The sequence below is a fragment of the Leptospira wolffii serovar Khorat str. Khorat-H2 genome, from assembly GCF_000306115.2.
Taxonomy (GTDB): Bacteria; Spirochaetota; Leptospiria; order Leptospirales; family Leptospiraceae; genus Leptospira_B; species Leptospira_B wolffii.
The window spans coordinates 460,972-518,037 of sequence record NZ_AKWX02000023.1 but is presented as its reverse complement, the minus strand read 5'-3'; the positions used below and the strand labels follow the sequence as shown (position 1 = coordinate 518,037).

The window sequence follows — 57,066 nt, the reverse complement described above, 5'->3', positions numbered from 1 at the left end:
ATACCGCTCTGAGGAGGGTTGAGAATAGGAGTGGACATCATGGAACCGTAGATCCCTCCGTTGGAGATAGTAAAGGTTCCGCCTTCCATATCGGAAAGGTCGATTTTTCCGTCCTTCACCTTATTGGCGAGTCTCACGATCTCAGATTCGATCTGCGCGAAGGAAAGAAGATCCGCATCCCTAACAATAGGAACCACGAGTCCTTTGGGTCCGCCCACCGCGACGCCTATATCGTAATAATTCTTATAAACGATATCCGTGCCTCGGATTTCGGCGTTGATCGCAGGGACATGTTTAAGAGCCCCGATCACAGCCTTGGTGAAAAAGCTCATGAAGCCTAAGCCCACATTATGAGCGTCCTTAAACTTATCCTTGTACTTATTGCGTAGATCCATGACCGCACCCATGTCCACTTCGTTGAAAGTGGTAAGGTGAGCCGCATTATGCTGTGCCGAGACCAAGCGATTGGCGATGGTCTGGCGGAGTTTGGTCATAGGGACGACGTTTTCTCTCGGAAGATCTCCACGAGAAGCGGCAGGAATCGCTTTCGGAATTTCCGGACTAGGAGCCGACTTAGCCGGAGCGGAAGAAGTCGCAGTTGCCGATTGCTTATTAGCGATCGCGCTGAGTACGTCTTCTTTCGTGATTTGTCCGTTTTTGCCGGTGCCGGAAATGGACACCGGATTTAGACCGTTATCGTCTATCAGTTTGCGAACGGCGGGAGGAAGAGTATCGTTCTGTACTCCGGCGCTTGCGGTAGTTGGTGCTGTAGTATTGGTTGGAGAAGGAGTGCTTGCGGTAGGAGTGCTTTTTGCGGAGGCGGAAGGATCGATGAGTCCGATCACTTCTTTGATCTTGACCGTCTCCCCCGGCTTCTTGTTTATTTTTTGGAGAACACCCGCCGAGGGGGCCGGTACCTCCATGGTCACCTTATCGGTTTCCAATTCCACCAGGACCTCGTCCTGTTCTACTCGTTCGCCTTCTTTTTTAACCCAGTTTGCTATTGTTGCTTCCGTAATGGATTCGCCCATTTCGGGAACCTTGATCTCTATCGACATCTTGATCCTACGGAGGTCGGTGTATACGTCCCATTCCGGGACCGCCTCCATTTCACTTTCGAAAAGCGGAAATATTCTGTAAAGCCGTTCTTGGCAAAACCGTGTTTTAGGCAATTTTTAGGAAAAATATAAGGGATGCGGAGGCCTCCAATTTGCGATAAATTCTCGCTTCCACAGGAGAATTTTTTCGAACATAATTCTCCCGTTTCGTCCACCGAATCCGGCTTTCAGCCGACCCTTTTCTGTAGAACTTTGGAACTCTTCTCAGGATATATTTTCGAAGTCTTCCGGACTAATTCTTGCCTGCCTTAAAATACTTCGTAAAGTACCGACCGGTATCTCTCCATGGTTCGGACAATGACCGTCAATAATCCATCCGGCGAAGATTTGGAGAATTTGACATGGCTTCCTCGTTGAGAAATTTGTCTAAATCCGATTTTTTCCAGCTTTCTTTTTACTTCCCGATAAGTCGCGGTACTAAGCGACACTGATATTAATCCGTTTTCGGTTTGAATTTGCGATCCGTCTTTCCGATTTCTTCGTCGCTGATCTGGTATTCTTGCTGCAAGAATTCTCGGAAATCGATGGAGCGATGGTGGTCTCGGTCTCCGTCGCATTGCCTATTGCCCGCTACCGCCTTAGTGACGCCCGCAACCGTGATCGGTTTCAAGGTCAGGTTCTGGGTCATAGGACAAACCCCCGGTTTAGGAGAGAGTCCGTTATAGGCGCAAGTGCCTCCGTTCTGCACTTCATCCGGCATCGGATCCTGGCCGTGCTCGTCTACGAATTCCGGATAATTCTCTCCGTTATAGAATCTGCGGTACATTTTTCCCCAAATAGGGACGGCGAGAATGGCTGCCGCCTGTCCTCTTCCGAGAGAAAGGGAACTCTTATCGAATCCCATCCAAATAACCGTGGTTAGCTTAGGATCGAATCCGCAATACCAAGCGTTCGTGAAGGAAGAAGTGGTTCCAGTCTTTCCCGCGGCGATTCCTTTATAATTACCGTATTCGGGACTATGCAAACCTTGGGCGGCGGTTCCTCCCATAGCAACCATGGTCAACATCTTTCGAAGAATATACGCGGTTCCTTCGCTGATGATTTGGATGGAGCCGTCCTCTCTTTCATGATCCAGCTCCTCTCTCGCCTTAGCTTCTTCGTTATAGATTACGTTTCCGGATTGATCGATTACGTAACGAACGGAGATAGGGATCACATTCCTTCCCTTATTCGCGATGATGGAATAACCTACCGCCATCTCGTAAGGAGAAAGTTCCGCGATCCCGAGCGCCAAAGCGGGGCTTGCAGGAAAACGATTCGGATTTGCTTTAGTTAAGCGGGAAGCGAAATCGATAACCGCATCCGCTCCGGTTCTTAAGAATAATTGCACAGAAACGATATTGAGGGACATGGAAAGAGCCCTAGATAAAGGAACCATCCCTTGGAATTCTCCGTCAAAATCCTGAGGCGACCAACCCTCTCCTTCTTCCGTGAGAGTGGTCAAAGGAGCGTCCATGATTCCGGTTCCGGATCCTACGATTCGTTCCGCTATCGCCGCTCCGTAAACGAAAGGCTTAAAGGCGGAACCGGTCTGTCTTCTGGCCTGGACCGCTCGGTTGTATTGGTTCTTAGGAGTGAATTCGTAACCGCCCACCATGGTTTGGATATAACCGTTGGTATGATCGATCGTAATCGCGGCTCCTTCCACGTGGAGGTTCTTTCCGAAAACGGCGGATCTTTTTTGGAATTCGGTGAATGCCGCAGATTCGTTGTCCGCAGGAGTGAGTAGACTCAACACATCCGCCGCATCTATAAGCTCTTTTTCCAAGGCTACCCGGAAGTTAGCCTTATCGTCCAATCGACTCACGAAAGGAAGAGCGACGGGGAAAAGAGATCCGATGAAATTGTACAGACCCACAAGACTCCTGTCCGCGCCGCCGGCGTAATTTACGGTGACTCCGGAAACCAGATCGTCGTGTTTTTTGAGGGCCTTGCGAAGTTCTTCCTGGGCGATTTCCTGTTTGCGGATATCCAGAGTGGTGTAGATTTTCAGACCTCCGTTATAGAGTCTGTCTTCTCCCAATTCTTTTAATAATCTCTGTCTTACGAACTCGGTGAAATGCGGGGCCCGGTTCAACTTGGTTCCCCAGGTGGACTGGGAAGGGGACTGGGTGATGACCACAGGCCAATACTTTTCCCAAAAATCGTCATGAATCACTTGGACCTTATCTTCCGGAACGAATCCCTGTCCCGCCATAAGCTTGAGCACTTCCAAATGAGCGCGCTTAGCGGCCCCCGGATTCTTATAAGGAGAATATTCCACGGGGGCCTTGGGCAATCTAGCGAGAAGAGCGGCCTCAGCCACATCCAAATCCGAGACGTCCTTATGGAAATAAACATCGGCCGCGGAAGCAAGCCCCGTGGTTCCGTGCCCTAAGTATATTAAGTTAAAATAAATCTCTAAAATTTCTTCTTTGGAATATTCCTGCTCGATCTGAAGAGTGAATAGTGCCTCTACGAATTTACGTATAAAGGATTTCTTCCTGTTGTTCAGGACCGTCTTGGCCAATTGCTGGGTCAGGGTGGAACCGCCCTGCTTGATCTTGAAAGAGATCGCATTTACGATTGCGGCCCGAGCGATGGCCGAGAAATCGATCCCGAAGTGGTTGAAAAAGTTATTGTCCTCTACCGAAAGAAAGGCTTGGACCACATGAGGAGGAATATCCTGGTATTTGAGAAGCTGTTGCTTGTGTCTGTATAATTCCGCAAACACAACTCCCTGGTTATCGTAAAGCCTGGTAGGGGTCGTGGGCTGGTAGGAAGCTAACATGGCAAGCTCTCCCCCCTCGTCCACCTCGGAAATAATATATCCGAAGAACAGTCCTCCCAAGAGTGCGAAGGCCAGAAGTGTTTTGGTGGCCCAGTGGATTCCGTCGCTATATACTTTCATATGAGTTCGAATTTCGTTCCTTCTCTCGCAAGGATAATGGATAGGTCCTTGGCTCCAAGATTTTCAGCATGGGTTTTGGCGTCATCCAAGATGATGGCTAAAATTTCGTCGGAATACGCGGGTTCGTGGTGGGTCAGGGCCAGGGTCCGGATTTCCCAGGTGGCGGCGCAGTTGACCGCCATCGTGTAGGAAGTATGTCCCCAATCGAATTTCTGGAAGGATTCGTCCAAGGTGTACTGGGCGTCCATTACCAGAAGGTCCGCTCCTTGGAAGAACGGCTTTTGCTCCGCGACCACAGGCAGATCCTCCCCCGTATACTCCGCGTCCGTGGCGAAAATAAAACTCTTACCGTTTTCGGTGAATTTGTAGGCGATCGAGCCTCCGGGATGTTTCAGCGGAAGCCATTCCACTTTCACACCTCCGATTTCCACATTCTCCCCTTTTTGCAAGCGGTGGAAATTTCTCTGGGATCCGAATTTGTCGAAATGAATGGGGAAGAAGCGAGGGTCTTGTTGGTAGGATAATCTTTCCTGCAAATCGTCCAAAGGAGAATGGAATATGAACTTATTTCCCGGAATATAGAGAGGTTTGAAAAAGGGAATCCCGTGTATATGATCCCAATGCGTATGGGTGAAAAAAATGGAAAGCTCTCCCTTTCCCTTTCCGAACACATCGTTAATGTATTCCTCTCCTAAGACTCGGGCCCCGGTCCCCAGATCCACTACGATTTCCGCTCCGGACTTGGCCCGGATCCTCACGCAGGTGGTATTTCCACCCACCACATAATTCAAGGGTTCCGGTAAGGTTTCGATCCATTCTTCCGGAGAAGAGAAAGCCCTTCCCTCCGATTTAGCCGCCAGGCGTAAGACGGAAATTAGTTTTTCCCTATATTCCTGGGTGGAAAGGGGGGATGGGATGGAACCTCTGACACCGTATAAATGGATTTCCATTCTATAGGAACATGTACTATAATCCTCCGTTACTGTCAAAGGAAACAAAATTCGGGATTTGGGTTGTCGTTCGAAAGGAAGGAATAAAACTAGGGGGCATATGGCTTCTTTCTCCGGCGGATTCGGAATCCAGACTACCGAAGTGGTTCGCAAACTCCTCTTTTTGTATATAGGCGTTTTTATCCTCGAATTTATCCTAAAATTCGCCTACCCCCCGCTTTTAATCAATATTCTAACGTTCGTAGGACTCTCTCCCGGTCTTGTCCTGGATCATTTCTTCGTTTGGCAGATACTAACGTATAATATTCTCCACGATCCGAATTCCATTCTTCATATTCTTTTTCAGATGCTCGCTCTTTGGATGTTCGGATCCTCCCTGGAAGCGCATTGGGGAACCAGAAATTTCGTAAAGTATTACCTTTTCTGCGTATTCGGAGGCGGGATCCTCCCTATTCTCACTCATGTAGCCGGATTCCATTCCGCAGGAGTGATCGGAACTTCCGCAGCCGTAGGAGGAATGATCATCGCCTACGGACTCATATGGCCCAATCGAGAATTGCTCATTTTCGGGCTGTTCCCCATGAAAGCTAAATATTACTCCATCCTATTTCTTGTGATCTTAGGATTCGTATCCCTGTCCAGCGGGGTTCCGGTTTCCTCCGAAATCGGAGGAGCTCTGTTCGGAATTCTATATTTTATATATTACACCAAGATAAAATATCGTTTCGGGATCAGTTTACCTTCCTTCTCCTTTTCCCGCTGGAGACAGAAAAGAAAAATGAACCGCTGGCAGGACGAGATGAAAAATCGTGAAAAAGCCAAGGAGGAAGTGGATCGGCTATTGGAGAAGATCTCGAAAGAAGGAATCAATTCCCTCAATCGAAAGGAAAAGAAATTCTTAAAGGAAGCCTCCGCAAAATATTACGACGCGCAACAGCATTAAGGAAAGAAATGCTGATAGCCTATCTTAAACCCTTGGTCATAAGTATTCTTTTCTCTCATTCCGATCAGCCCTCCTAATACGAAACGACCGTTCTCACCGAGAGGGATCTGGACTCCCGGATGCAAATTGAAAGAGTCCGATCTCGCCGAAACCGTGTCCTCCACCGCCATTCTATAAGTGGTCTCCATGAGTAGAATTAGACCGATCTCCGTTTCATACGATAAGGTTCCTCCCGCCTCCATATAACGATAATGTTTTTCCTGGATAGGCTCTTTCCATTGGGAATCCCTTTCCCTTTCATAAAGGGCGTAGGCCTGGAATTTCCATCTTCCAAAATCCAAGCCGAATCCCAATAGGGGACGAGCGAGAAGAAAGTCCGGATTTCTTTCCCCCATCCCGGGCTCGGAAACGGACGGACCGAAAACGCTCACACCCGCACCTAAGGAGAATATACCGAATTTATAATACGTTTTCATACCGGCCTTCCACCGATCCCAACCGCTCCAAGAGGTGGACTGGGTGAAATATTGATCGACATAGCCGTATCCTGCGGTAACGGAGAAATAATTCCCCAATTTCATCTCCGCATCCAGGGAAATCTTTCGATTCCTACCGTAGTCCGAAGAATCCCTGTAATCCTTCGCTTCTCCGGAGATATAAACTGCGTTATAAACTCCCAGCGATTGCCCCCAGATCGGATACGGCAAGGTCTTACTCTGAGCCCCCAAAGAGGAGAAGAAGGTCAGGATTCCCAGAATAAAAAGAATTCGAATCTTTCTATATAAGGATTTCATACTATAATAGCTCCAACCAGAATTCGGGAAGAGTCGCTTTCAAGTATTTGGAAACCCTATCCGAAAGGACCCTATAGCCCTCGGGAGTCAAATGACCGCCGTCCAAAAGCATTTCCGGATGAATCAGATCCTCCGGATCTATTCTGGGCAAAAAATTCGCCTTCCTCTTCATCTCGATATTGATCATGGAAGCGGCTTGAACCGGCCAGGGAGGTTCCACTCTCCATACATTCAGAAGAATGAGATAATCACATTTGGATCCCAGGATCTGAATCGTGCGGAGCTGCCTCTCCACGGTTTCATCCACTTCTTCTTGCGTGGGTTCAAAATTATTCAGGAAATCGTTGATACCGCCGTTCAACATACAGGCTCGGTAATGATTGTCCTCGTTCTTTGCCGCCTCCTGAATGGCAACGGTGGAACGGACCGGAAAAGCGATCTTTACCGCTTCGAAATCCGAAAACTGTTCCTCCACGGGCCAGAACGCCGAAATGCTATCTCCGAATAACGCAAAGGTAGGGCGAACAGGAAGCTTCTTCTTCCCCTCTCCGTCTTGGGTGCAGGAAATCAAAAAGACCAAAAACCATCCGATTAAGACCGCTCGAATTAATGCATAGGCCCGACCTCTTTCCAAAAAAGGCGACCTCGGTATATTCCCTTTTTGTAAATAAATTATATTCATTTTCTCTAATGCTCTACAAATTAGGACACAAAATATACGGAAAATGTTTCCGTTTTTTCTAAAGCGAGAAATAGGCAAGCCTTCGATCTAAAAAATGAAATACGGTCTACGTGAAACGGAGTCCCTTAAGATATAATATTATATTTACGTAATATAATAGCCGAAAAGGCGACCGCGTGCCACTTGACGGAAAGTCATAAAACTCGCTGCAACGAGGTCTAAAACCCATGGACGTATCGGAGGGTCTCGTCCAGATTGGTACCGAAAGATGCGAACCTTCCTTCTAGACCAAAAGGCAATCCGAACTCCTTATTATAATCTGGCCTTGGAAGAAGCCTTAGCCACTCAGTTGGTAAAGTTCGGCTTAAGAGGCGGCCTTAGATTTTGGGAGGGACCTAGATCCATTATCCTGGGTCTTTCCGAAAAACCGGAAAGAACGGCCGGGCCAAGTAACATGGAATCTTTTCTAAAAAGATTTTCCGGATCCTCTCTGCCGCTCAAACCTTCCTCGGAAGATCCACCTTATATAGCTCGGAGAGCCAGCGGAGGAGGAACCGTCGTCCACGAACCCGGATGGAATCTGAACTTCAGTTTATTCGTTTCCTTAAAGGAGAAACCGGAACTTTATCCCGTAGGAACTTCTTATAAGATATTCTTGGATCTGGTTTCCAAGGCCTTGGGTAGGCAAGGCTTGCCGGCAAGATGCAAGGGTAAATCGGATCTAGCCTTGGATACCGGAGATACGGATTGGAAAAAGATCTCCGGAAACGCTCAATTCAGAAAGAAGGACTGCATCGTGCAGCATGGAACCTTGATCCTGGATCCGAGACTGATCCCTTTGGTCTCCGATCTACTCCCCCATCCGCCGGAAGAACCGGAATACAGACAAGGAAGATCCCATTCCAGTTTCGTAACCTCCCTTCCTTCCGGCTTTTCCGTCCCAAAATTCAAGGAAGACCTTTCCCTTTTATTTGCGGATTATCTGGGGGTCGGAAACATGGACACGAGGGCTGATCGATCCTATTCGAGAGCGGTTTTCCAGGAAGCCGAACGACTCAGAAAGGAAAAATACTCCAGTCTGACTTATATACTGGGAGGGTAAAAACTCCCGGAACCAGAGCCGAGGAAATCATGAAATACCTTCCCCAACAAGATCCGGAAATTTGGAAAGCGCTGAAAGCCGAGGACGAACGCCAGGAAAACAATCTGGAGATGATCGCGTCCGAAAATTTCGTGTCCAGAGCGGTATTGGAAGCCTACACTTCCACCCTAACCAATAAGTATGCGGAAGGATATCCCGGTAAAAGATATTATAACGGATGCGTGAACGCGGACGCGGTCGAGTCCCTCGCGATCGAGAGAGCCAAAAAATTATTCGGAGCAGAATACGCTAACGTGCAGCCCCACTCGGGAGCTCAGGCAAATATGGCCGTGTTTTTGGCGACCATGGAACCGGGAGATTCCTTCTTGGGAATGAATCTGGCCCACGGAGGACACCTGACTCACGGATCTCCTGTAAATATCAGCGGGCGTTATTATAAGCCGGTTCCCTACGGAGTGGATCCGGAGACGGAAACGATAGATTACGACGCTCTGGCTTCTCTGGCAAAAGAACATAAACCGAAGCTGATCGTAGCCGGAGCTTCCGCTTACGCAAGAATCATAGATTTCGATAAATTCGCCCAGATCGCTCGGGATGTGGGTGCCAAACTCATGGCGGATATCGCTCATATCTCCGGACTCGTATCCACCGGATACCATCCTTCTCCGATCGGCAGCTTCGACTTCGTAACGACTACGACTCATAAAACGCTACGAGGACCTAGAGGAGGGTTAATCCTTTCTACATTAGAAAATGAGAAAGTGCTAAACTCCAGAGTGTTTCCGGGAATCCAAGGCGGTCCGCTTATGCATGTAATCGCGGCAAAAGCGGTGGCTTTCGGAGAAGCCTTAAATCCCGATTATAAGAAATATATAGAGACGGTACTTGCAAACGCAAAGACTCTTGCGGAAGTCCTAGTAAAAAGAGGATTCCGAGTCGTGAGCGGAGGAACCGATAATCACTTAGTACTCTTGGATGTATCCGTAAAAGGACTTACCGGAGCCAAGGCCGCTGACGGACTCGACGAAGTGGGAGTGACCGTGAACAAGAACGCGATTCCCTTCGATAAGAATCCCCCTGCGGTCGCTTCCGGAATCAGATTGGGAACTCCCGCCTTGACCACCAGAGGACTTAAACCTTCCGATATCGAAAAAGTGGGAAATCTCATCGCGGATTTCTTGGACAATCCCGACGACGAAAAGACCAAGGAAAAAGTCCGAGGCGGAGTCAAAGAAATCACGCAACAATTCCCGATGGATCGTTTCCGTCTGGATTGATCCGTATTCTTCCCGGAGGAGCTCTTTCCTCCGGGCCCATTCATTCATTATAAATTTTTTATAAATATTGCCGACTCCCGCTTTCGCGGGACCGGGCTGCTACGGGTTCGCTATCGCTCATCCCCTCGCAAGAACTAAAAGAGAAAAATCGGGAATACCAAAACGCTCGGGGACTAAAGCCCTACGCATCCCTGTCGGGGTTTTGGATCCGAAAGAATTTTAGGAAATCCTAATTTTTCGAACGAATCGAAATCAAAGAATACCTCGGATCTCCAGAACGATCAGAATCACGGATGAGGCGAATCCTAACAGGAAACAACGGTAACTCCAGCGCAAATATCTGTATTTCGTCAGATATAATGATTTTCCCATTTGGTATAAATCTCTGCTCAATGCCTCGTATACGGAAGCGTCCTCCTCGGCTATACTTGCGAGTTTCCCTAAGAACTCCGCCTCGGATTGAGTGGCGAAATTTCCGAAGAAAAGAGGATTCGCTTTCCCGTTCTTTTTCTGTTTGAATGTGGGCATAACCGCGAAGATCGCAAGAGTCGCTGCGATGACTATAAACACCATCAGCGTCAGGAGTCCCATACGATATATGGGTTTTTGCACATAGCCTAAGGAAAGAGAAAGCATAACGAAAGAGGCTGCAATCAGGATATTCGCTTTCTGGTCCGCCATCTGGCTTAGCTGCGAATGGTGCTGGTGAACGGTTCTAAAAAGATAATCTACCGAACCACGGGCACGAACATTTTTGAATAACTCGGATTCCATTTCCACCAAGGACCGTCGAGCGATGGGTTTCTACAAGACATAATTTCAAAATAAATCGAGGAACTCCTACAACCAATTCACTTTACAAAATTTAACCCATCATATATACAGTATATATGTATTTACGTCCCCCGCACGGTCTCCAAGAAGCTCTCTATAGACCGGTTCTGGCCTGGGATCGGCAGGGCTTAGGGCTTCTTACCGGAAAGGAAGGAATCTATAGACTGGCGTTGAGGTGGGAATATGCATTTGCCGTTTCCGGATTCCAGGTCTTCAACTTGGATTGCGCTATCCGTTTTAATCCTTTTATCATTACGGAAGAAACAAGAAGGAGGCGAGTCTCTCCCGAAGCCTTATTGGAAAAGATACTGATCCAAAGGGCCTTTACTCCTTACCAGATCCTGGATTCCCTAAAGGAGATCTCCCGATCCATACGGGCCAATACCGTATATTTTCTACTGGCTCCTTGCAAACAATTCTTCGATGGAGACGTGCAGGAGGAAGAAGGCAGATATCTTCTGGAAAAATTGATCTTAATTCTGGGACTCATGCAATCCCAAAGAATCCCTTTGATCGTGGTGGAATCCACAAAATATTCTCATCCAAGCTTCCAAGCGATCTTCCCGAAACTCTTGGGTCTTGCGGAGGATTTATGGGAACTAAAAAACGTAGAGGGACATTCCTATTTGAAAATTAGAAAAACGAAAAGTATGCCATCCATTTCCGACGGGAGTTGAAACCATGGGCAGAACAGTTATACCTTACTCCAGGCAAATGCAATACGTGGAATCCAGCCTGGGGCAATTCAGAAGAGGGTTGCGTAAACCGGATCAGGAAGTCTTCGACGAATTGATGCGCACGGCTAGGCTACAAGTACAGGCGGGAGTCATGGCTTCATCTCCCTATCCGATCGATACGATGTTAGTCACGATGATGATTGATTTAAAAAAGGAAATCTCTCGGTTACAAAAGGAGTTGGAAAACCTGAGAGACTCCCGGTGAATCTCAAAACGATCTCCGGCCATCTATTCGACGTGTATCACGCCGAAGACTTGGTGTACGTATGGATTAAGGACGAGGAAGGAAAGCCTTCCCTCTTTTTCGATCGTTTCCAACCGGTCATCTACGCAAGAGGAGAAGAATCCATCCTCAAAAAAATGATTCTAAGGTTATTGGAATTGGACGCTATCGAAGGAGTCCCCGTATACGAATATAGAAAATTATTCTACGAAAACATAGATGTGCCGGTAATGAAATTCATAATCAGTCGACCGTCCATTCTTCCCAAAATCAGTAAAAAACTCTACGCATTGTACGGAAAATTCGACATTTATCATTCCGATCTGGATCTTCCCACAAGCTATATGTTCCAAAAACGAGTCTTTCCTTTATGCAAACTGGAACTGGAGTATATCGAGGATCCAGGAGGAAAGAGAATCCAAAATATACGAGCCATCGATTCTCCCTCCGACATGGATTACGAAGTCCCGAGTTTCGAAATCATGCGATTGGACCTAAAAAAAAGCCACAGAATCCCCATGGAGTCGAATCATCTGGTCGTGAGAACCAAATCGGACTATTTCGAGATTTCCGGAAAGGAACCGAGAAAACTATTAGAAAAACTAGATATGCTTCTGAAAGCGGAGGATCCGGACATTCTATTGACCATGCACGGAGATCAGGTCATCCTCCCATATATACTCTCCCAGGCGCAAAAAACAGGCATCCTTCCCGCTTTAGATAGGGACAGATTCGCTCCGGTTCGTAGGAATATCACAAGCAAAGGAACTAGTTACTTCACCTACGGCAATATCGTATTCCGGGCTCCGTCTTATCCTCTATTCGGAAGATGGCATATCGATTCCAAAAATAGTTTCGTATATAAAGAGGCCGATCTCGTGGGAGTGATAGAGCTCGCGAGACTCTCCCGGTTACCCATGCAAAAAATGGCAAGAGCTTCCACGGGCAAGGCGCTCACCTATATAGAAACAGATGTGGCGCTTAGAAACGGTTATCTAGTTCCCTGGCAAAAAAGCGCAGTGGAGGCTCCGAAGACCGCCCTCCAACTTTTAGAAGCCGATAAAGGAGGATTGGTTTTCCAACCGGATATCAGCGACGGCAAGACCGCCGAAAATGTGGCCCAATTGGATTTTGCTCAAATGTATCCGAGCATCATGGCTCAGCATAATATTTCTCCCGAATGCGTTAACTGTCTTTGTTGCGAATCCGATCCGAACACCCCCAAGGCCCCGGATATAGGATATCGCATATGCAATAAACGCAAAGGTGTAGTTTCGGAAGCCTTGGAGCACGTATTAGAAAGAAGAGCCTATTATAAAAAACAGACAAAGACAGCAACGGGGCAAAAGCTCGAGGACTACAAGGCCAAACAAGCCAGTTTAAAATGGATGCTCGTGACCTCTTTCGGATATCTAGGCTATCGAAACGCCAAATTCGGAAGATTGGAAAGCCATGAAAGCGTAAACGCCTTCGGCAGGGAAAAACTCCTAATCGCAAAGGAGACCGCCGAGGAGTTCGGATACGATTTCGTTCATGCCATCACGGATAGCATCTTCATTAAAAAACCGGATTCTTCTCCCTTACTGGAGACCGAATTAGAACCGCTTTGTACGGAGATATTCAACAGAACCAAGATCGTCATGGAGGTGGACGGAATTTATACCTGGCTGCTCTTTCCTCCTTCTAGCCAGGACAAAGAGATGCCCGTAGCGAATCGTTATATGGGGCGTTTCCAAAACGGAAAATTGAAATGTAGAGGGATCAACGCAAGAAGAAAGGACCTCCCCCGTTTTATCAGAGAGGCTCAGGACGAGATGTTGGAATGGATGAGAGGAAAAGTCACCATAAAAGACCTGAAAGAGGGAGAAGCAGAGATCTTAAACATATACGGAAAATACGATTCCTTAGTATCTCAAAAAAAGATCCCTTGGGAAGACTTATTATTGCTCAAATCCAGTTCCAAGGAATTGGAAGAATACGAAGTGATGGGGGCCACCGCCCTATCCATGTTGAAACTGCAGGATATGGGTATGGAAGTACAGGCGGGAGAAAAGTTACGGTATATAGTAGTCAATCGTAAGGCAAAAACCAAAGACAGAAGGTATATGCCGGAAGAGGAATTACAACTCCATCCGGATCGAGAGCAAATAGATATAGAATATTATAGAAAACTACTACTTTCCGCTTTTCGGGAAGTCTGGGCCGAATTTGCCTCCTTCCGGGATTTCGACGCATTGATAGATCCCCAAGGCAGATTCGATTTTTGATTCCGATTCGTCGGTTAGAGTGCTCCCTTACTCAACAGATCCAAATTCTTAATGTATCTCTCCCTTTCTCCCGGTTGATCGGATTTACTCTTAAATTCCAGACCTATCATTAAGTGTTCATTCTCGTCCTTACTCCACCATTTGATCGTACCGGAAACGGTAAGGGGTGCCTGCATCCGAAAGAGCACGTCAAAAACGAAATCGTTATGCTTAGGAAGAGTCTCGATCAGATTCGGATCATGAATCTTAATCCTAATTCCCTTTTGGGAAGCGTCCAAAACCCTGAATCTTTCGGCGGTCTTCATAGTATTGGATTCCTTGATCCTATCCACTACTTCCTTGGAGAGTCTCCCTAATTCGGCGAGATATTCTCCCGTAAGATTCTTATCCCGACTTTGGATCCAAATATACCCGATCGGTATAGGCTCGTTATCGTGATTCGTATAAATGATCGGACGTATCAGTTCGGATAGGATCTTTTGGTCCTTAAATTTGCGGATCATTCCGGGAATGTCGTCGTCGATGTCCTTGGAATAATCCAACCGGTCCGGTTGAGAAGAGGCACCGTAAGATTCCGGAACCTGAGCATTCTCTAATAGCAAAGATTTCCTCGTTCTCTTGACGATCTCGAATTTTCTCTCCATACCGGGTTTGAAAGCGTCGATCACTATATTATCCTGACTGCTTTTTTTTAACCGGTTTTTATAATCCTCGAAGTTTACCTTCACCAGAGTAGGAATATTGAACATATTCGCCTCGATGATCGTCTTGGAGGAAACGATATTGGTTACGAAAACTTTTCCGTTCGGGACGTTGACTCTGGAAAACTCTCGGTTCGATCTCGCAATTGCGACCTTATCCAATTTACAGAGATAAAGATCGTTCTCCAGCTTCTGCGACACTTGGCAATCGAGTTCAATGTATTTGGCAAGAAGTTTAAAAAAGGAAAGGCTCTTTATATCCGCCTCGGGAAACCCGCTCAAAGCTTGGACGACTATTTTTTCCCCGTCCTCTATATACTTCCTAACTTTGAATTTCTTATCGAACGGATCTTCCCTTAGAACCAATTCCTGGTCCAAAAGATACTTAGTTATAACATGCTGTTTTTGCTCTTTTGAGGCGATATAATCCAAACTGCGAGGGTTCTTTTCAAAATATCTCATCAGGACCGATCTTAATAAGCGAAGTGCTCGATATGGACTGCTTCCCAGTCCAGAAATTCGACGTCTTTTCGTTTTTCAATCCCTCAGGCAAAAAACGGGGAATACGGGATTTAAAAAGAAGTTTTTTCCTGAAAACCAGGCAAAAATTTATCCCCCAAGGAGGGGATAAGAAGAATTTTCCGCCGAACAAGAAAGGAAAGATAACGCTATTTATTCTTGACGAATTCCAACATTGGAAATAAATTATTTTCAATGTTTCGAAACTCCTTCCGCATACCGGAGTTTCGAATGCTCGGATTTAGCATCCGAACTTACATCCCTTCTCGCCAATAGCTTCACCCCCGGGGATCTCCGATCCCCGGGTTTTCTTTCTTATTATTTCAAATTTGAAACGAATTTGCTTAGATCGGATCCTATCTTTCTGGAATTCCCTTCGAATACGAACGCGGGGGTGGTTTTTACGGTGGGGCTGAACATTCCCAAGCAGCTTAAGCTGCCGATACGGCATTCCGGCGGATTCGGGAATACCCAAAGGGAGCGGAGAATGGAATAATCGTTATTATATTCGAATTCTTTAATTAAATTCAGATTCTTATCGAATACCAAAACCTTGGTTGTCGCGGAATACGCCTCGTAAGAAGGCAATATCCCGATCGAAGCGACACTGAACAAACTGGAGAATATGGTTACGAAATTTAAAAATATGTTTCTAGGCTTCTCGAATACGGGATCGTGGAGTCCCATTATATAATAATCGTACGGGAGAATCCGGAAAGAATAGGTATACTGATCTCCGCTCCTGCCTATTTCCAGGAATTTTTCCAGTTCTTTGACACCCGTCGGACCGGTTACTCCTAGAAAGGATTTTGCGAAATACAAAACCTTTTCCTGCGGGACATCTTTTCTAAATCCGGCAGGCTTATTCTCGTTAGGGATCGGAAACCCTCCGGAAACCGGCTCCTTCAAGGTTCTGGAATCCGGATCGGATAGAGCTTCAAAATCGACGGTCCCGTCGGGATTTTTCAATTTCGTGGATTTGAAAGAATTGAAACCTAAATAGGCGATCTTGACCTTTTTGTTGAATTTATCGTTTTCCAGCGATTCGGATGGTGGATCTACCAAATACCTGGACGCACAGGAAAGAAAGGCGATATAAAAAACGAGTAACCAAGAAATCCGAAAAAGCATCGGAAGAACTTTCGCGATTTTCGGAAATTTGGCTACTCTTATTTGATAGGAAATTCGGTAGTCTCGGATTTTAAGAAAGCATCATGAGGAAAGGCCTCACGATGCCAAGGATATCATTTGCTTTGAATAAATCCCGTTAAGTCCGATTCTACTTGCGGAAGCAAATCCTTATATACGAATCCCGGGACGGCTCCTTGCTGATTTATCCCGCAACTTCCCCGTTCTTGACATTCCTGAGGATAGGCGGGAACCCATACAGAGCGCAAAGTCGTATACGAAGCGTCATATTCCCGTTCCCAGACTTTATTCAGATTTTTATCATATACTTTCACGTTAATTTTAGCGTCTCCCCATTGGAAAGAAGGAAAAATCCCGAGAGTCACCATGGAAAAAAGCGTGCTAAACAGATGAGGAAACACTGTTATAAAGCCGGCACCTTCGAAGGGAGGAGTAAGGGCTCCAACCACGTAATAATCGACTCCTAGATCCTTTAAGTAAGGAGTATAAGAATCCTTGCCGTCCGCGGTCTTTCCTCCGTCTTTTACGGGCTCGATCACGTGAATCAATTCCTCCGTTCCTGATTTTTTCACGATTCCAATGTATTCTCCGATGAATCGCGAAACATTCTCCTTGGAAACGTCCTTACGAAGTCCGTTGGATTTAAGTTTATAGGCCGGCATTGCGAAAGATTCGGAAAAAGCCAGACGCTTACTGCTATCCAACACCGCTGTATAGGTTCTGCTTCTGCCGGAAGAAGCGGAGAGATAAGACCTAAACGGAACGAATCCCACATAGGCGACCTTGGCTTTCTTTTCCTTAACTATAGGAGCAACAGTTAATTCGGAATCGGCCGACTTTAAAAAATAATGGGCGTTGCAATCCCAAAGCGACACTCCTATCAGTATAATTCCGATCCTCTTAGCGAATTTATATTTGTTTAATTGAAGCATTCTTCCTCCGGTTATTTACGTAATATATCTCGGTCGGCCTCGGAGAAGACAAAAAAAATCCCCCAACGAACGGATCCGGAGGGGGTTTTCGAATTCATTTGAAACGGATAAAAGAACGAGTATTCTTACTTCTTTAATTCCGGAGCAAGTTCTTCCAAAGAGATTCTATCTTTGGACAAATTCTTATACATATCGAATTCATAACCGTCAGCAGAAGCGGAAGGCGGAGTTTTCTCATTATAATGATCCCTATCTTCTGGATCATAGAAATGTTTATAATCCTTACGGTATCCCCATTTGAAAACGGAGTTTGCGGGATCCTGATTAACAACCAAGCAAACCGGATTTACCCACCCCTCGTTCTTATCGGTTTTGATACGAACAAGATTCTTAGCGATGTAATAATGGTTTCTGTAATCGTATACTTTCACCACCGTTCCCACCGGAAGATATTCACGTACGACGGAATTCGGTTGTTCGTCGGCCAAAATCGCGACTTTGGGATCCACTTTATCCTTCTCTAACGTAGGGCAATTGATATTGCCTACGATCTGAGCGGTATTGGAGCAGGCGCCCGCGAAGAGCGCCATGATTCCGAGGATCGTTATGTTCAGTATTACTTTTTTCATGATCCTATTCCTTATTGGTGGTGGTGGAGACAATCTTCCAATCTTGGATCGCCTACCGGAATTAACGGAGCTTTCTCCAATCGTTTGAAAACGACCAGAGCGAAAAGTCCGATCACGCCTACGGTGCTTCCGAGAGATACCAGGTATCCGCCCAGAGAGAAATCCACGAAGTTCGAAGGATATACCAGCCAGAAGATTTCGGTCACTTGAGTAAAGATCACCCAGATCGCTACTTTCATCAGGAAGTCGATGTCTCTTTTGTTGGGACGATTCAGAAGCAAAAGGAAAGGAACCGCAAATTTAATAGCCGGAAGGGCAAGAGTAAGGTATTCCCAGCCTCCGGTCAATCTTTGCTCATAGAAGAAAGTTTCTTCCGGGATGTTCGCATACCAAATCAACATGAACTGAGAGAATCCTACGTAAGCCCAGAATACGGTGAATCCGAGTAGGAACTTTCCTAAGTCGTGGATATGGTTTTCGTTCACCAAGTTACCGAGGAATCCCCTCTTCTTCAGGTAATATGCCACCAGAATAAAGGAAGAAAGACCGGCTTGGTATGCTCCCGCAAAGCAGTAGACTCCGAACATAGTGGAGAACCAGTGAGGTGTGAGAGACATCACGAGCTCGATGGAAGCCAAGGAAAAGGAAAGTGCGAAGAAGATGATATATCCACCCGCAAGTTTCGCGTTAAACTGGGTATGCTTCACATCCTTATCGGAGTCTTGAGCGACGGATCTCTTATAGAATAGATATCCGAAAGCGGACCATACGACGGAAAGAACCACGATTATTACCGAGAAAAAACCGATATTCAAAAGCGGCTTCTTGTGCTGCAGCAGATGATCCTCAGCTACGACGTCCTCGTGAGTCCATTCGTAAAGATCGTGAGCTCCTACGATAAGCAACAACAACAGTCCCCCGATCACCGGAATGAATGTGCCGTAAGCTTCGCTGATTCTTCTGAGAGTTACGGGCCAATGAGCTCCCGTAATATGAGCGAGAGAGGTAAAGAAGACTCCCGCCAAGGTAATTCCCAAGATGAAGAATGTACCTACCAGATATGCGGACCATGCCGGATTGGAATGACCGCCTTCGTGACGGAGATTCTCATGTCCCAGGCCGAAAGCCGCAATTCCCAAGCTTGCAAGACCGACAAGGATCATGCCGACCAGAGCGTTTCTGGTTTTGGAATCCAACTTAAAGTTGATGAGGTTTTGTTCTACCGTCCCTTCCATTATTTCGTTCCCTTGTTGTCGTATTCTTGTAATTTACGAACATATAATATGATTTTCCAACGATCGTCAGGAAGAATCTGGGAAGCATAACTGTTCATTCTTCCTTTTCCGTCCGTGATGATGTGGTAGATCTGACCGTCCGAGTAAGCGTTCGCAGTTGCGGAAGTTAGAGCCGCCATTGGGCTTTGGTCCGCCTGAACCGCGTTGAAGCGCGGATAAGGTCCTACTACGGTTCCGTTTCCGGCCCCTCTAACTCCGTGGCAAGGACTGCAATACGTTTGGTATTTATCCTCTCCCCGTTTCAAGTTAGCTAGATCACCTTTAATCGGATTCGCAAGTCCCTTATTCGGAAGTTGATCCACTCCCAAGCCTCTGTATTCGTAAGGATAATATCCTACAGGAACCGCTCCCGCAGGCGGCAAACGAAGCGCCGTGTTATTCGGGAAATTCGGATCCGCTTCCTGAGCCTCTCTTGCTGGAGAATCCGCCATGTCAGGCATATACTCCATAGGAGGAGTCTTGGACTCGCAGTTCCAAAGAATCAGACCGGCGAGAGAAAGAGCAAAAATTCTTTTCATCAAGTTTCTCCTATTTCACCGTCTCGACGTGTTTAGAGCCGAGGCCTTTGATAAATTCAGTCACACCGTTTTCGGAATAGTTCGCGGAATTGGAAGGAATCCAAAGAGCGAATTTATCCGTGGTGATATCCGGGTGCAGGACTTTACGTCCGGTTTTCGGAAGTTTCGCCAGAATGAAGAGAGCTACCGCAGTGGAAATCCCCGCCATAAAGACCGTGAACTCGAAAGTGATCGGAATATATGCAAACCAAGCGTTGAAGCTCTTTCCGGATATATTCAAAGGCCAATCGTATTTATGAGTCAGATACTGCATACCGAACCCGGTGATGCATCCGAAAAGTCCCATGAAGAATGTCACCCAAGGAAGACCGGAACGTGGAAGTCCCATCGCGTCATCCAAGCCGTGGACCGGATAAGGAGTTAAACAATCGAAATTGGTGTACCCCTTGTCCTTGGTTTTTTGAGCGGCTTCGATGATCTGAGCGGGAGTATCGAATAATCCGAATACTCCGTGCTCGGTCTCCTCGAAAGTATGAAATTGTTCTTTCTTAGGAGTATACATTAGTGATGACCTCCATCCTTATGAGGCATTACCGTTTTCACTTCGGCGATCGCGATCACAGGAAGCAATCTACAGAAGAGAAGGAACATGGTGAAGAAGATACCGAAGGTTCCGAGCAACATCATGAAGTCGTAAATCGTCGGAATGTATTTGTCCCAGCTGGAAGGCAGGAAGTCCGCGTGAAGAGTCATCACGATCACGAAACGCTCGAACCACATCCCGATATTAACGATGATCGAAACGATGAACATCACCGGGATATTGTTTCTAAGTTTCTTGGACCAGAAAACCTGAGGCGCGAACACGTTACAGCTGAACATGATGAAGTAAGCCCAACCGTAAGGACCGAAGGCACGGTTTACGAAGGTAAATCCTTCGTATTCGTTACCGGAATACCAAGCCATGAAGAACTCAGTGGAGTAAGCAAGACCCACGATCAAACCGGTGACCATGATCACTTTGTTCATGTTCTCCAAGTGTTTCATGGTGATATAGTCTTTCAGATTGAAGACTTCTCTTGCGATTACCATGAGGGTAACCACCATTGCGAATCCGGAGAAGATCGCCCCTGCCACGAAGTAAGGAGGGAAGATCGTCGTGTGCCAACCGGGCACGATGGAAACCGCGAAGTCGAAGGATACGATCGTATGCACGGAAAGAACCAGAGGAGTGGAAAGAGCGGCGAGAATCATCGCTACGGTTTCCAAGTGAGACCAAGCCTTGTTGGAGCCGACCCATCCGAAAGAAAGAATATCATATACCTTTCTGCGAAGAGGGCTGGTAGCTCTATCTCTCACCGCTGCGATATCCGGAATCAAACCGATATACCAGAATACGAGAGAGATACTCAAGTAGGTGGATACCGCGAAAGTGTCCCAGATCAAAGGAGAGCGGAAGTTCACCCAAAGAGGTCCTCTTTCATTCGGATACGGGAACAACCAGTATCCCATCCAAGGACGTCCGATGTGGATGATCAAAGTGGAAGCCGCCGTCAATACCGCGAAAATCGTCATAGCTTCCGCGGCACGGTTGATCCCTGTTCTCCATTCTTGTCTGAAGAGATACAAGACCGCGGAAATCAGCGTTCCCGCGTGACCGATACCGATCCAGAACACGAAGTTAACGATGAAAAATCCCCAACCTACCGGATTATTGATCCCGAGGATGTAAAGACCTTCATATACCAGGTATCCGATGATACCCAAATCGATAACGGTGATAGTTAAGGCCAGAAGAAAGGCTTTCCACCAAAGGGAAGTGGGGAAAGCCTCTACCGGCTTGAGGATATCCTCGGTTACGTCACGGACGGACTTACCGCCGGTGACTAAGGGTTGGATATCCAGGGCTTCTTTGATTGCGTTAGGTATAGACATAGCGCTTTAATTACTCCGGATTAAGCTCTTACCCTGGTCAGATAAGCGACCGCGGGACCGACGTTTAAATACTCTAGAACTCGGAAAGATCTCGGATCCGCACTGAGTTTGGATACCTTAGATTCCTTATCGTTGGTGTTTCCGAAACTGATCGCATCAGCAGCACAGCTTTGCTGACAAGCGGTCTTCAACTCGCCGTCTTTCAAAGCGCGACCCTCGTTCTTAGCTTGGATCTTTTTCTCCGCGATACGAGAAGCACAGAAGTTACATTTCTCCATAACCCCTCTTCCACGAACGGTAACGTCCGGGTTGAGTCCGAGATATCTCGGAGTTCTGGATCCTTTTTCGGCTCCGGTTTCGTTATACCAGTGTTGTGCCCAGTTGTAACGACGGACTTTGTAAGGACAGTTGTTGGAGCAGTAACGGGTTCCCACGCAACGGTTGTAAACCATGTCGTTGATCCCTTCCGAACTGTGGGTCGTAGCTGCAACCGGACACACGGTTTCGCAAGGAGCGTTATCGCATTGCTGGCAAAGCATAGGCTGGTGTGCAATCTGCAGATCTTCCGGCTTGTCCGGATCGCCGATATAATAGCGGTCGATACGAAGCCAATGCATTTCGCGACCTACGCGAACCTCGTCTCTTCCTACGACAGGAATATTGTTTTCTACCTGACAGGAAATTACGCAGGAACCGCAACCGGTACACGCAGTAAGGTCGATGGCCATTCCCCATTTGTATCCGGGGTATTCGTGAACCGGGTTTGCTCCGGTAGCGAAAACCATCTGACCGTTTTTCTTGATTTTAGGAATTTCGGACTCTTCAACTCCGGAAGCAGGATTCTTTTTCCATTCTTCCAAAGAGGTGGACTGAACCAGAGGACGATCTTTGTATCCGAATCCGGGAGAAAGAACGTGGTGGTGCTGAGTACAGGCCAGTTTATAAGTCTTACCGGTCTTTTCGAAAGAAGTCACGGAGATACCGGAGTAAATTCCGTCTTCGGCCAGAGCGTAAGCGTTCTTACCTACTTCGTTACCGATTTTACCGGCTGCAGTTCTACCGTAACCTACCGCGATTCCGATCGTATCTTTGTGCATTCCGGGCTGAACTTGAGCCGGAAGCTCGATAGAGCCTTTTGCGGTTTTGACGGAAACTACGTCGTTGGATTGGATTCCTTTCTCTTTAGCAAGTGCGGGAGAAAGAAGAACATAATTGTCCCAAGTGACCTTAGTAACGGGATCCGGAAGTTCTTGCAGAAGGGAGTTATTCGCCCCTTTTCCGTCTCCGATGCTACTGGTTTCGTAAAGAGCTAAGCGAAGTCCAGCCGCATAAGAGGCCGGCTTTTTAAGAGAAGCCTTATTGAATCCTCTTCCTGCGCTCGCGACTTTCTTACGATCCTTGGCTCTAACGGTGGTTCCCACTCTGAGAAGTTCTTCCCATTTTTGAACGGAACCCAGTTTTTTAACCCAGGAATTCTTTACGTATTCATAATACGATTTTTCTCCGCCCAAAGAACCGCCCGCAAAAGCGATCAAGCTGTCTTCGAGAGAACGCGCCTGATACAAAGGACGGATCGCAGGTTGTTGGATGGAGAAGATACCTTTGCTTACTTCCGAATCTCCCCAGGACTCCAGGAAGTGGGTGGTTGCCGCCAAGTAATTGGATGCAAGAGCGGTCTCATCCGCTCTATCGGAAAGACTAACGGTAAGAGCCGCTCTGTGGAGCAGATCTTTCCAAGCATCTCCCGCTTGATAAACCAAATTGGTATCGTAGAGGAAAAGAACTCCGACTTTGGTTTGCTTCAGAGCTTCCGTCAACTTGTTCAGGTTTCCGGAATAATCCGCCAGGCCTTCTTTCTTAGGAGAAGCATGGTCTACCGTCTTTCCGTCGTTTTCCAGAGTGGAGTTCAGGAAGTTGACAAGAACTTGGAGATCCACTGCTTCTTTGGTGTTTGCGGAAACACCGCCCGCAACCACAAGAGATTTGCCTCTATTGCTCCAAAGAGCCTTGGAAGCCTTGCGGATACTTTCGGCGCTCACACCGAGTTCGGTGGCGAGACTTTCCACTGTGGAAGCCCCGGTCGCATCCTTGGTGTTCGCTCCTAATTCTCCCAGCCCCGCAGCGATTGCGAGAGCCAGTTTGGTCTGGTCTCCCGGACGAATCGGGAATCTAAGATCTGCATTGGAACCGGACATAGTCGGAACGGATTCCGCAGCGATATAATAGTTAACGTCTTTCGCACCGTCTCTCAGGTTTCTACGTTTCGCAAAATCCTTTTGGTGCTCTTCCGGAGAAAGCCATCCGCCCATGAAATCGCAATCGATGGATAGAATGACGTTCGCCAATTCGAAATTATAATTCGGAACTAAGGCTTTTCCGTAAGAAGCCGCCTGTCCTTTGGAAATCGCTTCTTCCGGAGAAGTGAGGGAAATCTCGAGGTGTTGACCGCCGCCTACAGCTTTCAAGAAGTCCGCTATAATCGCCTTGGTGGAAGGGGAATCCAAAGGCCGAGTCACGATTACCGTGTTACCTTTGTTTTTAGCGAGAGCTTCTTTTACTTTGGAATCCAGAACGGACCATTCGATCCCGTCCGCTTTTCCTCCGGAGATGGAAGCAGCGCCTTGAGCGCGATCCGGATCGTAAAGATCGAAGATAGCGGCCTGGCCGGAAGCTCCTAAGGCTCCTTGGGAAACAGGATGTTCGTCGTTTCCTTCTAATTTTAGAGGACGTCCGTCTTTACATCTAACAAGTATACCGGTTCCGTTAAATACGGTCGCGTAATAGTATGCGTGTCCGTGTTTAACGAAATCGAAGGTTCCTTCTTCGGTTTTAAGATCTACGTAAGGAACGATCTTTTCAACGGGCTTACGAACGCAATTTAAGGAAGTCATCGCGACTCCCGCACCCATCAATTTTAAGAATGTCTTACGATCGAATTCGCCGGACTTGATTCTTGCGATAACCGGATCCGGAGAAGTGAAGAATTCGGAACGAGCCAGATCCTTCGTTTCTTTTTCGTTATCTTTGAGTTCGAGGGAGAGCCAGTGAGCTTTCTTTTCTTTCTGGAAGTTCTTATTATCCATTCTGTTATGCTAACTCCTGATTATCTGTGGCAGGTAGAACAGTCGGTCGGAGCGTTGTTCTCCCGATGGCAGTTCACGCAATATCCCATATTCAGGGAAGCGACCTGCTTGACCTTGACCATCTCCGCTACGTTGCCGTGGCATTGGGAACAATCCACACCCCTGGAAATATGCCGAGAGTGATTGAACTGAACGTGGTCGGGAAGATCGTGGACCTTCACCCACTCCAATGGCTTCTTCTTATCGTAGCTCTCTTTCAAGAGTTTGATATCGGGAGTCTTGGTTGCGACCGTACCGTGACAGTTCATACAAGTGGACGTATTCGGAACCGTTGCATGAGCGCTAGTTTCTACGCCGGTATGACAATAACGACAGTCTATCTTATTGTCGCCGGCATGGATCTTGTGGTTAAAAGGAATTGGCTGATCCGGAGAGTAGCCAACGTATTTGGAGGGAGAAAAAATCAGGTAGGCCACTGCCGCGATGGCAATGAGCGGAACCGAAAGTTTCAAAGCTTTCTTATTCATTCGTGAGAAGTCCCGTGGGTTCCAAAATAAGGTTTGGGAACAAGGATTTTGTCTTAGGTTAAAATTGCAAGTAAACGCCTAAAAACGCGATTGCTTTGGCCATTTCTTGCAATTTCCATTGAGACTAAGTATCAATTAAATGGAATTTAGTTTGTGTGGCAGACCTCAATTTCTCAAATGGATGAAGGCTTATCAAGAAACTCGAATTAAGCCGACGAATCATAGAACGATCGTTCTCAATTCATTCCAAAATTCCGATTTTGCATCCTTCTTTCTTGCGGAACCGGGAACTTAAAACCGAAAATCGGATCCGATACGCATATGAAAACCAAGCCCACTCTTCTAATAATCTCCGTTTTCCTATTATCCATCTCCACTATTGCGAAGAATCAACTCTCCGGAATTCGAATCGCGAGCTTCAACTCCCTTTTTCTTTATGATGAAGAAGGCGATACAGGTAAACTTCCTAGAGATAGAAAAGCCAGAAGCGAGTCTGACTTTTCAAGACTGAGACGAACTCTTCTCTCTACACACCCGGATATCGTAGGGCTTCAGGAAATCGAAAATGCGAAGGCAGCCAGAAGAATCGTCTCCTCAGAATACGAATGCGAATCCACCAGGACTCCCGGTTATTCCCAGGAATTGGGTCTTTGCTGGAAGAAGAGCTTGGAACGCCCTAAGATTCGGGAAATCGAAGGCCTTTCTCTTCGTCCGGGATTGAGAAGAGGATTAGTCGGAGAATTCAAATTCCCTCAAGGAAAGGTATCCGTCCTAGTAGTTCATCTGAAAGCGGGACGCTCCAAAAAAGATAAGGCCGAAAGAAAAAAGCAGATCGAAGTCTTAGGAGGAGTTTTACCCGGATTGGAGAATTTTGTTCTATTAGGAGATTTTAATGAAAATCTGGAATTGCATAAGGAGCTCTGGGAGATCCTAAAAGGTAGATCCAGCCTGAAATCGGCAAACCATTTGGAAAGGTCCGATTGCTGGCAACATAAAGAAGGCTTCATAGACTATTTGATTACAAATCTAGAATGGAAGAAAGGAAGTTTTCTTCAGAAAAAATTCGAAGAGGATGACGGGAATTTTGACGGAAGTTCTGAGATCGAAAAGGGACTCTCCGATCATTGTCCGATTAGTGCCGAATTGCTGCTTTAAAATTCCATTTTACCAGAGCGTTCTCAGACCAAAAGGATCGTATTCTTCCAAATAACGATCCTTGGTAATGAAAACGAAATCGCAAACGACCGCCTGCCATATCAAAAATCGATCGAAGGGATCGGCATGATTCCGCAACGGAAGCTTATAGTAATTCGAAAAAATCTCAGGAGAATCGTTTACGAATTCGAAACCCGCCTCCCGCAACGCGTTTGGAAGGCGGTCCGGAGTGATTCCTTTTAGTTCGAGTTTTCTAAGCGAAAATTTCAAAGAGATCTCCCACAAAGAAATATTGCTTATGAAAATTTGATTTTGGTCATTTAGAATTTCCCTCGTGACTAGAAAGGATAAATTTTTAGGCTCGAATAGAACCCATAAGATCGCGTGAGTATCTAAAAGATAATTCACGAATTCAAAAACTCCTCTTCCGTTAATTGAAAATCTCCGGGAATTCGATAGGAAGCCTTTCCTTCCAAGATGCCCAATTTTCTTTTTTTCGGTTTTTCCGGCTTATCTTTCCGAATCGATTTAGAAGGAGTACGATTAGGTGAATTTGGATTCGGTTTTTGTATTCTGGACTTTAAGTTTTTCATGTCCAGAATATCTTCTCAAAATGATCTCCCGTCAATTCTTTTGGATGAATCAACCACCCGATGCACCGGAATATTGATTCCAATTACGTATTACGTTCTTTTTCTTAGACAAGATGAAATTGGATTCTTACTCGAATAGAAAGTTCATCGGAATAGTTTCAAATTTTATAATTCTTCCGGAACAAAGAATCTAAATTAAAAATCGAGAAGTAGACACAAAAGTCATTCTCTAACGAATCTGTGAATCCATTTTGAATGGATCTTCCCGTTTCAAGGTTTCAATATCTGCAGAAAGCTCATCCATCGAGGATCTCATCTTCCCATTATAGATTCCTCTCAATCTGAGTTCTCCGTCCAGGAGATACACATGATCGGAATGTAGGAAGTCCCTCTCCGTAAGTTTCTTCATAGCGTTTTCGCGAAAACTAGGAGTATCGGCGTTGAAGGATTCTCTGGCCAATCGATATATCTTCTCCGATTCTCCGGTAAGAAGCCGCCATTTCTCGTATCGAATTTTCCGTTTCGCAGCGTATTCTCTTAAAACCTCGGGAGTATCTAAGTCGGGAGTCGCGGAAAAGGAAAGGATGTTTACTTCCGGATTCTTCTCGAATCTCTTTTGTATTACGGATAAATGATTCGTGATCGTGGGACAGATACCGGAACAACGGGTAAAGAAAAAGGAAACGATCGTAATCTTATCTTTGCAGAACGATTCGGAAACCTCCGTTTTACCCTGGTCTTTCATTCTAAACGCTTGGATCCCTCTGGGAGAGAAATCTTTTCTGATCTCCCAGACTGGTAGTAGATCCCTGCCGTAAAATAAGGGAAGAGTTCCTTTCTTAGGAGAAGCGAACTCGGTGATCTCCGATGGATAATCTTCTTTAGGATCCGGCTCGCATCCTATACAGAAAACCGCGAGAATGAGTAAGAGTCCGGCGATTCGATTCCCTTGGAAAAAGGGATTCTTAGAATTGCTGCGTGTTTCCATTCTCATCTCCTCGTATTTGGTTGCAGAGTTTTCCTCCCGTCATTCCGAAAGGTCGGTTTCCGTTCAAAACGAAGTTCATATAGATCTGTCCGTTCTCTCTCCACATCTTCTTTCCGACGACCTCTCCTCTATCGAATCTAGCATAAGAATATAAGGCACCGGAAGGCCTCCATTCCCATTGGTCTCCGTGAAATTTACCTTCCAAGAATCTGTTTTGGAATCTCTTGCTTCCGTCCGGAAACCAACCTCTATGGATTCCGGATTTCTTGCCTTCTTTGAATTCCCTTTCGGCCAATATCTGCCCGTTATCGTGCCTGTCTGTCTCCGTTCCATGCGGAAGGCCGTTCTTGTAGGAGGTCCTACGTACCGTGGCAAGTTCCTCGATACGAAACTCCAGTATCCCGTCGAATTTTTGTCCCTGGTAGAATACGAACTCCCCTTGTCTCGATAAGCCCGGATCATCCAGACGTACCAACGTAGGATCGCAATGGAGAAGGAAGGCGACTCCCCCTCCCAAAAGAAAGGTGCAGATCAACCGCTTCAGTTTGTGGATCCTCTTTTTCCTTTAAAATAACTTCCGATTATGAAAGCGTTATAAGAAGTATCATTCTCCACATGATAGCAATACGTTCCGTCAGGGAAGTGCGTGGTCGTGCAGGAACGAGTATGAGTGGTCGAGTCCAAAGTGGGATAACTGGAGCTTCCTTGGATTTTCTTTCCGTAAATGGGAAATCCGTCCAACATCAAGCCGATCAATTCGTCGCTATCGTTGGTAATCTTAAAGGGCTCGGTATGATAATGATACTTACCCGTATTTTGAGGATGTCCCTGCGCCCGGTCCATCGTAAAGTATTCCGTCGAAAAGCTGTCTCCAGGAGCCGCTTGGTTATTGAAAATCACGGCGCCTAAGGTGGAAATTCCTACTGAATCGATACCCGCAGTGGAATCGTTGCAGCCGGTGTACAACTGAGGAGTAACGGGAATGGTTAAAACAATATTCTGAGCGATGATCTTATTCGGATTATCATGGAAAGTCGGCGTATCCATCGTATCTTGGTAAGAGGCATTATCCTTATAATAATAACTTTTATAAGGCGGCATATCCGTCGTAGTAATCACATAGTTGGAGCCGGAGACTACCACCTTCACGCAATGAAAGTTTTGCTTCATCCAACAAGGAGCCTCGGCCGCTATATCCGTAACGCAGGTAGGAGCTCCGGATTCCGCTCCCGTTTTCAGGGAAGGAACATCCGAGAGATTGTATATCGCAGAGGAACAAGTAGCGGTGGAAGTCAAAGTGGTGGGGGTATCGGTGGTGGAGGCTCCGGAACAACTGCTGCCCGAGGGAGAACCGTTCAGCAGCAACGCCGCAGAAGAAAGATCCGATCCACCGGAACTATCGCAAGCCCAAAGACTCAGAGTGAAAATAACAATCGCTATAAAATGAATTTGCCTCATAACTACTCCCGAACGGTTAGTTGGAATAGATTACGAAGTATTTGCGTGGAATTCGACCGTCCCAATCGGCTCGCACTTAAATTTATTTCTAAATCAGGCGATTTTGGATTTTTTTTCCAAATATTCCGAAGGAGTCTTACCGGTGAATTTTTTGAAGGCGCTATTGAAAGTGGACTTGGAATTGAATCCGTACTCAAGGGATAAGCTCAAAATATTCGGTTTCTCCGGAGGTTTAGCGTCGAACTCCTTCAGGATCTCCCGTATCCGGTATTCGTTGGTGAAATTATAGAAATTCGTCCCCAAATGTTCGTTTAGAATCTGAGTGATATAGAACCTGGGAACATCGGTTCCTTGAGAAAGAGCGTCTATGGAAAACTCTGAGTCCTTATAAGGCATTTTGGAATTCATATAATCCCGGATCCTATCCAGATATTCCGGAATCTTTTCCTCTCTCAGACCGGACTTCTCATATTTCTTTCTCTCTTCTTCGGGAAAAACTTCGGCAGGAGTGAAGGTCCTTCCCTTCCAATGCTCCAATTCTCTGGATGTGAACACTACCGTCTGCCTGACTCCGAACCAACAGAAGAATGCGGTAAAGACGAGGATAGCGGAACCTCTCACGATCCTAGGATCCCAATCTCCCGGCCCCATCTCCCCGAATCGGATCGCATCCAAAAATAAATGCACGCCCGTGGAGATCCCGAAAAGTACAAGCACCCAGTACATCCAACTCAGGTCTTTAAGATTATCTATATTCGAAAAATGATCTTCTATGCTCCGTCTATGTTTACGTAATAATAAGAATATCCAAATCAAATAGAATAACATGGAAACCGAGAGTAAAAATCCGAATCGATGGAATCCCATCTCGGGTCTTCTCCATTCCGGATCGCCGTTCCATTCCTCTTCTCTACCGAAAAAGCCGATTAGAAAGAAAAGCATAAGCGTCAAAAAAGGAAGAAAATGCAAAAGATCGACGAGCCTAATCTTATCCGAATTTCCGGTAAGATTTCGAATATATAGATATAATAATGGACCGAAGGTATACGGAAACAAAATGGAAAATTCGAGAAAATCGTGCCCCCATTCCACTCGGCGGGCCAAGATGTGACCCAAGTGGGGAAGAGCCAGGCAGATCGTAAAAATGGCGTAGATGGAATCGAAAGCGTATCTGGGCCTCTTGGTTAGAATCAAGAAACTGGAAAAAACGCAGATCGTAAGCGAAACGATCGGAATCGTAGGCACCATTCTCAGATCCATTTTAGATCAAACCTTCTTAAAAACGTAGCCGATCCTAGGAAAATGGATATGGACCTTCCCCACCTTATCGTTTTCGGAAGATAGGATGATGCGAGATTCGTCGGAATGCAGCAAGGTTCCCGAAATGATTTCCTGATCGTAAGAATCCGGAGATAGGTGGACCCGGTCTCCCGGCCCGAATCCTAAATCCTCGATTTTCGGATCCGCAATCCGCAAAGGTTCGCTTTCTTTCGCGATTCGTATCGCTTCCGCCGGCGCAAGCGGTTCGGAATTTCCGGAGCCGAAGTCCTTCATTCTGGAAAACCAATCGGGAAGATACTCGGCCTCGGCGATAAACGGTTTTAGTTTTCGAATCGTATGCAAGAACCAGAATATAATATAAACTGAAAAATCCGCGAATGAAGGCAAATCGCCTCCGAAGAATTTACGATTCAGCAATGCGGAATCGAATTTGGGAAGGTATTTGGAAAGGACTATGCTTAGATAATGCAGATCCATTTCCAAATTTTCCCGATGAAAAGGATGATGAGGGTGCATATCCGCCCGGTCTTTTACCAAATCCTCCGGTAACCTTTTCGCATTGGATCCCAAGACGTATCTCGCTACTTTCACGAAAAGTTCGGATCCGACCAGATATTCCAAAAGATCGGCGGTATCGGAATCCCGCCCCGACGCGATCGGAGGGTTTGGAAAAATAGAATGCAATTTCTCTAATACAAGAGACGTATCACAATAGATATCCGCTCCTATCTGCAAAACGGGAGCTCTTCTATAACCTCCCGTCAGAGGCACGAGATCCGGTTTAGGTAAAATAGGAGGAGTGATAACGGAAAGCCAAGAAGCGCCTTTATAACCCAGAAAAAGCCTCGCCTTTTCGGAATACGGAGAAGCCGTATAATGGTGCAGAATAATTTTTTCGGATGAACCCATAAGACCCGCCTTTTAAAAAAGAACGAACGGAAATCAAACCTGTCCCGGAAAATCCCCCGGCTTCGTTCTCCATCTACGATGCACCCAGAAGTATTGTTCCGGGCAGAGTCGGACTTCCTCTTCCAAGGCCTTGGTCCAAACTTCCGTGTAATGTCGTATCGCAGTTTCCCGATCCGGAAAAGCTTTTTTATCCACAAATCCCAAGTCTCTTATCTTGACCCGGATAGTTCCCTTCTCTCCGCATAGAACAGAATACAATAACATCTTGGCTCCGGTCAAATAGGCCATGAGCGCCGGTCCTTGATACGTCGACGCCTTACGATGGAAGAAGTCCACGAAGATTCCCACCTTACCGGCGTTTTGGTCCGAACCGAAACCCACCCAATATCCTTGCTTGAGCATCTTGGTCACCTGGCTGGATTCCTCGGTGGAAACCAATTTGATTCCGTTTCTGGTTCGAAGTTTGTAAATCAATTTGTCTACGAAAGGATTACGGACCTTCTTATAGATCCCTCCTCCTTTCATCCGGACTCCCATGAATTGGACAAGAATTTCCCAACTTCCGAAATGCCCGGAAATCAGAACCACTCCTACTCCTTCTTTAATGGTTTCCTGTTCTATCCTAAGGGATTCCTCGTCGTAAACGAGTCGCTCTTCCATCCATTTTTTGTTTAAACGGGGAGCATACATCGTACCGGCCAGAAGATCCCCTATATGTAGGAAGCTTTTCCAAACTAGATCCTTCTTTTGTGCTTCGTCGTATTCCGGAAAGGCATGGGAGATATTCTCATAGGCGATTCTTCTATGCTTTCTTGCGAGAGGATAAAGAAGGCAGACCAAAAACCTACCGTACAAGAGACAAACTCTATAAGGAAGGATTCGAAACGGAAGATAGAATAAATAGAGAAGAATATAAGAGATAAGATGACGAACCAATGCTAGCCTGTATTTTGTTTTTCTAACAAGAGGATGCGACCCCGGTCGAATGACAAGCAAAAGAAAGGCTTAAAACGGAGGCGGCACCGACTCCCCAAAGTAACGAATGCCGTTTATTGCCCGAAACGAAAGACTAAAAAAGTCAATTCATCTGATGCAATATTTCGAATACGATGCGGGTACCTAATTTCAGATTTTCCAAGCTCACGCTCTCGTCCTTTCCGTGAAGCATGGTCAGTTCCTTTTCGTTAAGAATAACCGGAACAAGTCCGTAGCATTCCAAACCGATCTCTCTAAAATACGCATTGTCCGTCTTTCCGGGAGAAAGAAACGGAGCGGGAACGCTTCCGGGAACTAGCTTAGAGGTAACCGCGGCGACGGTTTGAAAAAGAACCGAATCCAGGCCGGATTTATCGGGTTTCACCGTTCCCGCGGATTCGACTTCCACGTCGTATTTCTTCGCGATCTCTCGGATCTCCTCTATATAATCCTTAGGATCGAATCCAGGCAAAATCCGAATGTCCAATTTTGCTTCCGCCTCGGAAGCCAAAACATTATGCCCTTTTCCTTCCATCGTTTTTAAACCGGAGATAGCCTTAGTATTGCGAGTAATCGCGCTTAGCTGACGATTCGATTTTATGGGTCCGTACAAGAGTCTTTGCAGAATAGGAAATCCGGCATTCTTAAGAAAGAAGGAATTTGGAAAAGAACTCGCGGTACCCAGCTGATAAAAGAACGCTTCGGTCTCCGGAGAAATTCTTACGCTGACATCATAATCCAAAACCTCGCTCAGAAATTTATGCAAACGTAAACTTGGATAATTACCCGACGGAGTGCTTCCGTGTCCCTGGTCACCTTTCGCCCGAATCGTAAGCCAAAGATTTCCCTTCTCCGCGTATTGGATATTGAAGATGGTGCTGTTAGGAACTCCTACGTCTTTGGTTCCGAAACCTCCTTCGTTCAACATATAACCGTATCCTTGGAATAATTCCTTATGCTTGCGGATCAGAAATTTGGCTCCTTTCTCGCTTCCGGATTCTTCGTCGGCGAGCCCCAAGAACATGATCTTTCTTTTCAAAGGAAGCTTCGAGCGTTTCCATTCCAAAAACGCGGTAAGTTGCATTGCTATTAGGCTCTTACAATCCAGGGCTCCTCTACCGTATATCCGACCATCCTTAACGACTCCGGAGAAAGGCTCTTCTTTCCAGTCCTTAGTCTCCGCTTCCACTACGTCCAAATGGTTGGCGAGAATCAGTCCCTTTTCAGAGCTAGGGGAAGAAGGTTCCAATTCGGCGAGAATATTCACTCGATCCGGAAAACCTTCTTCATGGAAGAATTTGACGGGAATCCCTTCCTTCTCTAATAAATTCTTAATATACTCCGCGACCTTCTTCTCGTTACCCCGAACGGACTGGATTCGTATAAGGTCTCCTAGGATCCGATTCGTTTCCGCGGATTTTCGATCCCAGTCCAAACTAAGCACGTCTCTGAGAGGCGTATCCCTAATCGGAGAACCGGCGCAAGCGGATAGAAAAAACGAAAATGGAATACAAAGAAAAACTAAATATGCAAAGCGAGAAGGGAGCATTCGACTCTTCTACCCGGAAAGCGATCCTGCGTCCAGAACATACCGGTGAGTCGGTAAATATCCTAACGCATATCTGTAGAATCCGTTATGTTCGGGAATAAAATAGGGAAACGGGGGAGAGGATCCGGAAAAGTAGTCCCAGGAGAATCCTGGGACCAAAACCAAACCAGGCTCACAAAATAGCCTAATTTCAAATTCGGTGGGTTTCCGAAATTTCCCCTAGATTTTTTCGGCGATTCTATGAAAAAAGCCGGCTACTTCTCGGCGCGTCCATCTTTAAAGCGAATATGCCCCAGATAGACTTTTGTGGTAAGAGAATCCCGTTTAGATTTCAGAAAGAAGCCGAACTCCGGAGTCGCCACTTTATAGCTGGGATACTCCGCGAAAATATCCAGATCCACCCTACCCGCGGTAAATTCGTCGAAATGAGGAAGAAATTTCTCCGAAATTAGAATCATCCGATCGCCGTCCTTTTTCAGGGCCTCGAACAAAACCTCCGGATCGAATAATGTCCGAGTCAGACGCTTGGAATAGAACGCGTAGGATCTCTTGGATGCGGGAACTCCGAACATCAAAAACTTTTCCTTACCCGGCTCCGACTCTTGGATCAAGGCCCCTATTTCCTTGGAAGGTTGATAGGAGATGAGAATCGGATATGCGTAAAGACTGACCAGAGTAAAGAAAAAGGAAACGGAAACAGTTAGAGTTCCCACAAGCCTGTCCGAAGGCAAGAGAATCCAGATCAATACACCGAGAGCCAGATAAGCGAATGTCCAGAGATAAAAGGCAAGATCCGCATCCAATACCAAAATCGGAAAGACGAGTCCGGCGAGTAGGAAACCTAAAGCGGTTAGAATCACCAATCCTTTTCCGATTCTTGCAGTAAGATCGGAGACTTCCTCCGTAAGTCGGAGCAGGAACCCGGAACCGACCACCGCCCCCGCGGGCAAACACCAATAGATATACTGAGGCAATTGGTATTTGGAAAAGCTAATGAGAAAGAGGAAGAGAAAAAGCCAAAAGAATGGAACGAAATCCTTTTCCTTCCATTCATTTTTCCGAATGGACCCGAAAAGTCCCTTCCAACCTTCTTTTCCGAAACTCCGAAGGGAGACTACGACATACAAAATGAAGGGAAGAATAAACACTCCGAAAGCCCAGGAGAAATTTGAATAAAAGAAGAATGGATCGAATTTCTGATCGTACATTTTAATATAGAAACGACCGAACGATTGCACCCACAGGAAAAAATACGGACCGTAAGTATTGAATTCCAAATAGAGAGGAATCGACCATAACAAAGGAGGTAAAAGCGCAAGCAACCCTCCGGGCACCAGCTTCATCTCCAAAAGTCTTTTCCAATCCCTACGGAAAAGAATATCTCCTCCGATTCCAATCCCCGGAATCACGACCGCAATCGGTCCCTTGGTCACGAAACCGAGACCCATCGCAAGATACATGGCATAGAAATAAACGGGTTTCTTCTTTATTCCCAGATAGTAAAACGCGAAAACAAGAATGATATAAGGAGTCACATAAACGTCTATTTTCGGATCCACTACCATGGCGTACAATCCCGGCGACATCGCGTATAGAAGAGTCGCAAGCCAAGATTGCTTTACGTTTCCGGAATGTAATTTAGTGATCGTAAAGATTCCCCAGAGGGAAACCAAAGTCATCAGTATCGCAGGCAAACGGAAGGCGAAATTATTCTGACCGAAAAGCAGGAAGGAAGAGCTGATCTTCCAGAAAGTAAGAATGGGTTTGTCCAGATACCTCCTACCGTTGTCTCGGATAAAAAACCAATTTCCGCTATCGGTCATCTCCCGGGAGATCTCTGCATATTGGGAAGAATCTATGTCGATCACATCCAAAGGAAAAGTTAAGAATAAGGGCAGAACGGCGATCGCTAAAAGTATCCAAGGGGAAAATCTTGCAATTCCGGTTGATTTGGGAAAGGAAACCGTATCCATGAATTCTAATACTCCTTGTTAAAAAGCTGAAGGGTTAATCCATTAACCCGGATTCCATGAGACAACGGGTAAAGCCCACGCAGGTCTTTTCCGCTTCATAACAAGGAACCGCGAATCCTTGCTCCCTAAGACAACCCGATTCGCATTCTATTGCGATAAAGCTCTTCTGCTTTTCGTCCGTTCCTATGGTTTTAGGAAACTGTTGTTCCACGCAGGAAGTATAGAAACTACAGATCTCCTGGCATTTTTGCTGGTACGGATTCTTGCAACGCTGGGCTCCCGAAAGAACCAGAAGAAGTATCGGCAGAAAGAAAAGAGTAGAAGGCCTCATTCCGCAAGTTTATCTTTGGGAAGTCCTAGGTCAACTTTTTGCGGCAAGCATACCGCAGGCGCCGTTGATATCCTTACCGGGTGATCTACGGTTCAAAATGGGCACTCCCGCAGGCTCTATCAGTCTCAAGAACCGATCCACTTCCTCGGGACTAGGTCTTCTCCAACCGAAAAACTCGGTATTCAAGGGAATTACATTGATCTTACAATCCAGTTTTCTCGCGATCTTCACGAGTTTCTTGGCGTCTTCCGGCCCCATATTCACACCGGGGATCATCACATATTCGAAAGTGATCCTACGCTTCAGAGTCTTGGTATAATCCCGAGCGGCTTCCAATAATTCGGGAAGGGAGAATTTTTCCTCTATGTCCATGATCTCCCTTCTTCCTTCCGGATCGGGATGATTGAGCGAGATGGCTAGAGTATAAGGCTCCTTGTTCTCTATGAATCTACGGATTCCGTTCACCACTCCGGAGGTGGAGATCGTGATTTTTTTAGCGCCCAACCCCAAAGCCTCCGAGTCGTGCAACAGGCTCGCGGCCCGCATTACGTTAAAGTAATTATGCATGGGTTCTCCCATTCCCATGAAGACTATATTCGTAGCCTTATCCCCTACGATCTTCTCCACTTGGAGAACCTGGTCTATGATCTCGCTCGCCTTCAAATTACCTTGGAAAGGAAGTTTGGCCGTGGCGCAGAATTTACAGTTCAGGGTGCAACCCACTTGGGAGGAAATACAAATGGTCTTTCTTCCTCCGTCTCCTGAAGGAATCCAAACCGATTCGAATTCTTTTCCACTGCCGGAAACGGATTCGAATGTGAATTTTTGGGTTCCGTCCGTGGACTTGAGATGCTTTGCTACTCGGATCGGATCTAAGGAGAATCTTTCCTTCAACTTCTCCTTCAAGTCTTTACCTATAGTGGTAAATTCTTCCCAACTCTCGTATCGATTCGCATACAAACCGTTATAAATCTGTTTGGCTCGGAAGGCCTTCTCGCCAAGATCCAAGACGACTTGAGTGAGTTCGTCCAGAGTAAGACCTTTTATAGGAGACTTTCCGGAATAAGTCGCCTGATCCTCCATCTCCGGAATTTCCGAACTCATTTGCAGATCTCCTCGATCTTCTCTTGGGCGGAGGAATACCCCAGCTCCTCGGCCTTACGAAAATCGGAACAGGCCGGACCCTTCTTTTTCAGGACTTCATAGCCCAAGCCTCGATTATAATAGGCGACCGCCATTCCCGAATCCAACTCCAACACCTTGGTATAGGAGGAAACGCTTTCCTTATACTTTCCAATTCCGTAATATGCAAATGCCTGCTCGAAATAAGCGTTATGATTTTGTTCGTCCGCTCCTATCGCGGACTCCGCGTCGGACAGTGCGTTCTTATATTTCTGGAGAGAATTCAAAACCCTGGCCCGTCCCACATATGCGTAGGATTCGTTCAGACCGAGAGAGATCGCCCGATTGTATTTTTTCAATCCCTCTTCCGGTTCTCCCAAAGCGACTCTACAATTTCCGATGGAAAAAAGAGCGTCCAAATTCTTCGAATCCGCACTATAAGCGGATTCGAAATCGGACTCCGCCTCGGAATATCTTTCCAAAAAGTATTTCGCGAGGCCTCGATTATAAAATGCGGAAGTATCGTTCGGAACCGATGCGATATATTTGTCGAAGATTTCGATCGCCTCTTCGTAACGATTCGAATTATAGGCGTCCAATCCGGACTGAAAGATCGAATTGGAATCCCCCGCCGAGCTAACGGGATCAGGAGCAGAATAAGAAAGTTCCTTCCAAATCTCAGCTACCGTGCCACGAACCCAAAACATAAACCACGATTCGGGAGTTTTAAGATCGGAAGAAGAGGCCGTATCCTCGGACTCGGCTCCGCGGAAGATAGCCAAGGCAAGCCCGATCGCAAAAAAGAATACAAGCACCCGATTCAACATAAATATCTAATGAAAGAATCCGGGCCGAAAGCGCTTAGCTCACGACGGAATCGGAATGCTCCGAAATCACCTTACCATCCTCTAAAATCATACGAATCAGACGGGTCATCTCCACGGAATATTCCACATTCAGGTGCTTGGTCACCCCTTCGCAAAAACCGTTGATGACTAGGAGCTTCGCGTCGTCCTCGGAAAGTCCCCTGGATTGCAGATAGAAAAGTTGTTCTTCGTCGATTTTCGAAACGGTCGCCTCGTAGTTCAAGGTACCATTCTGACCGCTCACGTCGTTATACGGATATGCGTGGGATTGGGAACGATCGTCCATCATGAGACCGTCGCATTTCACATGGCTATAGGAATCCGAAGAACCGGAAGTGAATCTTACAAGACCTCTATAAGAATTGATCCCTCCGTCCAAGGAAACCCCTTTCGCGAGAATATTACTGCGGGTATTCTTGCCCACATGGATGATACGAGCTCCCGTATCCTGGATCTGTCCTGCTCCGGCGAAAGCTAGAGAGAGGATATCTCCGGTGGAATTATCCCCCTGTAAAACGATACCGGGATACTTAATCGTATTTGCGCCGATATTCACGTCGGTCCAAGTGATATGAGCCGCCTCATGGCAAAGCCCTCTCTTAACCGTCCAGTTGTACATATTCTTTTTCCAATTCTGGATGGTAGTATAGAATATCTTGGCATTCTTTTGCGCAACGAGCTCCACCACTGCGGTATGGAAATTCGTTCCCTTGTCCTGAACGGAAGAGCAACCTTCGGAGTATTCCAACTCGGCACCTTCTTCCGCTATGAGAAGCGTTCTCTCATATTGTCCGGAAGAAGCCGCAGTAACCTTGAAATAAGCCTGCAGAGGCATAGGAGTCTTGACTCCCTTAGGAACGTATGCGAAGGATCCTCCGGAGAATACGCAGGAATTCAAAGCGGAGAATTTATTGTCTCCGATGGACACGACGGTGCCGAGATACTTACGAACAATCTCCGGATACTCCTTGATCGCGGTGTCTATATCGCAGAATAGGATTCCCAGATCGGTCAGTTCCTTCTTAACGTTTGCGTAAACCGTTTCGGAATCTTCCATGGCCTCTATACCGGCCAGGTATTTTCTTTCGTGTTCGGGAATCCCCAACCTTTCGAAACTTTTCAGAACTTCCGGATCCACTTCGTCCCAGGATCTTTTTTTCTTACGATTGGCTCCGATATAATGCACATATTCGTCGATATCCACTTTGAAATTCGGAAAGAATCCCCAGGTGGGCATGGGCTTGCTTTCGAAAACTTTAAAAGCTTCTAGACGGAATTCTGTCAGCCAACCCGGCTCGTTTTTGATATGAGAAATCGACTCGACCACCTTGCGGGTGAGTCCTTTCGGAAAATTATCCGCGCGATAGTATCTGTCGTCTTCAGTTGGGATAATCTCGAGCGCTTGGGCCATTGCTGTCTGTCCTCTCGTATTTTAGACTGAATCTATATTGGAATGCAACTCTTTCCGGATTATGGGAGAGAACTACAACGAGGAGATAAGACCAGAATTTAAGAAGTGGGGTCCCGGGACCAGGACAAATTTGGGAGAATAGAACCCGGCGTAAAGCCGGGTTCTTGGAGGGATTTAGTTTACGGAGGAGAAATACTCTTTGGATTTCTCTGGGTCCGCTTTCATGGTTTTCTTTCCTTCGTCCCAGTTTGCAGGGCAAACTTCGCCGTGTTTTTCCACGTATTGGAAGGCTTTTACCAGACGGATCGCTTCGTCGATGTTTCTTCCTACCGGAAGATCGTTGATCGTAGCCTGTCTAATCGTTCCGGTAGGATCGATGATGAAGGTTCCTCTCAATGCGACTCCTCCTTCGGTCAGTACGCCGTAATCTCTTGCGATCGACTTAGTTATGTCAGCAATCAAAGGATACTTGATCTCGCCCAATCCGCCTTGTTTACGAGGAGTGTTTTTCCAAGCAAGATGCGTAAAGGCGCTATCCACGGAAACTCCCAGAACTTCCGCTCCGAGTTTCTTGAATTCGTCCAGTTTAGCATCGTATTCGATAATTTCCGTAGGACAAACGAAGGTGAAGTCGAGAGGCCAGAAAAAGAGAACAACCCACTTTCCCTTATAATCGGAAAGTTTGATTTCTTTGATTTGCTGGCCGATCACAGCTTCCGCTTTGAAGTCCGGTGCAAGTGAAGTAACTTGAGGCATGAGGCACTCTCCTAATTTAGAATCATTCTAAATTTAGACCGATAACTTGAAAAGCAGTTTTTCATTTTTCTCCTCCTCGAAAAAAAAAGAAGAGGGAATTCCAACGCTCGCCGCCCCCGTCCCCATCTCCCAAATGAGATAAAAAGACTAACAAGTACTAAGTCGATCTTTCGGAAATTCTTACGATTCGGTAGAATGATTCTCCAAAATCGGCGAACTCACTTCGGTTAACAATAAGCACAAGCGTAAACGTCCGGATGTCCATTAGGAAGCATATCGGATCGAAAAAAACGGATGGGATAAGACGCGAAATACGTATATCGCAAATGGGATACGAAATTTTCGAGAGAAGGAAGAATAACTTTCCGACGATTCGGATTTTTCCTTTCAAAAATCCATATTCTCAAATGTATAGGCGCATGGGTAAAAAAACAGTTTCAATTTTATTGATCGTTCTTCTCCCGTTACTCTTCGGATCCGCTTGCTCCTCGGGAGAAGTTCTGATCCAACCGAAGTTAACAGGAAAAGAAAAAGTAATCAGAAGAGTCAAAGGCGAAGCCTGCGGAATGATGGGTCTCCTGGCAACCGCTTACTACGTGTTCCCTTTCGGAGTTAACTCCAGAGTGGAGAGAGCGTATTTCTCCGCAATCAGCCAAGCTCCGGGTGCTATCGGCTTAACCAATATCGCAATCGAAGAAGATTGGTATTGGGTCGTAATCGGAACTATGAGATGTCTGTCTATCACAGGAGACGCAGTTCAATGAAAAGAATTTTAGTATTATTCACCCTTTGCGCGTCTATCGCTCTTAGCGTAGGCTGTAGCTCCACTCCGGTAATCATCCCGGCTCAACCAGCACCTGCAAAAGTGGAAAAAGATCAAAGATTGTCCACCTTTCCCGTATATGCCGAGGCTTGCGGTTTCCAGCTTCTTTTGTTCATTCCGATCAATGTGAACACTAGACAAGCAAGCGCCTTCCAAAAAATCCAATTCCAAGCTTATGGCGGAACCTTATCCGACATCAGAATGGAAGAATCCTGGTTCTACGGACTCGTCGGAACTGGATACTGCACCAAGTTCAGCGCCCTCGTAACAAGAGCGCAATAACAAGAGATTAAAAAAAGGGAATATCTTGATTTAGAAAATTTAGATATTCCCTTTCCGGACAATATATCAAATAACCTGAAAATATGCGGATCGCCTTATAAATTATCCGGCAACTCCGAATTCGAGCCACTTAATTTCCCAAAAAAGCGTTTTTTCTTTCCAAGAATGGCACGGTACGTTCTCGTTGGACCTATGGGAAAAACCATTTCTATCTTCTTCCTAGTATTACTACCTCTACTATTCGGAATCGGATGTTCCTCGGGAGAGGTTATGATCCAACCGCACCTAACCGGAAAAGAAAAACCGTTCATGAGAGTCAAAGGCGAGGCCTGCGGCGTTCTGGGATTATTGTTCATGGAAACGAGTTTTATCCCCATGGCCCTGAACTCCAGGGTAGAAAGAGCCTATATAAACGCTCTCACCCAGGCTCCCGGAGCCGCGGGACTCGTGAATATCGTAATCGAAGAGGATTGGTATTGGATCGTAATAGGAACAATGCGTTGCACGTCCATTTCGGGAGAGGCAGTAAGATGAAGAGACTAGGCATATTTTTCGTTTTATCTTCCTGGCTTTTAACTTACGGATGCTCTTCCACGCCTACGGTCATTCCGGTCCAACCTCCTCTCAAGACTCCGGAAAAGGACGAAAGAATCGTGAGCTTTCCCGTTTATTCGGAAAGTTGCGGATTTCAACTTTTCTTTTTTATTCCGATCAGCACAAACGGAAGACAGCAGACCGCGATGGCCAAACTGCAAGTACAGGCCTACGGAGGAACTCTTTCCGATATCAAGATGACCGAATCCTGGTTCTATGGACTCGTCGGAACCGGATACTGCACTAAGTTCAGCGCGATCGTGAGCAGGGTCCAATAGGATTTCCCCCGCCGTAATAGTTAGAGGAGGGAGCCCTCCTCTAACCTTTTGCCATCAGATATTTCTCCATGAATTCCGTAATATCCTTGATATTACGGTTTATCATTTTTCTGAGCTCGGGAGGGATATTCTGGGATTTAATGACTCGATAATAATTCAACGCGTTTTTCAGCATCTTCCTGCGGGCGAATTCCTGCGCCTTTATCAGCATCGGCTTATACTTATAGTATGAGTATTCCATAATACTATAATTCTTAGAAAGCTTAAAGGAATGGGGTATCTTTCCGAAATCGTAGGTAAGAGTAAGAAAAGGCGCGTCGTCCACTTCCGGAGGCTTAAGCTCCAGAATACCGTGGATCATCTTAGGCTCGTCGTCCTTATCGCCTCCGCCCGAGGACTCGGGTCTATCCTCGTCTAAAGGTTCGAGACCTCCTTCTAAGACCTCTATCTCGGGCGCTTCTTCCGCACCGGGAGAACTAGGGGCCTGGCCAGGGCCTATGGGTTGTATATCCGGAGCGGATTCTTCCTGCCTTCTTTCGTCCACGGGATCCGGAAGATCGATCTTAGGAAGTTCTACAGGAGCTAAACTTTGAGCGGGACCGGCCTCGGGAGCAGGCGCAGTTGCCGGAGGAGAAGGTGATTCTGGAACTTCTCCTCTTAGAACCTTATCTTCCGGTTCCGGCAATCGGATCGGAACCAGATCGATCTGCGGTAGTATAGGAGCCGCAAATTGAGGGAGCTGATCGGATAAAGGATATTCGGGTCTAGGCCAATCTTGTGGAAGCGGCTCTTCCTCTTCTTGTCGAGCTCGTTCTTCGCGCTTCTCCTCGGACTTCTTCTTTAAATAATCGTCGCGTTGTTGGAAGAGATCTTCCTTTCTTCTATCATCTTCCCCTCTTCTATCCTTCCTAGTTCCTCCGTCCCCTCTTCTCTCCCCGCCGGAACGACGATCTTCTCCAGTCCTACGATCGACTAACGGTAAATCTTTAAACTTCTCCCACTCGTCCGTGAAGAACGTGTCGGATGGAAGATCCATCTCGTTCGGATCCAAATGCTCCGGAGCGGAAGGTCTTTCCGGAGCTTGGGGCGGCTCGTAAGAAGAAGGTGCGGAAGGAACTCCTCCCCCACCGCCAGGAGGTCCTGGGGGGCCGGGAATTCCACTCGGAGAATAACTTGGAGTTCCCGGAGGAGGAGGTGGAATCGGCCCGGAAGACGGAGCATAAGATATGATTTGGTAAGATACCGGTCCCGACGGAAGTTCCGCAGGAAGCTTAGGCGCTTCCGTTCCCGGAGGAGCCTGTATCTGGATCGGAGTGGCGAATCCTTGGGACAGACTGCTTCCCATGGCTTGGCTAATATCCTTAATAGCCCGAACCAAGTCCCCCATAGGAATCGGAGGTCCCGCATAATTCGGATCGTCCGGAGAATACGTATCCTCTTCGGGAGGAGAAGTAAGATGGTCCTCTATCGCCTGGATATTTTCGCCTATCTTGCGATTGATATCCTGATCCGGAATTCTAGAATTCGTCCTCTTTAGAATTTCAAGAGCGCCTAGAAAATTCTCCTTATCCACCAAGGCTTCCGAATGAAGAAGGGGACGTCGGTGATGCGCATAACGTGAATTGTTCCGGATGATATCGTCCGTAAGGTGCGGAAGATTGAGTTTGTTACTTTTCTTTAATCCCGGTAAGGAAGGTTTCTCCGCTTCACCCGAAGGGCCTTGCCATTCCTGCTGTCCCGATGGAGGCGAAGCGGAAGGTGCGGAAGGAGAAGAGGATTGTTTTCCGGGAGAAGGGACAGGCGCAGACGGAGTAGAAGGTTCTCCTACGTTGACTAATTTTCCCCGATCGCCCGGAGCCGGGCTAGGACCCGAACCCGCCCCCGAAGACGACGCTCCGCCGCCGCCCGATCCGGAAGAAGAACCGGGCGCAGAGGAACCTTGGGAGCGGTTGGGATCCCGAAATAGTGTATATGCGCCTGCTCCCGCGGAGAGCAACCCGAGTAATAGAAGTAGGGCCGTCATCTAACTGGTTCTTCCTTACTATTTTCGACAGAATATCCCATCGTTCTTAAACAAAGACCTTTACGTTTTTAGGATTGACACCATGAATGTTAAGTAATAACTTGACATATATGAAATCTACGGTTCGGGAAAACCTGAGCTTCGGGTCTAGTCCTGATAATCCGGACGGTCTTCAGTTAAAGATCACCTTTGACGAGGACACAAAGACCGCTTACGGAGATTACACTGTCCCGGAAAAGTTTCAAGGGTCGCCGGACGTCATTCATCCCGGTATCATTGCGACTATTTTGGACGAAATCATGGCTAAGATCAACGAGGCTATGAATTTCAAAACGACAACCGGCGAGCTTACGATTCGCTTTTTACAACCTGCGCAAGTCAATCAACCCTTGCATCTTCGCGGATGGTTCGTAAAGAAAAATAAAAAAGTAATCGAAAACCGCGCGGAAATCGAAAACGAGATCGGTAAAATCGTTGCCCGAGGAAAGGGCAAATACATCGAACTCGATTCCTGAAAAGGAAAAAGGTATCATTATAACCCGCCGATGTGGTGGAATTGGTAGACGCACTGGATTCAAAATCCAGCGGGGGCAACCCCGTGTCGGTTCGACTCCGACCGTCGGCAGTGGTTTAAAAGCATACCGAGTCTCTTCCTAATAAACTTTTCCTTTTTTATTCTGAATCCCATTTTTGTAATATGCATATATTTGCGGCCGTATTTTTATTCAAAAAGTTACTAACGTAAGGGCATGTAGTCTTGCGCCTTCTATAATGTTTTTGAAAGAATTTTATAATCGCATCTCTCTTAAAATCGAATCCCTATCCCATTCCACTCTCAGAAATCTCGTTTTCTCGGTCGGCATTCTAACCTCTGTATATCAATATCTACTAAATCGTAGCTTATGGCTGGATGAAGCAATGCTCGTTCTTAGTATAATCCATCGTTCGCCTCTTGGATTATTGGAACCCTTGGAATACAACCAGATGGCACCTATCCTCTTTCTTCAGTTCGAAAAGTTATTCGCATTTCCATTCGGATATACGGAATACGGACTAAGACTATTTCCTCTGGTTTCATTTTGGATCTGTATTCCGTTGATGTATAACGTCGCAGAGCTGATTTTCAAAAACAGAAAACTTTCACTCTATGCTACGCTACTTTTTTGTCTGACTCCTTCCTTAATTTATTACGCCTCCGAAGCGAAACAATATATGTTAGATTGCCTCTCTTACTTGTTGTTGACCTTCTTGACCTTGAGAGAATACAAAAGTGAACTCAGAAGAATACTCTGGATTTCAGCTTTAGGAGTAATCCTTCTCCCTCTCTCGAATATAACTCCTATCGTTTTGTTTTGCATAGGAATCTTATTAGGATATCAAAGTTTAATCGAGAAGCGTTTCTCACCAGTATACCTTTTAATCCCCGCCATATCATGGGCTTTTTTCTTTGGGGCATATTATATATTATTTCTGCAATCTCATCCGAGCAAAAGCGTAATGCTCGATTACTGGAAAAAAACATTTCTGCCATCAAATCCGCTACAGGCTGATTTCTGGCTTTTTCTTGGGGACGCCATCGGTAAGTTCTTCGGCGGAGTTTTATATCAAGGCCCATTCGGAATCATAACTTTCGGTCTTTACGTTTTCGGAATATTGAGATTACTCAAATCGAAAAACGTGACCGTTGGGCTACTACTCCTACTTCCTATATTCGTACATTTAGCTATATCCTCTTTCCAGCTCTATCCCGTGGATTTACGTTTTTTACTGTATCTCGTACCTCCGGTTCTGATGGTTTCAAGTTTTACGTTATTAAATATCTCCGAAAAATTATCAGACAAGAGAGTTCTACGCGCTTCCATTCTCTCCTTCTTTCCAATATTATCGGCCTTGATTCTTACATTTTCTTTCCCGTTTTCTTTAGAAAACGTGCGCAAAAGTCTGGAATACGTTTCCAAACATGCACTTCCCGGCGATAAGTTATATGTATACACTCTCGCAGAGAGTGCATTCATTTATTATAATGAAACCGGAAGATCGCCGAAACTCGATTTTGAATTTATTCCCGAAGAACTGAAAGGCAATTCGATTGAACTTCAAAGTCGTAGCGGCCGCATCTGGTTACTGTATTCTCACCTTAAAGGCGCGAAAGAACTCGAGGATCTGAAGAAAGAATTGGAAACCCGCGGCAAAAGAATCGACGGATTCGCTAAAACAAATTCCGGAGTGGAACTCATCCAAATCGAACCCAAACTTTCGAAATCTAAGAAAATAGAATAATCATATCCTATTTCGGCATATATGGCTGATCATATGCTTCCATCTCGCTTCAGATTCGGGCTTAAGATCCCAACGCCTCTTCGAAAGAATCCTTTTCAATCCGATCGATCGCTCTTAAGATCAAATTCATTTCTTCGCGATTCATCCCTCGAAACAACTCCTCTCCCCGAGTCAAAATTCCGGCTCCCAAGAGAATTCCTTCCACTTCCTCCGGAGTGTAAGTCTTAGGCTTAGACTTCATGGTCCGGACCACTTCCTCCATGAGTTGTTTGATCTTGGAAAGCAATTCTTGATCGGATAAGGTTCGGAATAAGGTTACGATATCGGATCGAAATTGCTCCGCATCCTTTTTCGGAACCGAGGCGATTACTTTACGAAAGATATTCGGATCGGAAAGATCCTCTCCTTTCTGTAGGAGTTCCTTCGCCTTGGAATACATGATCTCCTCGAAACGATGAGCGGTTACATAAGAATGTAAGGCCGCGATTCCGGCCTGAAATGCGGATTTAAGATGTCTTCCCAACTTGAAAACGGCGCCGCTTAAAGAACCTAATAAACCGAAAACCTTGGAAGGAGAATGTACGAAACCGGAAAGAGAACGAAAGGCTCCATCCAACCTCCTTCGTCCCTCCCATTCCGGATAAAGTAGCTCCAGAAAATATTTCGTTAAAAGTTTCACTCTTTCTTCAGGGATGGAGGAGAACTCCGAATACCGAGATAGATTTTCCTTAGAGTATCTCCTCTGGAGGGCCTCACGGTAGGCAAGAATCAATTTGGGAAAATCCGGTTCATCCAAGAGGGAATTCATTTCTTGGATGATTCTAAAGAAGCATCCAAGATAGGGAAATTGTTTTTTGGAATTTCCGGAAGGGTAAAGTCTTTGCGCTTCCTTTCCTGGATCCGAATTTCTTCAACCAATCGAATACGTCCGATTGCCAGAGAGCGAAAGCCCGACCTATTTTCTCCATTCCAAGACCGAAAGTTCGTATTTCGAACTTTCCGCTTCTTCCAATGCCTTTTTCAAATTCGGGAGAACCCAAGGCTTGGTTGCTTCCGCAAAACTATCTTTAGCCTTCCAGTTATCCGAAAACATTCTTTTATAATATTCTTTCGGATCCACTACCACTTTAAAATAAATTCTCTTGATCCGACTCCATTCGGGTTCGGAGAGGATCGTCTCCAGTCTCGCTGATTCTCCGGGCTTCAGTCTGGTATCGAAAATTTCATTCTCTAATTCCAAATCCAACATCCAACCTATCGAATAGTCGCTCAGTTTTTTCGCTTTTCCATCCTCGGACTCCGACCAAATTTCCAGGTATACTTTCGGAACTGAATAAGCAGGAAATTCGTGGCCTATGAATTCGTTCTTCAATTCCGCAAGAATTCTAACTCCTAGGCCTTCGGGAAGAACCTTCAACTCGGTCTTCACTCCTCTTAGAACCGTCTCCTTATCCGAGATCCCCTTCCAAAGATGTTCCCTACCGGGCATATGGCAGGATTGACAGGCAGTCCCCTTCTCCCCGAAAGAAGAACGAGCCCATTGGCCGTATACGTCCATGAGAGGTTTATCTCGTATCTTTCTTCCTTTTTCCGGGGATTGATGACAAGGCTTGCAGAATTCTGACTGGTCGAATTCCTTCCTTTCCTCGAACTTTCCGTGAAACATATTCGATTTTTCGAATATGCTGGCCGAAGTTCCCGCAGACGGAGGTCCGTAGATTTTTCCCTGTCTCAAATGGCAAGCGGCGCATTGGATGCCCTGCCCTTCCGTTCCGGATTTCCACGCACCGTGTTTAGGGGCATCCCAACCCAATCGAACAAGCCATGCGGATTTCGTTTCGGGGTTCGGGCTATGACAGTTCCAACAATTCTCCGACCCGTGCTTGCCTATTCGAGGTAATTGCCAAAGAAAGCCCGGGCCTACGGCCCGGGAGTGAAGAGTCGCTTTCCAAGAACCGAATTGTTTGGGATGGCAGCTTCCACAAGTTGCCGAATCCGCTTCGAAAGAAAGCGAGCCTTGGGATTCGAGGGGGAATACCCAATGCCGTTGGTAAAATTCCTCTCCCCGGCAGACGATTAGGAAGAGGCAGGTCGCGAAAACCGCGACCGAAAGAAATAGGAGGTTTATCCTCCGCAAGGGTTGCCTCCGCCCCCACCTCCACCGCCGGAAGAGCCTCCACCGCCTCCGGAGGATGCGGATCCCGCCAAAAATTTCTTATCCGCATCGATGATCGCGTTGGCACCTTTTGCATAAATCATTGCAGGTGAAAAATAGCTACTAAGACTGGAGACGTTAGCGGAAGTAATTCCACTCCTCCCAACATTATATAGTATCGGAGATGGTGAAGTCACAGTGGAAATATCAGTTCTCCAAGGAGAATTTCCGCTCAAATTCGACCAAGCCCCGGTAGAATCATAAGCGAGAGATCCCCATTCCACCCAAGATCCGTCGTAAAATCGAGTGGGATATCCTAGTATGGCAAGAGTAGCGAATCCGGTAATGGAGGAACGCACATTAGTTCGACAATATGTTATAATGGTTTGTCCTTGCTGGTACCCGTTGGTTTGTAATAGGTTAACTAAATCAGCCTTAGATAAAAATTCCTTGTTTGCGTCGATAAAGTTCGCATAAGGAATATTTATCGCCCCGTTAATGTGTCCTTCGTAAGTCGCATAACAAGGAGAACCCGTGCAACTGAAGTTTGATGGCCCAACAGTGGCCCCTGCATTCCCATTGTATTCTGCAACCGAACGGGCATCCAAAAGAAAACTTCCTTCGCTCGGAGCGGGAGTCGAGTTTTCATATGTAGAAACAGTAATATTCTTAACGACGTTGAATACATCGGCAAGAGTCGCTTGAACGATTGTTTGATCCCGCAATAGATTCCCGATTTTTCCAGCACCGGCGCTTGCGGGTGTCGTGTATATAGAACCACCCGTGAGAATACTTGCCGAAATCTTGGATGAAATCGAACCGTTTAAAACTGCCAAATGCGACTTCTCCACTCCCCAATAATAGAGAGTATACCAGGAACGCAGAGTAGACATCAGGTTGCTATCCGAAGGGGAATCCTGAGCAAAAACGATAAGGTCGACAGCCGGATCAACTCCGAAGAATTTTAGAAAAGCATCGATATTTGCCCCCTCCGGGACTATCGTCTCTGTCTCAATTACTCCATTAAATCGCGTTTGTCCGAAGAAAGTATAATCGGACGATGAAGTAGGTAATCCGTATACCTTCACGCCTGTAGTCGGGCGTAAAAAAGCGCCGGAAAGCGCCCCGCTAGTCACCTGAAAGACCACTAAATTACCTGAGATGCCGCCGGGACGATTGGCGTACCAATTTGAGCGCCAAGCTTCTAAGGTAGAAGCAGTAATTAACCCGAACGTATTTTCATTATAATCGTTGTTCGAAACATTCGTTAATGATTCCAAACCGAATACGACGACAGGGGGACTCGGTAACGTAAGCTTCTCCGACAATGTTATGTATTCGGGAGCGTTCGCGCATTGCAGAACAAAAATCGCCGCCAAGAACCCGACTCCTATTTTAGATAATCTGAAACCTTTCATATTCCCTCCCAAACTATAAGTTAAACGGAAAATTGATCATGAACCCGAAGGTCCGCAATATCGCGGTGTTATACCCCGCATACGTATGAGAATAAAAGAAGTTATAGTAGTTTCCGTATTTGTCCGTGTAACCGAGACTTACTTCCAAATTATGATACACTTCTTTCCTTCCCCAGGCAGGTCTTTCGTGCTCCAGATAATAATTGTACCAGTCCGTTCCGAAAGGAGCTATGGAAGGAGGATTAAGTTGGATCAGGTTTAAAGGAGGAGTTCCTCTAGGATCCGCAAAAGCATAACCTCCCTGACCGATTTGCCCTCTTCCGCCTACTATAAAGATGAAATTATCCAGAAAGCGTTTGTACAAGGCTCCATAATACAGGATATCGTCGGGCACCGGCTTTTCCCTACGACGATAGCTCCATTCTCCCAAAGCTCCGAGGCCCCAGAAATTGAAGTCCTTGCCGAGATAGACATTGATCTCTCCTCCGTTCGCTCCGTCTCCGAGCGCCTGCGGATTTCGATCGTAATCGCCTTTCTTAATTCCTCCCACACGTACAGAAATCGTAGGAACCCAGATGGAATCGTAATCGTATTCGTCTAAAATCTTATAACGAATACCCGCACGGGAATCCACGAACCCGTATTTGTCCTGTTGCTCGGGAGAAGTTAAGGTGCCGAAGTATCGATCGATAAGTTGAACCCTTCCCAATTTTCCGAAACCGGTTTGGATATCGAAGGTCAGTTTATCCGTGATTCCGTATTCGAAAGCGATGGCTCCCACGTTGATCCGGACGTCGTCATCATACGTCGTATGGTATTTGCCCACATATGCGGAATCGTAGGTGGAATTCACCGCAGTCGTCCGTACCCATAATTGTCTTTGGTAAGGCGCCCAGACCGTTTGTGCGAATAACTCGCTAAAGAAGGACGGCTGAGCTAATAATAGAAGGGGAAGAAAAAATCCCTTCCTAAAGATGTATTTCATTTTATATGGATCCAGGGTTTATTCTTTCTTCTCTTCCAACTTGACGTTGAATCGAATGCTCACGAAAAATTCCAGAGCTGAGATTTGTTCTTCGGAAAGTTTGCCCGCAAGATCTTCCAGGTTGACTCGTCCTTTCTCGGAGTTGGGTAAAGAGCCTTGCAGATATTCCAAACGATTCTTTTGAGCCTTTACGAGATCTTCTTTCTTGGCATCTAAGGCGACTTCTCCGTTATAGATTGCCTTACCTAGATTGAATTTTTCCCTTTCCTTGCCGCGAAGAGTCTGGCCTGCAACCGCTCCTCCTCCGAAACCTCCGGATGCCATTGCGATATCGGAAAAAAATAGAAATGCCGTCAAAGCGACGGACAAAATTGTTAAGTATTTCATAAAATTTGTAACTCCCTCTTCTTTTTATTATACGTTACAGAATATGGAGCGGGAGGACCTCCTCCCGCTTTCGTTTTCAGGTATTACTGGTTCTTATAGTTCCAGTCGTCTATAAACGCTTGTTTGGTTGTGGTAGCTGTTGAATTGATGGAATAGGAAGCCACCGTAGTCTTTTTGACTTTAGTCGCTCCACTTCCATTATAATGAGGTCCTGAACCTGAACCTCTTGCGCCAGATTCAACTACACCCTGAAGGTCTGGGGCAAATTTAGCCGGAACGGACGGAAAGGTAGCGGCAGCGTCGCCTTCGTTATCAAAGTTCGCTCCTGGAAAATTTCCCGCCAATAGTCCAAAGATACTCCAACCATCCTCTAAGAATACGGTAGGGCGACCAAGAATCAAGTTGGTGGATATCCCACTTGTTTGGGTTCTAGTATTGGTTCGGCAATATTGTAAAATGGTTTGCCCCTCTTGATAAGCGGTAGCTCCGATATTAGGGTTATTTGTAGAGCTATACGGAGTTGTCCCGTCGGCCGGATTGATTCCAACGGAATAATCGTCCCAGAGCGCTTTAACATAGCTCTTCGGTCTGAACTTTAACGTATTGAACGGAGAAGATGTACCGGTGTAATCTTTCGAGCTATCCAAGGAAGTGCGATCTATCAAGTTCCAGTGAGGGACGAAAACGGCTCCTTTCAAATGCCCTTCGAAAGCCACCGGAGATGCCCCGCTCAAAGTAGATCCGGTAGTATTTTCACCGCCGTCATATTCTTGCCATCCAGCCGTAGCGGTATAACCGTCTGGATTTGCATCGATGGTCGCCTTGGTCCTATTGTCCGAAATGTAAACGGTAGAGGATAATCCCGCCAAACCGTGATGACCGTTATTCTTGACCACTTGGATCGTATCTTCGATGCTTAGAGTCAGAATTCGATTATCTACATTCTTGAGTTGTTTAACCGAAAAAGTTCCATTCTGAGGTGGAATACTCTCATCGGCATCCAATCCCAGTTCGTTAGTCTCGTCGAACTGACCTTTGATCGTACCGTTTAAGATGGCCAAGTGTTCGTGAGAAACCCCCCAATAGCGCAATGCATAGTGCTGGTGACCTATAGATCCGTAATTGTCTCCCGTGCCGCTTGCAAAGACGATAAGATCTTTCGTAGGATCCACGCCATACCACTGAAACCAGCTATCGATACTCGGACCGCTAATGATTCCGTAAGAGTTTGTAATGGAGATTAATCCATTGTTCCGATTCTCCCGGAAAGTTTTCCAGGAATAAGTCGGAACTGGATCGCCCGGACCTGCGTTATTAGCTACTGAAACGTAAACCCGAACTCCGGTAGTGGGTTTAATGATAGTCTTACCGCTTCCGACCTTATTCGCTTGGAAGATTACCAAGTCTCCAGTGATTCCAGCGGGTTTATTGTTAGCCCAATCATCGATCCAATTCCGAAGAGTCCCGGCGGAAATCAATCCGAACTTGTTATCATCGTAATTGTCCGCAGATTCGACGGCCAGGTCCGCAGCGGTGGCGACCTTTACACCGCCACCTCCCCCGCCGAGGCCTGCTAAAGCAAGAGCCGAGCTATCAGAACTTCCTGCACCACCGCAGTTCCCGAACAATCCCAGCGCGATTGCTAGGAGGCTCGTAATTAAGAGCTTTTGTTTCATTTTCATTCTCCTTAAAATGCTGGTCCGAATCGGGTTCCCTCTTCTCTATTCCAAGCGGACTCATTTACCAGGATCGAGAGCAGGTTCCGTTCCTACGAAGGATTTTTCATTATAATGGAGGAATTATCCACTGAATTGGATAATATATTAAAAAGAGAGAACAGTTTCTTGAACTAGAGCGAATGACGTTGGAGGGTGGGAAGAAGAGGGTTTTTGCGGCAATTTAAATCGGAGAATCTCCAAGCCGATCCTGAGGATAGGATACTATATAGAAATTTACATCAGATGTAACAGAAAATACAGTTACTCCAGATTATGTGAAAACATATCAATTTAGTGTGCTGAGCTAGTATTCACCTGACAGTCACCGAAAAACCGGTGGCCCCAGCCTCTTCTGAAAGAAAAATGATTTTAACGACAAAATTATTTACATCAGGAGAAACCGATGACCACCAACACCAATGCAACAGTTAAGGCAACTAGACGAAAGCTAAATTTATTAGAGCTTGCAAATGAATTAGAAAATGTAAGCAAAGCCTGCAAGATCATGGGATATTCCCGTCAACAGTTCTACGAAATACGAAGGAACTTCCAAACCTATGGAGCTGAAGGTCTCTTAGATAGAATCCCGGGAGCCAATGGGCCTCACCCTAACCGAGTCAGTGAAGAAATCGAAAATGAAGTCTTAGAGTATTCTTTACATCATCCGACTCATGGATGCCTAAAGGTCGCTCAACAACTTAGTCTTAAAGGAGTTAAGGTAAGTTCGGGTGGTGTAAGAGGAGTTTGGACAAGAAATAAACTCGTAACTAAACACCAACGGCTTCTAAGACTCGAAGAGCATCATAAAGATAAGATCATACCTCTAAGCGAAAACCAGATACGCCTCCTTGAAAAATTCGATCCCGAATACAGAGAAAGGCACATACAAGCAGATTCTACAGGAGAATTGGTATCTATGGATACTTTCATGGTCGGGTCATTAAAAGGTGTAGGAAGAGTCTATCTACAAACCGTAATCGATTGTCATAGCCGATTTGCTTGGGGAAGGCTCTTTAATAACAAAATACCCGTCACTGCCGTACAGACTTTGAACAACGACGTTCTTCCTTTCTTTGAAGAACATAACATTAAAGTCCAAACCGTTCTAACCGATAATGGTCGTGAGTATTGTGGAAGAGAAGACCAACATCCTTTCGAATTATTTCTTCAGTTAGAAGACATCGAACATCGGACCACTAAAGTTCGCAGGCCTCAAAGCAACGGATACGTGGAACGTCTTCACAGAACTTTACTTGATGAGCACTTCAGGATCGCCGGTAGAACTAAATTTTATGAGTCGATCGAAGAGATGCAGATCGATCTGCATCTCTTCTTTGAAGAATACAATTACAAGAGGGCGCACCAAGGTAGAAACATGAACGGAAGAACTCCTTTTCAAGTCTTCATTGAGGGCATTAAGACAGAAGAATCGGAGGTCCACCAAGCAGAAAATTAGAACAAGCGTTCAGAAGAAGTGTCAGGTGAATACTAACATTGTACAAATTTAGAATGTTATTCTCCCGAATATAACTCAGTGATAGAGCTTCTTAGTTTTCCCGAATCGAGAATAATCTTTGAAAAATTTCGTTCATTAAACTCAACAACACCATCGCTTCTGTATCCGAAGGCATAATCCTTATTTAAATCTATAGCAAAGTATCTAATTTTATTTTCTGCCTTCAAATACTGCTTTACCATAATTCTGTTCATTCGAGGCTCCCAACCCGTCCATATGATGGTTTCCCCAATAATTCCAATATAAGTGCCTTCCGGTAAACGATAACTTAAGGTCATCTGTTCCCTAGAATCTACAGCAACTAAATAAATCTCGTTAGTTATTTGCTTTTGAAACACGTAACCCTTACAACCTATTAATACTATCAAAAAAATGTAGGCAATTCTTATAATCATCGATTTCACTTAACTCTCGAATAATCTATTGATTCTTTCCAAATATAGGTCTGCTTCATATTTCCTCCGTAAGGACCGAAGACCGGGTTATCTCTTGCCCATTCTGGCCCCTTGTCATACAATAATGACTGAACACTAGTAACATTTCTCTGTCTAAAAATTAACTCTTTCCCATTTGAATATATGTCAGTCTTATAATTACCGATAAATTGTTCAACTGGATCAGCACCTGCTTGAATAAGCCCTTTTAAATCGAATGTGCCATCATAATCCGTTACCGAAGCTTCCCTAAGATCCCGTGTATTTCTATACTTATTGTAAAAGAAATCTCTAGCCTTTTTTGTATTAGGCGCGTCTCGTAATGCATCCGTTATTATTGAATCGGTAATCACCCTATCTTCCTCTCCCTTTGCCATTGCCCATTCATAAGTAGTTTTCATTACAAATGAAGTTCTTTGAAACCATCTTGTAAGTCTGTCAGAGAAACTCCGTTTGCCTATTACATTGATCGTAGGCCCGATTTTACCATCTGGAGGAGCAAATTGTTTAGGCTTAAGAGTCATCCCTACTATTGATTTGGATCCTTGTTTCCATTTTCCAGTACTCGTAAAATGGTTCCTAATACCGAGCACATTTGCTGCTTCTTTCCATGAAGAATAACCGCCAAGTTTTGCAGCTGTAGCAAGCGTATCTGAAACTTTATCCAGACGAATCATTCCGGATTTTGTCACTGCTATATGCCCCGTCGGATCCTTATACTTAATCGGATTCCCCGCTACGTAAGAAAAGCGGTTCCAACTTTGGCTGACTAATCCCGTTTCGGGAACAACCGTATCCGCACTCGTAAATCTAGCAATCTGCGGATCGTAATACCGAGCATTATAGAAATAGAAATTAGTTTCTCGATCCAACTCCTGCGAATTGTATTTGGGAGCGAAGTCTAGGTTTCCTCTCTGAACGAGCGTCTCCCCATACGGCTCGTATTGCATACGACTGAGAGTGTGACCGTTCTCGTCCAGGACATGGGCCACGGAATCCACTTGGTCCGTGAGGAAATAGGCGGTGGTTCCCTCTTCGTTCAGGGCGGCTATCCGGACACCGTTCAGATAGATATTATTAATAGAACGTAATACGTTTTCTTCTTCTAAGTATTCTAGACCGTAGAATTTGCTCGGGTAGAGGACTTCTTGGTTTCTGGAACCGGCTCAGGAAGGAACGACCGCGAGTTTGCGGACCCGGAAGCCTCCTTCGTCGTACCAATATCTTCCTACAGTCGCACCGAGTGCATCCTGAACCTGGAAGATTCTATTTTCGGAATCGATCGTGATCTGTTTTGTCAGATCCTTGGAATTGTCTCTCTGCCTGGTCATATTTCCGGAGGCGTCGTAATTCATGACGAGCCTGTCGTTCCCACTCTGGGTGGAATCGATATGGGTGACCTGGTGGTTTACATATTGGTAATTCCACTCATCCGTGACCGTGTTGTCGTTAAAGTTATGATTTCGTTTAGCAAGTAAGTTCCCATTCTTGGCATAAGAGAAACTTTGGCGGAAGGTTTTGGTAAAATTGTCCGCGGATTCCTGGTATTGTCCGTTTGCGTTTACGAGACGATCCAGTCCGTCATATTCATAAGAATACGCAGTAGCGTAATCGGAAGATGTATTTGTGATCCCGGTGATATTGTTCCTACTATTGAATGCATACACCGCATCTTGCAATGTCTTTGTGTTTCCGTCCACT

54 protein-coding genes, 1 tRNA gene and 1 pseudogene (2 of these 56 cut by a window edge) are annotated in these 57,066 nt (G+C 46.0%); 15 read left to right on the top strand and 41 right to left on the bottom strand.

Annotated elements, in window-relative coordinates:
- The 4 genes from odhB to LEP1GSC061_RS20490 all read right to left on the bottom strand — a co-directional run.
- Positions 1-1,058: the 5' portion of a 2-oxoglutarate dehydrogenase complex dihydrolipoyllysine-residue succinyltransferase gene (odhB, locus tag LEP1GSC061_RS20505; RefSeq protein ID WP_040510224.1), read on the bottom strand. 184 nt of this gene lie to the left of the window's left edge; the window shows 1,058 of its 1,242 coding nt (coding positions 1-1,058); it begins with the start codon at positions 1,056-1,058; the stop codon falls past the left edge of the window.
- Positions 1,059-1,366: 308 nt separating this feature from the next.
- A complete protein-coding gene (locus LEP1GSC061_RS21775) occupies positions 1,367-1,546 on the bottom strand; it encodes a type II toxin-antitoxin system HicA family toxin (protein ID WP_016547254.1) in 180 nt (59 codons plus the stop codon).
- A 5-nt stretch (positions 1,547-1,551) separates the two neighbouring features.
- Positions 1,552-4,008: a penicillin-binding protein 1A gene (locus LEP1GSC061_RS20495; protein ID WP_016547340.1), complete on the bottom strand. Its 2,457-nt coding sequence runs from the start codon at positions 4,006-4,008 to the stop codon at positions 1,552-1,554.
- On the bottom strand, positions 4,005-4,958 hold the full coding sequence (locus LEP1GSC061_RS20490; RefSeq protein WP_040510222.1) for an MBL fold metallo-hydrolase: 954 nt from the start codon (positions 4,956-4,958) through the stop codon (positions 4,005-4,007). The genes LEP1GSC061_RS20495 and LEP1GSC061_RS20490 overlap by 4 nt, the downstream gene beginning before the upstream one ends.
- 100 nt (positions 4,959-5,058) lie before the next feature.
- On the opposite strand from LEP1GSC061_RS20490, the gene LEP1GSC061_RS20485 reads away from it, so the two are divergent.
- Positions 5,059-5,901, top strand: coding sequence for a rhomboid family intramembrane serine protease (locus tag LEP1GSC061_RS20485; protein WP_016547476.1), 843 nt, complete (start codon positions 5,059-5,061; stop codon positions 5,899-5,901).
- Here the strand turns inward: LEP1GSC061_RS20485 and LEP1GSC061_RS20480 are convergent.
- Together LEP1GSC061_RS20480 and LEP1GSC061_RS20475 are read right to left on the bottom strand one after the other, a co-directional pair.
- On the bottom strand, positions 5,898-6,695 hold the full coding sequence (locus LEP1GSC061_RS20480; RefSeq protein WP_016547131.1) for a hypothetical protein: 798 nt from the start codon (positions 6,693-6,695) through the stop codon (positions 5,898-5,900). The genes LEP1GSC061_RS20485 and LEP1GSC061_RS20480 overlap by 4 nt on opposite strands.
- 1 nt (position 6,696) lies before the next feature.
- Positions 6,697-7,275 carry an SGNH/GDSL hydrolase family protein gene (locus LEP1GSC061_RS20475; RefSeq protein WP_135700996.1) on the bottom strand — a complete coding sequence of 193 codons (579 nt, stop codon included), beginning with the start codon at positions 7,273-7,275 and terminating at the stop codon, positions 6,697-6,699.
- 370 nt (positions 7,276-7,645) lie between these two features.
- On the opposite strand from LEP1GSC061_RS20475, the gene LEP1GSC061_RS20470 reads away from it, so the two are divergent.
- Positions 7,646-8,479: a lipoate--protein ligase family protein gene (locus LEP1GSC061_RS20470; RefSeq protein ID WP_016547328.1), complete on the top strand. Its 834-nt coding sequence runs from the start codon at positions 7,646-7,648 to the stop codon at positions 8,477-8,479.
- Between the two features lie 29 nt (positions 8,480-8,508).
- A complete protein-coding gene (gene glyA / locus LEP1GSC061_RS20465; RefSeq protein ID WP_016547225.1) occupies positions 8,509-9,756 on the top strand; it encodes a serine hydroxymethyltransferase in 1,248 nt (415 codons plus the stop codon).
- A gap of 252 nt (positions 9,757-10,008) precedes the next feature.
- On the opposite strand, the gene LEP1GSC061_RS20460 is transcribed toward glyA, so the two are convergent.
- Positions 10,009-10,530 carry a Pycsar system effector family protein gene (locus LEP1GSC061_RS20460; protein WP_016547242.1) on the bottom strand — a complete coding sequence of 174 codons (522 nt, stop codon included), beginning with the start codon at positions 10,528-10,530 and terminating at the stop codon, positions 10,009-10,011.
- Between the two features lie 116 nt (positions 10,531-10,646).
- Here LEP1GSC061_RS20460 and LEP1GSC061_RS20455 point away from each other — a divergent pair, with 116 nt between their 5' ends.
- Genes LEP1GSC061_RS20455 through LEP1GSC061_RS20445 form a run of 3 tightly spaced genes read left to right on the top strand, consistent with a single transcriptional unit; the run spans position 10,647 to position 13,817 of the window.
- Positions 10,647-11,267 carry a hypothetical protein gene (locus tag LEP1GSC061_RS20455; RefSeq protein ID WP_016547183.1) on the top strand — a complete coding sequence of 207 codons (621 nt, stop codon included), beginning with the start codon at positions 10,647-10,649 and terminating at the stop codon, positions 11,265-11,267.
- 4 nt (positions 11,268-11,271) lie between these two features.
- Complete coding sequence (locus LEP1GSC061_RS20450) at positions 11,272-11,532, top strand: hypothetical protein (RefSeq protein WP_016547113.1); 261 nt, start codon at positions 11,272-11,274, stop codon at positions 11,530-11,532.
- On the top strand, positions 11,529-13,817 hold the full coding sequence (locus LEP1GSC061_RS20445) for a DNA polymerase domain-containing protein (protein ID WP_016547136.1): 2,289 nt from the start codon (positions 11,529-11,531) through the stop codon (positions 13,815-13,817). The genes LEP1GSC061_RS20450 and LEP1GSC061_RS20445 overlap by 4 nt, the downstream gene beginning before the upstream one ends.
- Positions 13,818-13,831: 14 nt before the next feature.
- On the opposite strand, the gene LEP1GSC061_RS20440 is transcribed toward LEP1GSC061_RS20445, so the two are convergent.
- The 10 genes from LEP1GSC061_RS20440 to LEP1GSC061_RS20390 all read right to left on the bottom strand — a co-directional run bounded on the left by LEP1GSC061_RS20440 (position 13,832) and on the right by LEP1GSC061_RS20390 (position 25,105).
- Positions 13,832-14,980, bottom strand: a complete 1,149-nt coding sequence (locus LEP1GSC061_RS20440; protein WP_016547060.1) for a DUF1577 domain-containing protein — start codon at positions 14,978-14,980, stop codon at positions 13,832-13,834.
- Between the two features lie 375 nt (positions 14,981-15,355).
- On the bottom strand, positions 15,356-16,168 hold the full coding sequence (locus tag LEP1GSC061_RS20430) for an Lp29 family lipoprotein (RefSeq protein ID WP_016547202.1): 813 nt from the start codon (positions 16,166-16,168) through the stop codon (positions 15,356-15,358).
- Positions 16,169-16,281: 113 nt separating this feature from the next.
- A complete protein-coding gene (locus tag LEP1GSC061_RS20425; RefSeq protein WP_016547005.1) occupies positions 16,282-17,118 on the bottom strand; it encodes an Lp29 family lipoprotein in 837 nt (278 codons plus the stop codon).
- 125 nt (positions 17,119-17,243) lie between these two features.
- Entirely contained in the window at positions 17,244-17,747 is a 504-nt protein-coding gene (locus LEP1GSC061_RS20420; protein WP_016547293.1) for an Lsa16 family lipoprotein adhesin, read from the bottom strand.
- An 11-nt stretch (positions 17,748-17,758) separates the two neighbouring features.
- The gene (locus LEP1GSC061_RS20415) at positions 17,759-18,982 is read right to left on the bottom strand and encodes a membrane protein (RefSeq protein WP_016547216.1); all 1,224 of its coding nucleotides are present in this window, start codon (positions 18,980-18,982) and stop codon (positions 17,759-17,761) included.
- On the bottom strand, positions 18,982-19,560 hold the full coding sequence (locus tag LEP1GSC061_RS20410; protein ID WP_016546963.1) for a c-type cytochrome: 579 nt from the start codon (positions 19,558-19,560) through the stop codon (positions 18,982-18,984). The genes LEP1GSC061_RS20415 and LEP1GSC061_RS20410 overlap by 1 nt, the downstream gene beginning before the upstream one ends.
- A gap of 10 nt (positions 19,561-19,570) precedes the next feature.
- Positions 19,571-20,122 (bottom strand): DUF3341 domain-containing protein, encoded by a 552-nt coding sequence (locus tag LEP1GSC061_RS20405; RefSeq protein WP_016547020.1) that lies wholly within the window; start codon positions 20,120-20,122, stop codon positions 19,571-19,573.
- Entirely contained in the window at positions 20,122-21,489 is a 1,368-nt protein-coding gene (gene nrfD, locus LEP1GSC061_RS20400) for an NrfD/PsrC family molybdoenzyme membrane anchor subunit (RefSeq protein WP_100758371.1), read from the bottom strand. Before nrfD ends, LEP1GSC061_RS20405 begins: the two co-directional genes overlap by 1 nt.
- Positions 21,490-21,515: 26 nt before the next feature.
- Positions 21,516-24,578, bottom strand: coding sequence for a TAT-variant-translocated molybdopterin oxidoreductase (locus LEP1GSC061_RS20395; protein WP_016547138.1), 3,063 nt, complete (start codon positions 24,576-24,578; stop codon positions 21,516-21,518).
- A 20-nt stretch (positions 24,579-24,598) separates the two neighbouring features.
- Positions 24,599-25,105 carry a cytochrome c3 family protein gene (locus tag LEP1GSC061_RS20390; RefSeq protein WP_040510088.1) on the bottom strand — a complete coding sequence of 169 codons (507 nt, stop codon included), beginning with the start codon at positions 25,103-25,105 and terminating at the stop codon, positions 24,599-24,601.
- A gap of 321 nt (positions 25,106-25,426) precedes the next feature.
- Between LEP1GSC061_RS20390 and LEP1GSC061_RS20385 the strand changes: the two genes are divergently transcribed.
- Positions 25,427-26,260, top strand: coding sequence for an endonuclease/exonuclease/phosphatase family protein (locus LEP1GSC061_RS20385; protein WP_016547267.1), 834 nt, complete (start codon positions 25,427-25,429; stop codon positions 26,258-26,260).
- A gap of 9 nt (positions 26,261-26,269) precedes the next feature.
- Here LEP1GSC061_RS20385 and LEP1GSC061_RS20380 read toward each other — a convergent pair whose 3' ends face one another.
- The 14 genes from LEP1GSC061_RS20380 to LEP1GSC061_RS20310 form a co-directional block, all read right to left on the bottom strand.
- Positions 26,270-26,668 carry a type II toxin-antitoxin system VapC family toxin gene (locus tag LEP1GSC061_RS20380; RefSeq protein ID WP_016546964.1) on the bottom strand — a complete coding sequence of 133 codons (399 nt, stop codon included), beginning with the start codon at positions 26,666-26,668 and terminating at the stop codon, positions 26,270-26,272.
- Positions 26,669-27,082: 414 nt separating this feature from the next.
- On the bottom strand, positions 27,083-27,841 hold the full coding sequence (locus LEP1GSC061_RS20370) for an SCO family protein (RefSeq protein ID WP_016547051.1): 759 nt from the start codon (positions 27,839-27,841) through the stop codon (positions 27,083-27,085).
- The gene (locus LEP1GSC061_RS20365; protein ID WP_016546971.1) at positions 27,819-28,376 is read right to left on the bottom strand and encodes a toxin-antitoxin system YwqK family antitoxin; all 558 of its coding nucleotides are present in this window, start codon (positions 28,374-28,376) and stop codon (positions 27,819-27,821) included. Before LEP1GSC061_RS20365 ends, LEP1GSC061_RS20370 begins: the two co-directional genes overlap by 23 nt.
- Before the next feature lie 5 nt (positions 28,377-28,381).
- A complete protein-coding gene (locus LEP1GSC061_RS20360; RefSeq protein ID WP_040510086.1) occupies positions 28,382-29,299 on the bottom strand; it encodes a YHYH protein in 918 nt (305 codons plus the stop codon).
- 93 nt (positions 29,300-29,392) lie between these two features.
- Positions 29,393-30,559 carry a helix-turn-helix domain-containing protein gene (locus LEP1GSC061_RS20355; RefSeq protein WP_232218538.1) on the bottom strand — a complete coding sequence of 389 codons (1,167 nt, stop codon included), beginning with the start codon at positions 30,557-30,559 and terminating at the stop codon, positions 29,393-29,395.
- A gap of 6 nt (positions 30,560-30,565) precedes the next feature.
- Positions 30,566-31,489 carry a glutathione S-transferase gene (locus tag LEP1GSC061_RS20350; protein WP_016547444.1) on the bottom strand — a complete coding sequence of 308 codons (924 nt, stop codon included), beginning with the start codon at positions 31,487-31,489 and terminating at the stop codon, positions 30,566-30,568.
- A 33-nt stretch (positions 31,490-31,522) separates the two neighbouring features.
- The gene (locus tag LEP1GSC061_RS20345; protein WP_016547094.1) at positions 31,523-32,425 is read right to left on the bottom strand and encodes a lysophospholipid acyltransferase family protein; all 903 of its coding nucleotides are present in this window, start codon (positions 32,423-32,425) and stop codon (positions 31,523-31,525) included.
- A gap of 142 nt (positions 32,426-32,567) precedes the next feature.
- Complete coding sequence (locus LEP1GSC061_RS20340; protein ID WP_016547316.1) at positions 32,568-34,013, bottom strand: M20/M25/M40 family metallo-hydrolase; 1,446 nt, start codon at positions 34,011-34,013, stop codon at positions 32,568-32,570.
- A 254-nt stretch (positions 34,014-34,267) separates the two neighbouring features.
- Positions 34,268-35,986, bottom strand: coding sequence for an ArnT family glycosyltransferase (locus tag LEP1GSC061_RS20335; RefSeq protein ID WP_016547211.1), 1,719 nt, complete (start codon positions 35,984-35,986; stop codon positions 34,268-34,270).
- A 34-nt stretch (positions 35,987-36,020) separates the two neighbouring features.
- Positions 36,021-36,317, bottom strand: coding sequence for a Cys-rich protein (locus tag LEP1GSC061_RS20330; protein ID WP_016546967.1), 297 nt, complete (start codon positions 36,315-36,317; stop codon positions 36,021-36,023).
- 30 nt (positions 36,318-36,347) lie between these two features.
- Positions 36,348-37,421: a dual-specificity RNA methyltransferase RlmN gene (gene rlmN / locus LEP1GSC061_RS20325; RefSeq protein ID WP_016547035.1), complete on the bottom strand. Its 1,074-nt coding sequence runs from the start codon at positions 37,419-37,421 to the stop codon at positions 36,348-36,350.
- On the bottom strand, positions 37,418-38,146 hold the full coding sequence (locus LEP1GSC061_RS20320) for a tetratricopeptide repeat protein (protein ID WP_198014293.1): 729 nt from the start codon (positions 38,144-38,146) through the stop codon (positions 37,418-37,420). Before LEP1GSC061_RS20320 ends, rlmN begins: the two co-directional genes overlap by 4 nt.
- A 154-nt stretch (positions 38,147-38,300) precedes the next feature.
- Positions 38,301-39,716 carry a Fe-S cluster assembly protein SufB gene (gene sufB / locus LEP1GSC061_RS20315; RefSeq protein WP_016547437.1) on the bottom strand — a complete coding sequence of 472 codons (1,416 nt, stop codon included), beginning with the start codon at positions 39,714-39,716 and terminating at the stop codon, positions 38,301-38,303.
- A 174-nt stretch (positions 39,717-39,890) separates the two neighbouring features.
- Positions 39,891-40,472, bottom strand: coding sequence for a peroxiredoxin (locus LEP1GSC061_RS20310; protein WP_016547292.1), 582 nt, complete (start codon positions 40,470-40,472; stop codon positions 39,891-39,893).
- Between the two features lie 419 nt (positions 40,473-40,891).
- Here LEP1GSC061_RS20310 and LEP1GSC061_RS20305 point away from each other — a divergent pair, with 419 nt between their 5' ends.
- The 4 genes from LEP1GSC061_RS20305 (at position 40,892) to LEP1GSC061_RS20290 (ending at position 42,449) form a co-directional block, all read left to right on the top strand.
- A complete protein-coding gene (locus LEP1GSC061_RS20305) occupies positions 40,892-41,236 on the top strand; it encodes a hypothetical protein (protein WP_040510204.1) in 345 nt (114 codons plus the stop codon).
- Positions 41,233-41,577: a lipoprotein gene (locus tag LEP1GSC061_RS20300; protein ID WP_016547333.1), complete on the top strand. Its 345-nt coding sequence runs from the start codon at positions 41,233-41,235 to the stop codon at positions 41,575-41,577. Before LEP1GSC061_RS20305 ends, LEP1GSC061_RS20300 begins: the two co-directional genes overlap by 4 nt.
- A gap of 165 nt (positions 41,578-41,742) precedes the next feature.
- Positions 41,743-42,111 carry a hypothetical protein gene (locus tag LEP1GSC061_RS20295; RefSeq protein ID WP_232218536.1) on the top strand — a complete coding sequence of 123 codons (369 nt, stop codon included), beginning with the start codon at positions 41,743-41,745 and terminating at the stop codon, positions 42,109-42,111.
- A complete protein-coding gene (locus LEP1GSC061_RS20290; protein WP_016546931.1) occupies positions 42,108-42,449 on the top strand; it encodes a hypothetical protein in 342 nt (113 codons plus the stop codon). Before LEP1GSC061_RS20295 ends, LEP1GSC061_RS20290 begins: the two co-directional genes overlap by 4 nt.
- Positions 42,450-42,489: 40 nt before the next feature.
- Here LEP1GSC061_RS20290 and LEP1GSC061_RS20285 read toward each other — a convergent pair whose 3' ends face one another.
- On the bottom strand, positions 42,490-44,472 hold the full coding sequence (locus LEP1GSC061_RS20285; RefSeq protein WP_016547021.1) for a hypothetical protein: 1,983 nt from the start codon (positions 44,470-44,472) through the stop codon (positions 42,490-42,492).
- A gap of 110 nt (positions 44,473-44,582) precedes the next feature.
- Here LEP1GSC061_RS20285 and LEP1GSC061_RS20280 point away from each other — a divergent pair, with 110 nt between their 5' ends.
- The 3 genes from LEP1GSC061_RS20280 to LEP1GSC061_RS20270 all read left to right on the top strand — a co-directional run bounded on the left by LEP1GSC061_RS20280 (position 44,583) and on the right by LEP1GSC061_RS20270 (position 46,752).
- Positions 44,583-44,987 (top strand): PaaI family thioesterase, encoded by a 405-nt coding sequence (locus LEP1GSC061_RS20280; RefSeq protein WP_008595600.1) that lies wholly within the window; start codon positions 44,583-44,585, stop codon positions 44,985-44,987.
- A 26-nt stretch (positions 44,988-45,013) separates the two neighbouring features.
- A tRNA-Leu gene (locus tag LEP1GSC061_RS20275) sits at positions 45,014-45,097 on the top strand.
- 359 nt (positions 45,098-45,456) lie between these two features.
- Positions 45,457-46,752 (top strand): hypothetical protein, encoded by a 1,296-nt coding sequence (locus tag LEP1GSC061_RS20270; RefSeq protein WP_156844607.1) that lies wholly within the window; start codon positions 45,457-45,459, stop codon positions 46,750-46,752.
- 61 nt (positions 46,753-46,813) lie between these two features.
- Here LEP1GSC061_RS20270 and LEP1GSC061_RS20265 read toward each other — a convergent pair whose 3' ends face one another.
- The 6 genes from LEP1GSC061_RS20265 to LEP1GSC061_RS20240 form a co-directional block, all read right to left on the bottom strand.
- The gene (locus tag LEP1GSC061_RS20265; protein ID WP_016547167.1) at positions 46,814-47,560 is read right to left on the bottom strand and encodes a hypothetical protein; all 747 of its coding nucleotides are present in this window, start codon (positions 47,558-47,560) and stop codon (positions 46,814-46,816) included.
- Positions 47,561-47,707: 147 nt separating this feature from the next.
- The gene (locus tag LEP1GSC061_RS20260) at positions 47,708-48,889 is read right to left on the bottom strand and encodes a multiheme c-type cytochrome (protein WP_016547378.1); all 1,182 of its coding nucleotides are present in this window, start codon (positions 48,887-48,889) and stop codon (positions 47,708-47,710) included.
- Positions 48,877-50,325: a sulfurtransferase gene (locus tag LEP1GSC061_RS20255; protein WP_040510080.1), complete on the bottom strand. Its 1,449-nt coding sequence runs from the start codon at positions 50,323-50,325 to the stop codon at positions 48,877-48,879. The genes LEP1GSC061_RS20260 and LEP1GSC061_RS20255 overlap by 13 nt, the downstream gene beginning before the upstream one ends.
- Before the next feature lie 13 nt (positions 50,326-50,338).
- Positions 50,339-51,310, bottom strand: a complete 972-nt coding sequence (locus LEP1GSC061_RS20250) for a hypothetical protein (RefSeq protein ID WP_016547450.1) — start codon at positions 51,308-51,310, stop codon at positions 50,339-50,341.
- 18 nt (positions 51,311-51,328) lie between these two features.
- The gene (locus LEP1GSC061_RS20245) at positions 51,329-51,697 is read right to left on the bottom strand and encodes a hypothetical protein (RefSeq protein ID WP_016547375.1); all 369 of its coding nucleotides are present in this window, start codon (positions 51,695-51,697) and stop codon (positions 51,329-51,331) included.
- An 83-nt stretch (positions 51,698-51,780) separates the two neighbouring features.
- Positions 51,781-53,373: a hypothetical protein gene (locus tag LEP1GSC061_RS20240; RefSeq protein WP_016547299.1), complete on the bottom strand. Its 1,593-nt coding sequence runs from the start codon at positions 53,371-53,373 to the stop codon at positions 51,781-51,783.
- Positions 53,374-53,818: 445 nt separating this feature from the next.
- Here LEP1GSC061_RS20240 and LEP1GSC061_RS20235 point away from each other — a divergent pair, with 445 nt between their 5' ends.
- A complete protein-coding gene (locus tag LEP1GSC061_RS20235) occupies positions 53,819-54,871 on the top strand; it encodes an IS481 family transposase (RefSeq protein WP_016545948.1) in 1,053 nt (350 codons plus the stop codon).
- 56 nt (positions 54,872-54,927) lie between these two features.
- On the opposite strand, the gene LEP1GSC061_RS20230 is transcribed toward LEP1GSC061_RS20235, so the two are convergent.
- The 3 genes and pseudogenes from LEP1GSC061_RS20230 to LEP1GSC061_RS20225 all read right to left on the bottom strand — a co-directional run.
- On the bottom strand, positions 54,928-55,335 hold the full coding sequence (locus LEP1GSC061_RS20230; RefSeq protein WP_040510078.1) for a hypothetical protein: 408 nt from the start codon (positions 55,333-55,335) through the stop codon (positions 54,928-54,930).
- Positions 55,332-56,042, bottom strand: a complete 711-nt coding sequence (locus LEP1GSC061_RS21770; protein WP_198014299.1) for a hypothetical protein — start codon at positions 56,040-56,042, stop codon at positions 55,332-55,334. The genes LEP1GSC061_RS20230 and LEP1GSC061_RS21770 overlap by 4 nt, the downstream gene beginning before the upstream one ends.
- A gap of 18 nt (positions 56,043-56,060) precedes the next feature.
- Positions 56,061-57,066 (bottom strand): annotated as a pseudogene (locus tag LEP1GSC061_RS20225) (SpvB/TcaC N-terminal domain-containing protein); its annotated part runs 5,819 nt beyond the window's last position; the annotation flags it as partial.

Coding starts and splice junctions, on each gene's coding strand:
- sufB (WP_016547437.1), bottom strand. CDS start 39,716: ATGGCCCAAGCGCTCGAGATTATCCCAACTGAAGACGACAGATACTAT.
- LEP1GSC061_RS20455 (WP_016547183.1), top strand. CDS start 10,647: ATGTATTTACGTCCCCCGCACGGTCTCCAAGAAGCTCTCTATAGACCG.
- LEP1GSC061_RS20480 (WP_016547131.1), bottom strand. CDS start 6,695: ATGAAATCCTTATATAGAAAGATTCGAATTCTTTTTATTCTGGGAATC.
- LEP1GSC061_RS20285 (WP_016547021.1), bottom strand. CDS start 44,472: ATGACGGCCCTACTTCTATTACTCGGGTTGCTCTCCGCGGGAGCAGGC.
- LEP1GSC061_RS20280 (WP_008595600.1), top strand. CDS start 44,583: ATGAAATCTACGGTTCGGGAAAACCTGAGCTTCGGGTCTAGTCCTGAT.
- LEP1GSC061_RS20395 (WP_016547138.1), bottom strand. CDS start 24,578: ATGGATAATAAGAACTTCCAGAAAGAAAAGAAAGCTCACTGGCTCTCC.
- LEP1GSC061_RS20340 (WP_016547316.1), bottom strand. CDS start 34,013: ATGCTCCCTTCTCGCTTTGCATATTTAGTTTTTCTTTGTATTCCATTT.
- LEP1GSC061_RS20300 (WP_016547333.1), top strand. CDS start 41,233: ATGAAAAGAATTTTAGTATTATTCACCCTTTGCGCGTCTATCGCTCTT.
- LEP1GSC061_RS20440 (WP_016547060.1), bottom strand. CDS start 14,980: ATGAGATATTTTGAAAAGAACCCTCGCAGTTTGGATTATATCGCCTCA.
- LEP1GSC061_RS20330 (WP_016546967.1), bottom strand. CDS start 36,317: ATGAGGCCTTCTACTCTTTTCTTTCTGCCGATACTTCTTCTGGTTCTT.
- LEP1GSC061_RS20320 (WP_198014293.1), bottom strand. CDS start 38,146: ATGTTTTGGGTTCGTGGCACGGTAGCTGAGATTTGGAAGGAACTTTCT.
- LEP1GSC061_RS20235 (WP_016545948.1), top strand. CDS start 53,819: ATGACCACCAACACCAATGCAACAGTTAAGGCAACTAGACGAAAGCTA.
- LEP1GSC061_RS20390 (WP_040510088.1), bottom strand. CDS start 25,105: ATGAATAAGAAAGCTTTGAAACTTTCGGTTCCGCTCATTGCCATCGCG.
- LEP1GSC061_RS20290 (WP_016546931.1), top strand. CDS start 42,108: ATGAAGAGACTAGGCATATTTTTCGTTTTATCTTCCTGGCTTTTAACT.
- LEP1GSC061_RS20295 (WP_232218536.1), top strand. CDS start 41,743: ATGGCACGGTACGTTCTCGTTGGACCTATGGGAAAAACCATTTCTATC.
- LEP1GSC061_RS20240 (WP_016547299.1), bottom strand. CDS start 53,373: ATGAAACAAAAGCTCTTAATTACGAGCCTCCTAGCAATCGCGCTGGGA.
- LEP1GSC061_RS20490 (WP_040510222.1), bottom strand. CDS start 4,958: ATGGAAATCCATTTATACGGTGTCAGAGGTTCCATCCCATCCCCCCTT.
- LEP1GSC061_RS20425 (WP_016547005.1), bottom strand. CDS start 17,118: ATGCTTCAATTAAACAAATATAAATTCGCTAAGAGGATCGGAATTATA.
- rlmN (WP_016547035.1), bottom strand. CDS start 37,421: ATGAGTTCGGAAATTCCGGAGATGGAGGATCAGGCGACTTATTCCGGA.
- LEP1GSC061_RS20485 (WP_016547476.1), top strand. CDS start 5,059: ATGGCTTCTTTCTCCGGCGGATTCGGAATCCAGACTACCGAAGTGGTT.
- glyA (WP_016547225.1), top strand. CDS start 8,509: ATGAAATACCTTCCCCAACAAGATCCGGAAATTTGGAAAGCGCTGAAA.
- LEP1GSC061_RS20310 (WP_016547292.1), bottom strand. CDS start 40,472: ATGCCTCAAGTTACTTCACTTGCACCGGACTTCAAAGCGGAAGCTGTG.
- LEP1GSC061_RS20250 (WP_016547450.1), bottom strand. CDS start 51,310: ATGAAATACATCTTTAGGAAGGGATTTTTTCTTCCCCTTCTATTATTA.
- LEP1GSC061_RS20450 (WP_016547113.1), top strand. CDS start 11,272: ATGGGCAGAACAGTTATACCTTACTCCAGGCAAATGCAATACGTGGAA.
- LEP1GSC061_RS20385 (WP_016547267.1), top strand. CDS start 25,427: ATGAAAACCAAGCCCACTCTTCTAATAATCTCCGTTTTCCTATTATCC.
- LEP1GSC061_RS20460 (WP_016547242.1), bottom strand. CDS start 10,530: ATGGAATCCGAGTTATTCAAAAATGTTCGTGCCCGTGGTTCGGTAGAT.
- LEP1GSC061_RS20430 (WP_016547202.1), bottom strand. CDS start 16,168: ATGCTTTTTCGGATTTCTTGGTTACTCGTTTTTTATATCGCCTTTCTT.
- LEP1GSC061_RS20470 (WP_016547328.1), top strand. CDS start 7,646: ATGCGAACCTTCCTTCTAGACCAAAAGGCAATCCGAACTCCTTATTAT.
- LEP1GSC061_RS20405 (WP_016547020.1), bottom strand. CDS start 20,122: ATGTATACTCCTAAGAAAGAACAATTTCATACTTTCGAGGAGACCGAG.
- LEP1GSC061_RS20420 (WP_016547293.1), bottom strand. CDS start 17,747: ATGAAAAAAGTAATACTGAACATAACGATCCTCGGAATCATGGCGCTC.
- LEP1GSC061_RS20350 (WP_016547444.1), bottom strand. CDS start 31,489: ATGGGTTCATCCGAAAAAATTATTCTGCACCATTATACGGCTTCTCCG.
- LEP1GSC061_RS20305 (WP_040510204.1), top strand. CDS start 40,892: ATGGGTAAAAAAACAGTTTCAATTTTATTGATCGTTCTTCTCCCGTTA.
- LEP1GSC061_RS20370 (WP_016547051.1), bottom strand. CDS start 27,841: ATGGAAACACGCAGCAATTCTAAGAATCCCTTTTTCCAAGGGAATCGA.
- LEP1GSC061_RS20410 (WP_016546963.1), bottom strand. CDS start 19,560: ATGAAAAGAATTTTTGCTCTTTCTCTCGCCGGTCTGATTCTTTGGAAC.
- LEP1GSC061_RS21770 (WP_198014299.1), bottom strand. CDS start 56,042: ATGATTCGTCTGGATAAAGTTTCAGATACGCTTGCTACAGCTGCAAAA.
- LEP1GSC061_RS20415 (WP_016547216.1), bottom strand. CDS start 18,982: ATGGAAGGGACGGTAGAACAAAACCTCATCAACTTTAAGTTGGATTCC.
- LEP1GSC061_RS20245 (WP_016547375.1), bottom strand. CDS start 51,697: ATGAAATACTTAACAATTTTGTCCGTCGCTTTGACGGCATTTCTATTT.
- LEP1GSC061_RS20255 (WP_040510080.1), bottom strand. CDS start 50,325: ATGAAAGGTTTCAGATTATCTAAAATAGGAGTCGGGTTCTTGGCGGCG.
- LEP1GSC061_RS20495 (WP_016547340.1), bottom strand. CDS start 4,008: ATGAAAGTATATAGCGACGGAATCCACTGGGCCACCAAAACACTTCTG.
- LEP1GSC061_RS20335 (WP_016547211.1), bottom strand. CDS start 35,986: ATGGATACGGTTTCCTTTCCCAAATCAACCGGAATTGCAAGATTTTCC.
- LEP1GSC061_RS20270 (WP_156844607.1), top strand. CDS start 45,457: ATGGCACCTATCCTCTTTCTTCAGTTCGAAAAGTTATTCGCATTTCCA.
- LEP1GSC061_RS20265 (WP_016547167.1), bottom strand. CDS start 47,560: ATGAATTCCCTCTTGGATGAACCGGATTTTCCCAAATTGATTCTTGCC.
- LEP1GSC061_RS20360 (WP_040510086.1), bottom strand. CDS start 29,299: ATGAGGCAAATTCATTTTATAGCGATTGTTATTTTCACTCTGAGTCTT.
- LEP1GSC061_RS20355 (WP_232218538.1), bottom strand. CDS start 30,559: ATGGATCTGAGAATGGTGCCTACGATTCCGATCGTTTCGCTTACGATC.